Consider the following 57671-nt stretch of genomic DNA (forward strand, 5'->3'; position numbering starts at 1 on the left):
TGTCGAGAGTTTGCTCAACCCCCACCATCAATTGAAGACTTATTGATGTGTGATTTTGGTTTCACCTGACTATAATTAGACGCTTTTTGGTCAATAAAAAACCCAATAAGCCCTTTGATCGCTGCCTGAATGTATTCAGAAGGTTTTTCCAAAATTCTCCCCAATTGACTCCGCTTACATCATAGCTTTGCACAAAAACAAACCCCGCCTCAAAAAAGACGGGGTTTGTAATCAATCTGAGGCCACCGGTTGAAGCCGGTGGCCTTTGTGCGTTTAAAGAAGGTTCAGCGTCTTAGCTGATGTTTTGGTTGGTGATGTCGGCATCCACCAACAGGGTCGCCAAACCGTTGCTGTAGCTGTTGTAGTTGGCGTCGTTGACAGTTACATCTGCATCTTGTGTCCAGCCGCCCGAGGCCTCAACGGTATCATCGCTGTTGCCGTGGACCACCAACTGGTGGTAGGGCAGGTCATCGGCGGCAGTGGCCAGATCCAGTACATCCTGTACCGTCAACTGCATGGTCACCGCACCATCACCGGTGATATCCACCTCTTCAATGTTGCTCAAGGTGGTGCTGCCTAGGTTGCTCAGATCAAAGGTGTAGTCCTCTTCAAACAGAACCAAGGTGTCATGACCGTTGCCACCATCAATGCTGCTATCGGCGGCATCCCAAACCAGCAGATCATCTCCTTCACCACCGTTGAGTTCATCCGCACCATCACCACCCTCAATGAAGTCATCCCCATCACCACCATTAAGAACCTGGTTCCCTAGGCCGGTGCTGAGCAGATCGTTCAGGCTGGTTCCCGTTAGGGTATCCCCCACCTGATCCGCGCCACCCAGGATCGAGCCGGTGAACTCTGGGGTGATGAAGATATTGATCTGGGTTGCCACACTGTTACCCCCTTCATCCAGCACGGTTACCACAAACTCATCGGTACCCACATAGTCGCTGGAGGGGCTGTACTTCCAAGCATGAGCCTGGGAGACATACTCGATCACGCCGTGGTCCGCGCCATCGGTCACACTGGAGGTCAGGGTGTCACCATCGGCATCGGTGGCAATGGCTGCACTGGTAATGCTGACGTTGGACGCCGTGACATAGTAGTTGTCCACCAGCAGCGGTGCGTTAAAGGCCAGGGTGGGTGAGCCAAAGCCGACCAGATCGTTGCTGGCGCTGCTCATATCCACCACACCAGCGTGGGCACCAATGCTCAGATCCCAGTAACCGGCCAGGCTGGTCTCGCCACCATCCAGCTGTTGAGACATGACCTTCTGTACCGTGGCCTGATCCAGGGCATCACTCCATACCCGAACTTCATCGATCTGACCGTTAAACAGTTGGCTACCCTGATAGTCTCCACCAATGGTCATGGTGGCGCTGGCTGTGAGGGGTGAGGCTGTGACGGTGGTACCCACAGCACTACCGTTGACATACATCTGCGTGGTGCCGGTATCACGTACCATGGCCACATGGTACCAGGTGTTGGCAGCAACCGTGACGCCACTGTCGTAGCTGGAACCCGAACCCCCCAACATGCCTTGGATGGAGTAGCTGTCGGCAGCATCCCAGTTCAACATCAAACCAAAGCCCGATGCTGCGCCATCGCCATTACTGGTGATGACCTGATTAAGCCCTGAGTCGGTGCCATCCCACATGAACCAGGATTCGATGGTGAAATCGTCCGTATTGGCGGTGGCCGCTGTGGCGCTCTGGTAGTAGTCATCTTGGCCATCAAAGGTGACGGCGGCGCCGACATGACCCAAGTAGGTGGGATCGTTATCGTCACTGGCTGTGGTGCTGCCCATTTGGGCATGGCGACCGGTTTCATTGCTGTCGAAGACCGTATCGTCAACCACAATATTGAAGTCATAGTTGGCCAATAAATTGTCTTCATTATTCGGCCAAGCTTGATTGTAGCCTTCGGCGATCTCAGTGGCTGAGCGGAGATCACCCCAGACACGGACATTATCGATCATACCGTCAAAGCTATCGACGGTGCCCTGCCACTGGTCGCTACCAATGTACATGCTGGTACCCGTGGTATCGGTAAAGTCGGTGGTGAGGGTAACGGGTGAGCCTACCTGCTGGCCGTTGATGTAGAGCGTTGCTTCGCCATCGGCCACATTGTAGCTGGCCGCTACGTGGTACCAGTCACCCACCATGCTGTCACTACCGTTATAGGCGGAGATGTCAAAGCTTATCTGGGTGTCGTAGTGGGTCAGGGCCAGTGTGTCTGTGCCGGTAAAGCCAAACCACATGTTGTCTTCGGCGCTGTTGGCGGCCCCTTGAGACATGATCAGATCATAGCTGCCATCGTTTGAAGCTCGGTTGACCCAGGCTTCCAGGGTGTAGGAGCTGTTGGCGACGGAGACCCCTTCGGCAATCAGGTAATCATTACCATCAAACTGCATGGCTCCCTGGTGGGCCGCCAGCTGTACGACAGGGGCGGAACCTTCCGCCTCGGTGGTAATGGTCAGCGTTTGGTCCACTGTGTTGCCATCACTGTCCGTGCTCTGTACCACAAAGGTGTCATCCCCGGCCCAGCCGGCATCCGGGGTGTAGGTGAAGGTGCCAGCATCGGTATCCAGCTCCATGGTGCCGTGGCTTACCGCTGTGGTTATGGTACCGCTGCCGCTACCATCCTCTTCATCCCAGAAATCAAGGCGGCTGCTGATGGAGGTCTCAAAGGTGGTGGTGATGCTTTCTTCCACCACATCTGGGGCGTTGCTGACAAAATATGGGGTGCCTTGTTGGGCCAGATCGTTGGTTCCGGCCTGATCGACCAAGCTGCTTGTATCGGAACCGTTGATATTCCAATAGCCAACCAGTCCAACTTCAGAGCCTGAAAGTGGCTGTGTCATCTGTTCTTGGATCGTGGTTTGATCCAAGGAGGCTTCCCACATGCGAACTTCATCCAGCTCGCCATAGAACTGCATGGTGCCTGCAGAGTTGGTACCTATTATGACGGTCTCTGCCGGTGTGTCAGGCGTTGATGTCAGGCTGGTGGCTGTTAACGTCTGTTCTTCACCATTGACATACATTTTGGTCGTTCCATTATCACGAACCAGCGCGACATGGTACCAGAGGTTGGCATCAATGACGTAGTTGGTGTCAAAGGTGTCAATGGCATTGGCATAGTAGCCCTGAATGGAGAACGTATCCGCGGCCTCACGTGCTAGGATAATTTGCTGACCACCCGAGCTGTTGCCATTAACGACCAACCCTTGGTCGGTTCCTGCATCGGTCCCATCCCACTTAAACCAAGTCTCCATGGTGAAGTTGTCGACCGTCGTGATGCTGTTGGACGTATTGTTCATGTAGTAGTCATTCGTATTGTCAAACTTAGCCGCTGTCCCCAGATGGTTAAGGGGCAGAGGTTCCGCGGTATCACCCACCGTGACCGAGCCCATGCTGGCGTCGTTGTTGTAGGTCGAGTGGTCGGTCACCGTGCTCTCGCCATAGGCGATGTTGTCAAAGGTGTAGTTGGCCATAAGGCTGGTGTTTGTGGTATCGACGGTGATGTCCCAGTTGGCTTCGATCTCACTGGCATCACGGGCGTAGTCCCAAACCCGTACATCGTCCATTTGACCCGCAAAGTTCAGGGTATCGTTATCGGAATACTTACCGATGAACAGGTCGGAGCTATCCCCCTGAAGATCCATGGTGGTGGTGTGGCTGGTGCCGACCTGACTGCCGTTGACATAGAGGGTCTGGGTATTGGTGTCGGCATCGTAGGTTGCCGCCACATGGTACCAGGCGTCGGTCAGGGTGGTGTTGCCGCTGTCAATATCCGTGGCGGCGACACTGAGGTGATCACCAAACCAACCAAAGTTCAGATCATCGTTGGTATTAAAGCCAATGAACATACCGTTGTCGGCCACCGAGCTGCCTTGGCTGATGAAGTAATCTTCCTCCCCAGCATGGGCACGGTTAATCCAAGTCTCAATGGTAAAGGAGGTGTTGGATAGGTTGATGCCCGAGGCTTGAACATACTGTTCATCGTTGAACTGCATGACATCCTGATGCGCCATCAAACCAACCTCAGGGGCCGTACCCACCATGGGCTCACCCTCGGTGGTGACGGTGAGGGTTTGATCATACTCCTGACCATCGCCATCGGTGACGGTGATGGTGAAGGTATCATCCCCCAACCAACCACTGTCTGGGGTGTAGCTAAAGGCACCGCTGTTGCCATCGACGGTCAACGTCCCGTGGGTGACATCGGTATGGATGGCAAAGGTCATGGCGGTCCCTTCGGCATCAAAGCCTTCAAGGGTGCCATCAATGCTCATATCCTCATCGGTGTACAGATGGGTGGTATAGAGCTCAGGCCCAATGATACTCCCCAAGGTTGGGTCACTGATGCCCACGCTTAAGGTGATGTCATGACCGTTGCTGGAGAGGTCAGACAGGGTGCTACTGCCGGTCTGCTCCTGCATGGGCCAGTAGGCCACCAGGTTGGCATCGGTCAGATCCACACCGTGCATCAACTCGGCGGTGTCTGTGGCATCCAATGCACGATCCCACAGGGTGATCTCGGAGAGGGAGCCGGTGAGGGGGCTAACCGAGCTGCTGGCATCGCCAATATCACCAATGGCCAGGGTTGCGCCCGCTGTTGGGCTAAGGTCGTTCAGGGTGGTGACGGTGGCGCTGTTCTCCTCTTCACCATTGATGTAGAGGGTGGCGTTACCGGTCCGATCCAGCGTACTGGTTATGTGCATCCACTCACCCACCGCTACACTCTCTGTCGAGCTGACGGAGAGGGCGTTGGAGCCATCGTAGAAGAGTGCTGTGAGCTTGTCGGTGGCATCTTGATAGATCAACCAGCCCACACCACTGCTGTCACGGGTGTCGACCAGCGCCTGTTCCAAACCAAGCTGACCGGCCTTGAACCACAAGGAGACGGTCATATCGTCGTTGTTACCCACCAGATCAGCCCCAGCACTGAGGGTCAGCTCTTGGCTGCCATTAAAGTCAAGTGTGCGGGTGGGTAGGTTCAGGGTGTGCGCATCGCTGTTCTCAACGGCATCGGTATCCCCAAACACGGCATGGTTGGTGTTGTTGCTCTGATCTTCCACCGTTTGGGTGCCTGGCATGGTGTCATCAAAGTCATAGTAGGCCAGCAGTTCGGTTTCTGCACTGGCATCCAACGCTTCATCATAGTTGTCATCGATCTGATCTGTGGTACGGGCGCTATCCCAAATACGCACTTCATCCACCATACCGATAAAGTGATCCGTAGCGTCGCTGCCATCGTTGGGGTTGGCCCCGATCAAGACATGGGTCAGGGTTGAGCTAATGTTACCGCTGTAGCTGGCGTTGCTGGTCTGGGCGGCACCATCCACATAGACCGTTACGGTCGAACCATCATAAACACCCGCAATGTGGTGCCAATCCCCACCGGCGATGCCGCTGTCGGCGTAGGCGATGCGATAGGCCCCATCGATATAGACCGAGAAGCTGTACAGATCGCTGTCGGCATCGTAACCCAGCTCCCACCCTGCGGTGTCGGAGTTGGAGACCACATGGCTGTAACCGGTCAGGCTGGCGTCAGGGTTGACCCAAGCTTCAACGGTTAGGCTGCTGTCGGTGACGTTCAGCGCCGCGGCATCGGCCGTGACATAGGTGCTGCCATCCAGTTGCAGAATACCGCCGCTGGTGCGTAGATCCACCTCGGGGTTAACGTTGACATGAGCGGTGAGGGTGTCGGTGGAGTAGGCGCTTTCATCCACCACCGTGGTGTCCACATAATCCTGCTCTGTGGCATCATCATCGCCATCCCAGGCTTTAAAGGTGATGGAAGCGTCGCTGGTGTAGCTATCATCCTCAGGTGGGTGGAAGCGAATCAGGCGGTCGGTACCATTGGCCAGCACCAAGGCTGAGGTTTCACTCACGCTGGAGATGGTAGACCAGTTGGTTCCGCCATCCACACTGTACTCCCAAGTACCGCCGGAACCGTTGCCGACATTCAGGTCAACAATGGCAATACCCAGGGGTTGATTTTCAGGATCCAGCGCCAGGGAGCTGGTCATGCCCGCCACATTGCTCCACTCATTACCGCTGTAGTGGGCTTCAAAGGTGGTCTCCTCCAGGGCCAAGACGTTGCTGTACCAGCTGGAGCCACCCTCCAGGGTACCGTGACTCACTTCAACACTGTCTGTCACGGTGGTGCCGGTGAGATCATCGTCATCCAGGTTCCAGTAAGCCTCCAGACCATCTTCCTGACCACTCAGACCCTGCTCATAGGCATCGTCGATCTGATCTTCGCTACGGGCGACACCCCACAGACGGACATCATCAAGCTGACCGTCGTAGAAGGTGGTTGCGGTGCTGCTGTCGGCCAATTGGGCACCCAGCAGAATGTCGGTGCTGTTGTCCAGAATGCTACCGGTGTAGGTGGTTTCGGTCTCCAGATCACCATTGATATAGAGCTTCAGTGCATCCTGTGTGTCATCAAAGGTGATGGCAACATGGGTCCAAACATTAGCCTGAACCGCATAGCCGGAGTTGAAATTAATACTGCTGGTACTGGTACCGGTTTCATCTAAGGTGATCCCCAGCTTGCCGTCAGAATCAATGTAGGTCTGGAAGGCACGCAGATTGTCGCCATAGTTAAACTTACTGACCAGAACCTGATCACCATTACCGGGATCATCCGGGTTCATCCAGAACTCCAGGGTAAGCGCATCGCCGGTCAGGGCTTGGGTCTCTGTGGTGTGGCCAATCTTGACATAACCACTGGTACCATCAAAGTCCACACCGCTTAGGTTCACGGGGTTGACGATGATGGGGGCGTCGTTCTGAGCAAGGATCTGAATATCTGCGGTAAAGGCATCGCTGCTCTCGGTGCCGTCATCTGCCGTAATGGTTAGGGTACGGATGGAGGAGCTATGAATATCTTCATCTTCATTCTCATACATCACGTTATTCAGGACCAACGCATAGTTGGCCAGGGTGTCGGAACCGGAGAGGGTCAGGGTTGCTGAAGCCTCATCCCAACTGCTGACAATGTTGCCACTGTCGGTGGTGCTCAACCAGTCATCCCCATTCCCCAAGCCACCACTGAGGGTGAGGGTCATGGAGCTGAGGTTGGCATCGTCACTATCGCTCAGGCTGAAGTCGAGACCCAGGCTCTGTGCGCCACTGTTTTCGGTATACACCACCAAGCTCTCAGAGCTGATGTTCTCATAGACCGACAGCTGGTCGCCGTCAATGTTGACAAAGTCACGCAGGATGTCGTCGGTCAGGTTAATACGAGCAGGTATGGTGTTGTCTTCCAGGCTAGAGGCTTCATAGGTAAAGTCGCCATTACCGTCACCCAGGTAGATCTCAATATAGCCATCCACACGCAAGGTGGCATCCAGATCGCCATCTCCATCCAGGTCGTTCAAGCGCACCTTGTCCACACTGGTGGTGGTGAGCAGGGTGGTGTATGGGGTGGTCGAGAAGTTACCTGATCCATCGTTTAAGAAGACCTGTACACCATCATCGCTATCGTTGACCGAGGTGGCGACAATATCTACCTCTGAATCGCCATTGAGATCAGCAACCGAGAGTTCGCGGATCTGACCACCACTAAACAGGGTCGTGCTGGCGGTAAAGTTCTCATTGCCATCATTGCTCCAAATATGCACACCACTAAAGTCGGCCATGATGGCCTCTTTGCGGTTATCGCCATCCAGATCCACCATCTGCGTCATGTAGGTGGTGGTGCTGTTGCCGATGCTGATACCGGAACCTGAGGTGTTGTACCAGTCGCCATTGCCATCAATACCGCCCAAGAACAGCGCATTGGCCGCTGACTTGTAGGAGACAAAGATATCTTTGACGCCATCATTGTTGACATCGGTCACATCCACTTTGCGGGCCTGAGAGCTACCGCTAAATTGAATGCCGCTGTCGGTAAAGGTGCCATCGCCAGCGGAGAAGTAGATGGAGGTTACAGAGCCACCATCCACATAATCCTGAACGATCAGGTCGGCATCGCCATCGTTATCCAGATCACTGAGCTTAGGATCACTCAGATAACCGCTGATGGTGACATTCGAGCTGCTGGCCGGTGAACTGAAAGTGCCATCGCCATTGCCCAACAACACCTGCGTATTGAAGCTGATGCTGGTATCGGTATCATCGTAGTAGGTGATGAGCAGATCCAGGTTGCCATTGGCGTCGCCATCAATGTTACCACCGGTCATCCAGCTGCCGTTGTTGTTATCCAGGGTCAGTGTGCTCGCGGGGGCTTCAAAACCCAACTGTGGGGTGGTGGTGTTCAGCGTAATCACCGGTGCATTGGCGCTTGCAACGCTGGTGACATCAAAGGTCAGCGTATGGCTGGTGTCGCTGTAGTCCTCTTCATCGCTCACCCGGAAGGTTAGGCTGCTGTAGTTGGTGCCGCTCTCATCGGTATTGGGGCTGTAGTACAGGTAGCCCGCATCCAACTCTGCGGCGGTGATGGTGCTGCCATCGGCCAGCTCTTCACCAGCCTGGTAAATGCCGTCAAAGTTGTTCTCCATCCACAACGTACCCAGGGTGGGTATGCTATCGAAGATCACATGCTGCAGACTGTCCCCTTCGGCATCGCTGTAACCAAAGTCGCTGGTGATCAGGTTGTAGCTAGCGTTTTCAGCCATGACCACGGTGTTGTCGGCGCCGGTTGGGGTGTCGTTCTGTTCCACAATCTGGATGGTGGTGGTAAAGCTGTCACTGGTGTAGATCCCATCACTGGCCACAACGGTCAGCGCCAACTCGGTGGTTAAACCGGTGGGCTCATAGCTGCTCTCAAAGGTGACACTGTTGAGCAGAGCCGTGTAGTTGGCCAGGGTGTCTGTACCGCTTAAGGTCAGGGTGCCACTGGCTTGATCCCAGAAGGTGGTAATGTTCGACATATCGCTAGCGGCCAACCAATCTTCACCCACGGTGTAGTCGCTTAGGGTCAAGGTCAGGTAGTCTAGGTTGGCGCTGTCTGCATCGGTGATATCAAAGCCCAGACCCAGGAGCATCGCACCGCTGTTTTCCGCATAGCTGATCAATTCGGTGCCGGAGATGTTCTCAAACACCGTCAGTTGATTACCACTGATCTCAATGAAGTCCCGCAGGCTATCATTGGTCAGGTCGGTACGGGCTGGGTTGTAGTTCTCATCCAGCGCGGTGGCTTGGTGGGTCAAGGTGCCAAAGCCGTCATTCACGTGGATCTGTAGGGCGCCATCAATACGAATGGTGGCATCGATGTCGCCATCCCCATCCAGGTCATTCAAGCGCACCTTATCCCCGGAGGCGTTCGCAGCGATGCTGCTGCTGGCGGTGGTGGAGAAGTGGGCGGTATCGACCACTTGACCCTCGCCATTATTGAAGAAGACCTGTGCGGCATCGTCATAGCTGTTGTTGGAAACGGCGACGATATCCAAGAAACCATCCGCATTCAGATCTTGAGCATCCACCTCTTTAACGGTCCCGCCGCTAAAGAGGGTCAAGCCGCTGTCCACAAAGGTTCCATTGACGTTCATGGAGATGCGCACACCGTCGGTGTAGTCCGCAAAGATGGCATCCAGATCGCCATCGTTATCCAGATCTCTTAGCTTGGTGACATAGGTGTGGTAGCTGCCATCAATGGTTTGGCCGGAATCGGTATAGCTATTATCCCAGTTACCGCTGCCATCATCCCCCCCCAGCCACAGAATATTGCTGGCATCTTTATGGGAAACCATGATGTCCATAATGCCGTCATTGTTGACGTCACCCACATCCACCTTACGGGCCGTGGTGCTGCCGGTCATGGCGATGCCGGTATCGAAGAAGGTGCCATCGCCATTGGAGGTGTAGACGGTGACCACATGGCCGCCATCCACATAATCCTGCACGATCAGATCATCAAAGCCATCATCATTCAGATCCGCCAGACGTGGGTCACTGGCGTAACCATTAATGGTAATGCCCGAGCTGTTGGTCTGGTGGTTAAAGCCGCCTTCACCATCCCCCAACAACAGATCTGCGACAAAGGTGGTGTTGCTGTTGCTGCCATCATCAAACAGAACCAGGAGATCTTGGTTGCCATCGTTATTAACATCGCCCCCGGTAAACCAACCCAGGGAGTCGTGGCTTAGGGTTAGGCTGGTCTCTTGTGCTTCAAAGCCCAGAGCCGGTTGGATGTTGGTTACCGCAATGGCCGGTGCGGGGTCTGTTCCTGCCGTGACATTGACCGTGACGGTGTAGGGGTTGGTACTGTTCTCGGTACCGTCGTTGACATAGTAGCTGAACGAGGTCAGCGGTGAGCCTGTCACATTATCAACAGGGGTAAAGTAGACCGCACCACCATCCAGTGCTGAGAGAGGAATGGTGGCCCCCACAAAGCCGCTTTCGCCACTATCCCATGTACCATTGAGGTTGGCATCTAGCCACAGTTTACCTTCGGTGGTGGCATCGGGAATGGTCACCAGTTCAATGTGGCTCAGGGCATCGCCATCGGCATCAAAGTAGTTGAGCATGCTGGTGGTGATGTTGAAGTCGGTATTCTCGGTGACCGAAATGGTGCCATCGGAGCTGGTCGGCGCGGTGTTGGCCTGCGCGTTAACATCAAAGGTTAGCGTATGGCTGGTGTCGCTGTAGTCCTCTTCATCGCTCACCCGGAAGGTCAGGCTGCTGTAGTTGGTGCCGCTCTCATCGGTATTGGGGCTGTAGTACAGGTAGCCCGCATCCAGCTCTGCGGCGGTGATGGTGCTGCCATCGGCCAGCTCTTCACCAGCCTGGTAAATGCCGTCAAAGTTGTTCTCCATCCACAACGTACCCAGGGTGGGTATGCTATCGAAGATCACATGCTGCAGACTGTCCCCTTCGGCATCGCTGTAACCAAAGTCGCTGGTGATCAGGTTGTAGCTAGCGTTTTCAGCCATGACCACGGTGTTGTCGGCGCCGGTTGGGGTGTCGTTCTGTTCCACAATCTGGATGGTGGTGGTAAAGCTGTCACTGGTGTAGATCCCATCACTGGCCACAACGGTCAGCGCCAACTCGGTGGTTAAACCGGTGGGCTCATAGCTGCTCTCAAAGGTGACACNTGCTCAGGGTTAGATCCATCTCCACATAGACGGGGTCACTGTTGCTTTCGCCATCAAAGGTGGTGATGGAGATGGTCCGTGCATCAGCTGAAGGTGAGCTGCTATCAAAGATCAGGCTCTGCAAGGCGGTTTGATAATCCGCCACCGAGCCCACCCCGGTCAGGGTAATGGTGCCCAAGGTTGTGTCAAAGCTGCTTACGCTCAGACCCGCAGGTACCGTGCCCACGGCTAGAGTGTCAGAGCCGCTCTCAAAGCCACTGCTAATAACGGCGGTCGCACTGAACAGGTAGCCTTCATCATCGGTCACGGTCAGGTTGGGGGAGATGCTGACCGAACCGCCACCTTCGGTAAAGTGGGGGTAGACAGGATCCATCTGGTTGAGCCACACCTGCCCCTGGTTGGTTTGGGACGTGGCAGAGACGATATCCAGATCACCATCATCATCCAGGTCTGCATAGTCTTGACGGTAGACTCGGCCATCGACCGACTCGGTTAGACCAACTTCAAAGGTGCGATCATCTGCATTGAGGTAGATGGTACGGCTGTTGTTGTTCCCGGTGATGAGATCCAACTGGCCGTCGTTATCCATATCCTGCAGATCAATACTCCAGGTCTCACCGGTGTGGGGGTGGCTCAAGGTAAAGTTACCGGCACCGTCGCCATAGGCCACATAGCCACCACTATAGACTTCGTTGAAGGCCAGATCCATGTGGCCGTCACCATCAATATCCCCCGCAGCCATATCATAGACATAACCTGGGGGGGTCAGCTCGCTATCAACACTCCAGGAGGTTGTGAAGGCACCGGTACCATGACCGTCGCCATCGACATCTTGCAACCAGATGGTGGTACTGCCCAGATCCTCGGCAATGGCGGCATCCATCACACCATCGTTGTTAAAGTCGGCCAAAATACCCGCATTACTGTTGGATGTGCCCACTTGGGCATACTGGCTAAAGGTACCATCCCCATTGTTGGTCCAGATCCAGTTGCTGTTGCTGGTGCTGTTGGCGGGCAAGAACAGGTCTGTCTGACCGTCATCGTTGACATCCCCGGTGGAGAGGTGACGGGTTGAGTAGCTCTGGATGCTGTTGTTGGTATCTTCAAACAGATTGGTGTTGGTGTTGTACGACCAGATGCTGCTGTTGCTGCCACCGACGTTGACCATGTACATGTTAGAGCCGGATTGGATCACCTCTGTGGCGCCATAACCGTTGGAACCACCGCTAAAGGTTTGCGCCAGGGTGAAGTTACCGTCGCCATCGTTGGTGTAGAGACGCTGGTCGGTGGTCCACCAAGTGGCGACGATATCCTGATCGCCATCCTGATCCACATCCCCTAGGGTAATGCCGTGCATCTCGGTGTGGTTACCCCCTTCCAGATCCGCATTGGTAATGCCCACACTCGCATCCAACAAGGTGAAGGGGTTTGCGGTGGTGTTTAGGGCAACCTCTGGTGCATCGTTAATGGGGATAACGGTAATGGTGCTTAGGTAGCTGTGGCTTGGCAGAGCATAGCTGTCATCGCCCTGCACCGTGATCAAGATCTGACGGGAGGTGTTAATGGGGTCTAGCGCACTATCAAAAGTGACGCTCTGTAGGGCCGCCTGATAGCTGGCCAGGGAATCTTCCCCGGTCAGGGTGAGCATGGCTGTGCCGCTGTCCCAGTTACCGGTAATGTTGCTGGTATCGGTAAAGTTCAGGACGTCACTGCCCATCTCATGGCCGTTGGCAATATAGACGGTGGCTTCAAAAATACTACCGCCATCTTCATCACTTACGATCAGCTCAGGCGCCACCGCAATGGCACCGGCACCTTCATTCCAGAACTCATAGGTGCTGTCATAGGCCAGATCCGAGGCCTGTTCATCCGTAGGTTCGGCCGTGTCACCCTCTGCGGCCGTGCCCAGGGTCAGGGTGTGGCCATAACCGGATTCATCCGAGCCCGTACCGTTGGTGATGTCCTCAAAGTCATAGTGGGCCTCCATATTCTCCAAATTCAAGGAGGAGAGGTTGTTATAACTGTCGGCGATCTCACCAGAGGTACGCAGATCGTTCCAGATGTAGACATCATCGATGCGGCCATCAAAGGCGTGATCCGCCAAGCTCCAGGCGGATTGCCCCAGCATGAGATTGGTGGTGCCAGAGAAGTCCCCCATGGAGCTGTCTACCACACGTGCTTGACCATTCAGGTAGATGATTCGGACATCATTAACAGCATCATAGGTGGCGGCCAGATGGTACCACTCACCGGTCAGGGTTAGGTTGTCTGCATCTACGTCGGAGCTTTCAACCACAAGATCATCGGAATAGAAGCCAAAGCCAATCTGGTTGGTGGCGGTAAAGCCAAGCCAAATACCGCTATCGACCGGGCCACCGTTACCAATGCTCAGCACGGTATCCTGGGTGCCGCTGCTATCACGGTAGACCCAAGCCTCCAAGCTAAAGGAGCTGTCAGAGAGATCAATGCCGGTGGCGCTGGCATAGTCATTGGCACCATCAAAGTTCAGAACATAGTTGGGCTGTTGGAGCGCAGGGGCATCATCCACCTCATCAATGTAGAACTTAGTCTCAAAGCTGTTGCTGTCGCTGGTGCCGTCGTTAACCTGCACTTGGACATCACGACTGCCACCCGGTGCATTGTCGGTGGTGCTAAAGGTGATGGACCCCAGCGCGTATTGATAGCTGGTGGTGCTGTCTGAACCCGACAGGGTCATGGTACCGGTGCTGCTGTCCCACACACCGGTAATGTTGCCATAGCCACTAAAGCTCAGGGTGTCGGAACCTTGAATATAGTTATCCCCCAAGGTGATCACGGCGGATTCTATAATCTGGTCGCCATCGTCAGCCAGGGTTAGGTGGCTCAGCACACTGGTGGCCGTACCCCCTTCTTCATAGCTGCTCAGAGAGATCTGGCTGTTGTCATGAATCTTCAATCCCTCAATGGCCACACCCGCGCGGGCCTCCGCTATGTCACTATCGCCGTCGTCATCAAAGTCGGACGTGGCCCACTGGGTCACGCTGCCATCATATAGGCTGGTGGATGATAAGGCGGCGGTATCAAAGGTGCCATCCCCTTGATAGCTATGGGCATACATGGTGCTTGAGGCGGTGCTGTAGACCAGCTCGCCTACAGCATCACCATCCAGATCTTCCAGACGAATGGCATTAATCGTATCGTAGGCAGGCAGCGTGGTGTTGCCCAGGGTAAAGCCACCGGCACCATCACCAAACCAAGTCTCTAGGCTGCTTTGGGACATGTTGTGGATCACTACATCATCGTGGCCATCCCCATCCACATCTGCGGCTGTAAACGCACCGTAGAAGTCATTGTGGGTATTGTCGAACAGGGTGTGTGCGAAGAAGGTGTTATCCCCATTATTCAACATCAGAAGGGGCGTATCGCCATCTTCAAATCCTACCAGGATCTCATTTAGGTCATCGTTGTCGACGTTTAAGACATCCACAAAGCTGACATTACTCGCCACATCAATGGTGAGCGACTGGGTGAAGTCCCAGTGGCCTGCACCGCTGGAGGAACCATAGTTCACACGGACCAAGTTTGTGCCATCAATGGTGATCAGATCTTGCAGGTCATCATTATTTAAACGTGACAAGACGGCGGTTTCGCCGGTGGGAACGGCAATGGCCAGGGTTGGCTCACTAAAGGTACCATCACCCGCCCCTAACAAGACCTTACCGGCTTCGGTCCGGCCCATAACAATGGCATCCATGGTGCCGTTGTTATCCAGATCTTCCAGTAAGACATAGCCACCGTGGTCGCTGTCTAGGGTTTGGCTGGTGACTTCGGTAAAGTGACCGGCGCCATCGTTGAGCATAACCTTATCGGCACCATCCTCAACACTGATATAGAGGTCGGCATCCCCATCGTTATCCAGGTCGCCTTGCGCAATACCAACGCCTTTGCTGCCATACAGATACTCGTCGGATGCACTGAAGCTTAGGGTGTTTTCAGTCTGGGAAAGAACCGGGGCATCATCGTGGGTGGTAATACCAACGGTTACCGAAACGCTGTTGCTGTAGACCACTTCTTCTTGAACGGTAATGTCTACGGTACGATCTGTGGTGCTTGGGTCGGTACCTTCATGGCTAAAGGTGACACTACGCAGTGCGGTTTGATAGTTCTCAACGGTATCGGTGCCTGACAGGGTTAGGATTTTACTGGCGTTATCCCAGCTGCTGGTGATGTTGCCCATATCTTCAAAGGAGAGCTTATCATCTGCATCATAGCTATGGGACATCGTCAGGGTGGCACTGGTTAACGTGGCGCTGTCAATGTCGGTAAGATCCAGCGTGCTGGCAATCGCAACGGAACCCACCGCTTCATCAAAGGTGGCGGTGTTGCTGGTAACGGTCGCAGGGCGACCGGCCTCAACCGCCTGGGTGGGCTCGGCGGTGTCGCCTATGGTGTTACTATCCCCCAGTTGCAGGCTGTACATGGCCATGCTGTCCGGGGTAGAGCCTGAATCCACCGTCTCAAAGGCGTAGTGTCCGTTCAGGGCGGTCTCATCACTATAAACCCCCTGGTAAGCTTGGGCGATCTCATCCCCGCTGCGGACATCATCCCAAATGCGGATATCATCCATCATACCGGTGAAGTTGTTGGCGGTACTGGCCAGATCCCAGGTGCTGTCACCTAAGTAGAAGTCACCACTACCAACATAGTTACTATCCGCTGTATCGCTGATGATATGTTCACCATTGATATAGATGGAGCGGCTGTTGTCACTGGCGTCATAGGTAACCGCCATGTGGTACCACTGGTAGGCGAGATCTGAGTTGTCGCTATCAATGTTGGTACCGGTCTGGCTTAGGGTGTCGCCATTAAAGTCAAAGACGAACTGATTATTCTCATCAACCCCCACCCACAGGCCGTTATAGGGGGTATCCGTACTGCCATGGGAGAAGATGACATCTTCACTGCCTGAGCTGTTGCGGATAAACCAGCCCTCCAGGGTGAAGGATCCCCCTAAACTAATCGTGCTGCTGCTAGCGTAGTCGTCGCTGCCATCAAAGCTTAAGGCGTCGGTGGTGACTTCAAAGCTTAGGGTAGGAGCGTCATCTATCGCATGAATGTGAATGGTCTGGGTCAGGACATTACTGGCGCCGCTATCAGAGGTGGCACTCACTGTAAACTGACGTCCACCACCGGGGGCATCATGGTCAGTCTCAAAGCTTAAAGTGCTGAGCATAGACTGGTAGGTTGCCACCGTATCCGCAGGGCTGCTGGTAAAGGTGAGGGTGCCGGTTGCACTGTCCCAACTGCTGGTCATGTTGCCCGAAGTGGTGAAGCCTAAACTGTCATACCCCTCCAGGTAGCCATCACTGATGGTAATGGTCATACCGGTAATGGCGTCGGCATCTTCCGCAATCTGCACCGTGTCAAACGGATAGATGGCCGCATTATCTTCCGTGTAGGTGGTGGGGGTGGTGAGATCGTTGCTATAGACATTAATCAGGTTTGAGCCGTCGCCTAAGCTTGTGATGAGGTCTAGATCACCATCGTTATCAAAATCACCCACCACCAGGTCGGTTGGGGACTGTCCTAAGTAGGTGTCTGTGTAATTGACCCCACCCGCACCATCGCCCGTTAAAACCGTCGTTTTTCCGGTATAGCTAAGGATAATTTCCTCTTGGCCGTCGTTCTCCATATCAGCCGTTGTCAACGTGGCGGTCTCGCTACCATAGCCTACGCCATATTGAGCGGCCGGGGTAAAGCCCCCCAGACCATCATTGGTCCAGGTGAAAACCTCTAAGGAGGAGGAGGAGTCAGAGTTCCCGTTTAACATAACCGCCATCAGATCCTTAAAACCGTCCCCATTCAAGTCGGCTGTGGCGATCTGTTGGAAGGCGTAGTTGGAGTAGGAGCTATCCTCACGCAGAACATGACTGATCTCACCCCATTCAGCGATTCTGGCGATGCCGTCATCCTGCCAATTGCCTTCGTTCAACCAGATGATCGGGTCTCGATCATCATGGGTGAAGATCAGATCCTGGTCGCCATCGTTATCCAGATCCAGGGCGGTGGAGTAGTTCAGGGTCTCCCCAACCGCAAAGGAGCGGGCGGCTTCAAAGCTGCTCTGGGTAGGATCAGAATCGTTGTAGTTGTATAGGTAGATGTTGTTGCCGTCACCGCCAGATCCTGTGGTAACCAGGTCGGCATAGCCGTCCCCATTCAGGTCCACCAGCAGGGCAGAGTTGGCCGACGCAATTTCACTCCCTTCAGACTGGCTACGTTCGGTAAAGCTGCCATCGCCATTACCCATTAACACTTGGGCATCTTCCGTGGCGGATATGGCCACGATATCCAGGTTGCCATCGCCATCAATATCCGTGCTCACCACCTCTTTGGTGTCGTGGCTACCCATATCCTGCAAGGTTTGGGCGAAGTTACCATAGCCATCGTTCAGCAGAACCTCTGAGGTGCCGCCATCGGCATCGGTCCCCACAAACAGATCGTCATCGCCATCGCCATCAAAGTCACCACTGACGATGCTGGTGGTGGTGTCCGTGGTGCTGATCTCGCTATCTGCGGTCAGGTCAAAGTTGGCCTGTGTGGTGCTATCGGTCAGCAGCGGTGCATCATTCGTCGTGGTGATCTCCAGGGTCGCGGTAAAGGTGCTTTGGGCACTTTCATGATCCATGACACTGATGTTAATGGTGCGATCTGAGGTCTCTGGTGAGACCCCTGTATTATCAAAGGTGATCGACTGCAACAGGGTCTGATACTCGGCGACCGAGGCCTGACCAGAGATTGTTAACTGGTAGAAGCTGTCGTCCCAGATAATCTCCAGGTTGCTGGAGGTATCGTCAACCGAGAGTAGATCACCGGTTGAGCCGCCGGAGATGGTAATGCTCATCATGCTGAGTGTGGGGCTGTCAATATCCGACAAGGTCACATCACTCAGGAAGGCCACAGGCCCGGTGGCCTCATCATAGGTGGCGGTCAGGGATGTGCCCTCAACCTGTGGACGTTCAACATCGGTCACAAAGCTGGGCATTAAGGTGTTGTCTGGGGCCCCTGTGCCCAGGGTCATGAGATAGTTTACGGTCGTATCGTAACTATAGGTGCTGTCGTTGCTCTCAAAGTCAAAGTGTCGGAGCAGGTTATCCACACTGCTTACACTATCATCGGCACTGTTTTGGATCTCTGCTGTGGTCCGGGCATCCCCCCAGATCCGCACATCGTCCATCTGCCCATCAAAGTTGCTGTTACCCAGGTCGTTTGTATCGGCACCCACATAGAAGTCGCCGGTTCCATTATAGCTAATGCTGCTCTGCTCACCGACCAGGGTGCCGTTGACATAAAGGCTCTTGGTGGTGGTGCCTTCATTATCGGTATAGACCGCGGCAACATGGTACCAACCGTTGGTCAAGGTGGGGTTGTCGGTATCAATGGCGCTCAATGAAGCGGTGAAATCATCCGAGGCATCCCCATGGAAGCTCCAGCTCAGCTCATTGGTCCCGGTCAGGAAGCCAAGGGTAAAGCCCTCACCCGCTGTGGTTGTGCCCTGGCTTAGGAAGATATCATCCGAGCTGTCGGTGTCGCGGTTTACCCAGGCCTCGACGGTAAAGCTGCTACCGGCGGAACCGGTGAAGGAGATGACGCCATAATCGTCCGTGCCATCAAAATCCGCCACGGTGGAGTCTTGTGCCACCGACAGGGTTGGGGCGTCGTTGGTGCCTTGAACATTGACCGTTAAGCTGGCGGTATCACTGACCAGACCACCCTCTTCGGTGACCTGTATATCCACCGTCCGTACCAGCTCACTGGGGGCATCCCCAGCGACGGTCATGATGATCCCGTTTAGGGCGCTATAGTAGCTCGACAGGGTGTCGGTACCTGTCAGGGTAAGGGTGCCTGTGCTGCTATCCCATACGCTTGAAATATTGCTGGTATCGGTAAAGACCAGTGTGTCTGAGCCCATCTCGTAGTTTTGCGCAATGGTGATGGTCGCACTGGTGATGTTGCCATTGTCATCGTCGGTAAGGTTCAGGGATGAGGTCAGTAGGTTGTTACTCTCGCCCTCAGTAATGGTCTCACCTGGGGCGGTGGAGTTGTTCAGGGCAATGCTGATCTCGGCGGCATTGTCGGGATTACTACTGATGGAAATGGCATCCAGGAAGCCATTGCCATCCACATCCGCCATACGAATCTGTGTGGTGTCATTGGTGGTGATGCTCGTTGCGCTATTGCTCAAGGAGCCTGTACCATCATTGGTGTAGATGGTGCTGTCATATCCATTAGACTGGGCAAAGACCAGGTCAAGATCCCCATCGGCATCCATATCTGCCAGGGTAATGTCTTCAATGCTCGAAACGTAGTAGCTCTCTGACTGTTCGCCGAACTGACCGGCGCCATTGTTCAGATAGACCCGTACTTCCCCCATATTGTCGTCATAGACCAGCAGATCTAGATCGCCATCCCCATCAATATCCCCCAGTTCAGATGCTTTGAGGCTGCGGCTCGTGTCATCCAGGTCCTGGTTGTTGGTGACCATGCCACCACTACCATCACTGAGCCATACGTTCAGCTCTCCGGTGCTGTGTAGGGTGATGATGTCATCCCCATACATGCCATCCAGGTCACCGGCCACGGCGCTTTGCATGCCGCTGGCGCTGATATCTATACCGCTGTTGGTGAAGGTGCCATCAATGTCGGTATCAACATCGCTACCATCGCCATCGTTCAGCCAAACTTTGGCTGCGGATGATCCGGCAATAAAGACATCGGTCAGGCCATCGTTGTCAAAGTCACCAACGGCGGCATCTTTACTGGCGCCTGTGCCTAGCGTATCGGTGACGCTAAAGGTGGCGTCGCCATTGTTGATCCAAACCTGGTCGGCCCCGGTATCCTGAACATTAATGGCATCTAAGAAACCATCATCATTCAGATCGGCCAGCAGCACCTTGGTGCTGTTCTCAAGGTCTGAGAACGCCAGAACACTCTGGTTGCCTGGGGTGAACTGTCCGGTGTTATCCCCCAAAAGGACCTGACCTGTACCACCAATTAACAGGTCAACATCCCCATCATTATCCAGATCACCCGCGGCTATGGCATGGGTTGAGGTGCCGGAAGTCAGGCTATTGTCACTGCTTACAAACGACAGGGAACCTGTGGTGGCGCTGACGGAAATAACCGGTGCATCATCCGCTGTGGTAATGCTGACTGTGCTGGTAAAGGTGCTGCTGTCAGCGAACTGGGCATTTTGTACGGTAATGGAGATCGAGCGGTCACCGGTTTCCGGTGCGGTGTTGCTGTTGTTATAGATTACCGAGCTTATGGCCGCTTCATAGTTCTCCAGGGTATCGGTACCACTAAGGGTCAAGATGCCAGAACCGCTGTCCCAACTACCACTAATGTTGGCGGTATCGCTAAAGAACAGCTCATCCTGGTTGGACCAATAGTTGCTGTCAATTTGCAGCATGGCTGAAGCAAAGTGGGTGTCATCTATATCGGTAATATCCACCGCTGGGGCGATCAGCACACCCCCCTCAATCGCTTCATCATAACTGGCGGTGGTGCTGGTGTTATCAACGGTGCGTATACCATCCTCAGCGACCGTGGGTTCCGCTTCATCATCGGGCAAGGCAGAGCCTAAGGTGAGCTCATAGTTATGGGTGTCATCTGCCGTGTGGCCATAGCCGTTATCCTCATAGGTGTAGCGAGAGGATAGGTTGTCAGTATTGCTCAGGGTGTCTGTATAGCTCTGTGCAATCTCTTCAACCGAGCGTACGTCACTCCAAATACGGGTTTCATCCAGGCTGCCGTCCAGGAAATCAGAGGCCCAAGCGGCATTACCCAACATTAAGGAACCACTGCCAGAGTAGCTGTCGGCCATGGTGCCGCTGGCGGCCCACTCACCATTGAAATAGAGCTGTGCATTGCCGCTGGTGTGGTCATAGGTTGCCGCAATGTGCACCCACTGGCCATCTAGGCTACCGGTGATATTGCTGGAGATATCCTTTTGGATCGTGGTGCTGTCTTTGAAACCAAAGCTCAGCAGGGTACCCTCAAAACCAAGCCAGCTACCATTGCCGGCGGAAGAGCCCTGACCGTGGGACATGGCGATCTGGGTGCCCGTGGCGGTATCCAGATTAACCCAGGTCTCCATGGTAAAGGGCTGGTAACTCGGCTCATTTTGGCTCGAAGTGGCATAGTCATCCACCCCATCAAAGACAAGCACGTTGCTGAATGATTGGGTGGTAATAACCGCAGCATCATCCACCGAGCTTACTTGAACCTCACCGGTGTGGCTGGCGGTACTAAAGGCGGAGGAACCGCCGGTTACCGTAGCGTCGGTCAAGGTGCCACTGCTCAGGTTGTCGCTGCCATCCCAAGCATGGAAGGTAAAGGTCGCTTCACCCGCAAAGTCGCTCTCTGGCAAAAAGCGTAGTTCGGCATCGTTATCCAGCAGCAGGGCGTTGCTCTGGCTGAGATCCGCGATATCGTTCCAGTTGGCGCCGTAGTCTAAGCTGTACTGCCAACTGCCATGGGCTTCATCCATACTGGTGATGACCATACCCACAGAGTCAGCATCGGCATCATAGGTCATGCCACTGTAGGTGTTTGATGCATACTCACCGTAATTATTGGCCTCGCTGGTATCTTCATCAATAATGGTCAGCAAACTGTTGGGTGTAAGCACGGTGGCAGAGACAACCTGCAGGCCTGAGTTCTCATCCAATACATAGGTGTGGGTACTGTTGCTTGCCATACCCTGTGCAGAAGCATTCGGGTTGTACCAACTGTCGAGAGAGCTAATGCTGTAATTGGGGTTGGTTGCATTGTAATAGGTAACCTCACTGCTGTTACCGATTACGACCGCCCCATCCACATACTCCACATAATCGGCACTGGTACCAAAGTAGGTGGTGTAGGTGATGCTGGTTGGGGTGCTGACGTCAAACACATAGGTACCAGAGCTGGTACCCACGTAAAGTGAACCGTCATGCAAGGCTAGGTCATTGGCCCCACCCAGACTGTACTGGCTGGCAAAGATCGGATCTGCTGAGTTTGAGACATCAATAATCTCAAGCCCATAGTCTGTGGCCGCATAGATGTAGCCATTGCTATAGAAAATCTCATTGGCTGAACCCGACAGATCATAAGAGCTGTGGTGGCTGATCGAATTAGGGTTTGCCACATTCAGAATCTGCAGCTGAGTATCTGTCCCCAAATAAGCGATCTGGCCATCCACTTCAATGGTAGATGCCGTTGTTAACGTGCCTTCAGCGCTATACGTACTGTTGTATGAAGGGAGTTCTGGGTTATCGATCTTAATGGTGATCAGATCCCCTTGGGCAATATAGGCGTAGCCGCCAGATACCGCGATATCCTGGGGGAGGTTGCCATTGGCGCTGTAGTCCAGGCTACCCTGTTGTTCGGGCTGATCTGGGTTGCTCAGGTCAACAACTTTAAACTGATAGTCACTGGTGGTGATGTAGGCGGTTTGATCATCCACCAACATCTCAAAACCATTGACGAAGCTCAAAGAGCCTGCATCGGTCGGGGTGTCCTCTAAACTAACCGCAGGGTGTAGTTCGGGGGCATCGTTGGTCTCAGAGACCTTCACCGTTTGGGTAATGCTGGTGCCCAACATGGCACCATCAGAAAGACCAATGTAAAAGGGGCGGTCTTGGGTGGATGGGCTGTCGGCGGTGTGCTCGTAGCTAATGGCCCGCAGGATAGCCTGAACGGAGGCATCATCCGCATTGCTATTAAAGTTCATGGTTAAGGAGCCACTGGCCATCACCAGGTCTGTACCCACCGTGGTGCCATTAACCAAAACGATATCGCCAGAGATGGTCACCCCGTCACCATCATCAATGCTCAGGATCTCTTGTCCGTAATCATAAACGGAGTGGCTGACGCTCAGGGAGCCGCCTTCCCAATTATCTTCCGGATCATCCACCACAATGGCGGGCATAATGCTGACGGCGCCACCATCTTCAACAAAGGCAATGGTATCACCGGGTTCCGCCAGGTTCAGGGTTGCCAGGGCTATGGCTGGGGCTGAGGCGTTGTTGCTGCTGCCATCCCCAAGGTCCAGGTTGTAGTCATTAAGGGATTGATCACCAACAAAGCTGCCCGTGCCGTTGTCATCCATGCTGTAGTAAGCCAGCAGATCAGCTTCCTGACCGGTTAGGATGGCATCATAGTTGGTTTCGATCTGTTCTTCTGTAATGACCCCAGACCACAGGCGTAGCTCGGCCAGCTCACCATGCATGGGTTGGTTGTCCCAATCAACATCCCCCACCACAAATGGGCCGGAGGTGGGCACGGTGGCTTGATCTTCTACCGTCTTGACCCATTGGCCATTCATATAGAGCTTGATTTGACCGGTGCTGTTATCCACCGAACCTGACCAGTGGACCCAAGAACCGGTGGTGGTAACACCGCTGTCAGCAGGGATGTTATAGACCAACTCTGTCAGACCTGAGGTCGCATCTTCAGTGGCGATGACAAAGGATTCGCTATCAGCCCGATAACCGGCCCAGAAAAAGCCATCTGTCCCATTTGTACGGGAGAGAATAGGCATATCTGCGGTCGCGTTATCCGTACCCCGGTTAACCCAGAACTCAAAGCTGAGACTGCCCGAGTGGATTGAGTCAAAGATGGCGTAGTCATCCACCCCATCAAAAGAGAGGGCGTTTTGGGGAACATCAATGGTGCCAACATCCATCGATGGTGCATCGTTGGTACCGGTAATGGTAAAGGGTACATCCAGCGGTGTGCTGGTGGCCCCACCTTCATCGGTCACTGTGACGGTAAAGGTATGGTCACCGGTGACATCATTTCCGGCAAAGGCGTAGGTGACATTTTCCAACGCAGCTTCATAGTTGGCCAGGGTATCGACCCCGGTAAAGGTTAGCTCGCCGGTGGTGGTGTCAAAGTTGCCCGTAATATTGCCAACATTGGTGAAGGTGAACAGATCTTCCCCTTCGGTGTAACCCGAGCTTATGCTCAGGGTGGCACTGCTCAGGTAGCTGTTGTCCGTATCGGTCAGGGTGTTGACCAAGTTACCAATAAACTGTGCTGTGTCGCCTTCAACAAAGTTGGTAACGGTACCGGCCGTTAAGAGTGGAAGGCTGTTGGTATCCTCCACACTCAGCAAAATGGAGTCATACTGGCTTTCTGCACCTTCTGCATCGGTCACCGTAATGTCGAACAGGCGATCATTGGTATCTGGGCTGTTGCTGGCGTTATCAAAGATGACCGAACGCAGCGCGGCCTGATACTGCTCAATGGTAGCCGTGCCGGTTAAGGTCAGCAGGGCGGTGGTGCTGTCCCAGCTACCGGTAATACCGTTTTGGTCCACAAAGTAGAGGCTGTCATAGCCCATTTCATAGTTGGATTGGATCTCTACAATCGCACCGCTCAGGTGGGTGCTGTCGGGATCGGTCAGCTCCAGATCAGGGGCAATTTCAACGGCACTGCCCCCTTCGGTGAAGACAACAGGGGCTGGGGTGCCGCTGTCCAGTTGCAGGTTGGTGGTGACCACGGTGGCGCCGGTGACGGTACCATCCCACGTGGCGCTGGCCTGGTTGCTTATGGTGCCAGACTCGATGCTATCCATGGGGTAGTAGAGCGCCAGTGAATCTTCAGCGGCGGCACCAGGCATTTGCGACTGGTAGCTGTTTGAGATCTCCCATGAGGTGCGCACATCGTCCCAAATACGCACTTCGGCAATATCCCCTTGGAATTGGGAGGTGCTCCAATCCGCATGGCCGATCTCCAACGAGGTGCCGGTGGCCTGTTGTGGGGCAACCCCACTGAAGCTCTTTACCTCAGCACCGTTCATGTACAAGGTTAGGGTTTGGCTGGTGGCATTATAGCTGGCCGCCCAGTGTACCCATTCCCCCACTTTGGTGGTGTTGGTGGCATCCATGGTGGAGATGTCAAAAGAGCCGACAAAGCTATCGGACTGGCCATCGTTATGGACCAGTTCAAAGTTGCCGTTCTCATACCCCGCCCAGAATGTGCCACCGGTACCCGCATCATGGTTAAGCAGCAGATTGTAGCCGCTGTTGACCTCCCGGTTTGCCCACATTTCCCAGGTGTAGTCCCCCCCGCTGGTCAAGGTGTCAAAGCCATCAACAAACACGCTGTCATCGCCATCAAAGTAGGTGGCACTGACCTCACTGATGGTGGGGATACCTGAGGCAAAGACGGTTGAGGCATCGTTCACACCGGTAATGGTAAACGGTACCGACAGGGCCTCACTGGTGGTGCCATCGCTATCGCTAACGGTGATCTCAAAGGTGTGTGCCGCACTACCATTATCACCCATGTAGGCGTAGCGGGCGCTCTCAATGGCCGCTTCATAGTTGGCCAGGGTATCGTTCCCGGTCAGGGTCAGGGTGCCGGTGGCGGAGTCAAAGCTACCGGTAATGTTGCTGGTGTCGGTAAAGTAGAGCCAATCCTCGCCCTGCACAAAACCACTGCCCACGGTAATGGTGGCACTGCTTAGTTCAGCGCTGTCATCGCTTAGGTCAACAATATCGGCCAGGGCTACAGAGCTGTTGTCTTCGGTAAAGACCAAGCTGCCCACCGCGGTGCCCTCGGTTAAGACCGGGGCACTGTTGTTGGTGGTAACCGTCACGGTTGTCTGGGTGGCGTCTCCCACCAAACCCTGATCATCGGCGACCTGAACCGACAGGGTGCGGTCGTTACCATTGGGGGAGGAACTGGTGTTCTCAAACTGAATGGTCCGCAGAACGGTCTGGTAGTCTGCCAGGGTGGTGGTGCCGGTCAGGGTCAGTATACCGGTTGAGCTGTCCCAACTGCTGGTAATGCCCAGCTGGTCGGTCATGCTCAGGCTCTCTTCACCCATCTGGTAATTGTTGCTGATCTGTACCGTGGCACCCGTCATGGTGGTGCTGTCGGCATCACTAATGGTCAGTGTGGAGAGCACATCCACCGCACTGCCGCCTTCGGTAAAGTTCGGCTCCGTTGGGGTATTCAGTGTTAAGCTGTCCGCAAAGACCGTTGCATTGTTGGGCGTACCGTTTAAGCCCGAGGCCGACTCATCCACAATTTGATCCGCCGCAGCACCATTCATGGCGTAGTAGAGGGTCAGGTGGTTCTCATTGGTTGGGTCGCTCAGGGGCTGGTCATAGTGGGATTCGATCTCTGTTGAGGTGCGAACGGTATCCCAAATACGCAGATCACCAATCAAACCGGTAAAGCTGTTGTTGCTGTCCCAGCTACCATCCCCCAAGGTCAGGGTGTGCAGGCTATCGGTTGGGGGGGCAACTTCAAAGCTTTGTGCATACTGACCATTGAGATAGAGGGTCAGTAGTTCATTCGTACTGTCATAACTACCTGCCCAGTGGTTCCACACCCCCGTTTGGTTGCTGTTGCCATCGCCCAACGCATTAAGATCATAACTGACCAGTTGGCCGCCTTGCTCGATCTGGAAGGTGCTACCGTTAAAGCCGATGGAGGTCCAGTTGCTGCCACTACCTTGGTAGACGGAGAGGATGACATCATTGCCCAGGTCTGCGAGACGCTGTGCCCAGAACTCCCAGGTGAAGTCCCCACCTGCGGTGAGGGTATCCATATTGTCGGTGGTAACCGTGGCGCCGTTCTCTAGATACAGAACAGGGTGCAGCTCCTCTACGGTATCGGTAACCGTAACTTCTGGCGCATCGTTCACGGCATCAATGGTAATGGTCTGGCTGACGGTACTGTTGATGGCACCGTAATCATCAGATGCGGTCATGGTGACCTCAACAGATGAGGCCGGATTATCCGACAGCGCCTCGTAGCCCACAGTCAACAGGGCATCGGTCATGACCGATGTTTCAACAGTCCCGCTCAACGTCAGGGTGCCGGTGGTGGCGTTCCAGCTACTGGCAATCCCGTTCATATCCATGAAGCTGAGCTCATGCTCCCCTTCTACATACCCTTCTATCTGAAGGGTGAGGGAGGTGATGAAGCTATTATTATCCGTATCAATAACCGCGGTGCCAGCAAACGGATAGGTGATGCCGTATCCTTCCGTATGGACAACACTGCCGGTGACCGGATAGATCTCAGGGACGTCATTGGCGCCATAGATGTCAAAGTGACCATCCCCAACGGTGCTGCCCCCTTCACTGTCCTCAATGGTGTAGTTGAAGTAAATGATGGCGTACTCACCATTGGCCAGATCCTGATAGAAGGCCGCGGGGGTGAAGCTCCAGGTGCCATCACCATTGTCCCCCAAGCTCCCGGTAGTGGCATCCAGCAACGACACATCCACCACCGTCAGGTCCAAACCTTCGGGGTCATAGTCGTTGCTCAGCAGATCAGCCCCCACGATGGTGATAGAGGTGTCATCTTCCGAGATGGCGTAGCTGTCATAACCGGTCTCAACCGCCTCGTTCACATTACCGACATTAAAGGTAAAGGTCTGGGTGTAGGGCAGGTTGGAGCCAGGCGCACGAACCTCAATATCCACCGACAGGGTCGCTGTGGTCTCATAGTCCAGGGCGGCCCCAGGGACCAGCTTGAGTTGACCATTTTCAATGGTAAACAGGGCGGCATGGTCACCCCCTGCAATGGTGTAGTTGGGGGTGTGGCCCTCTGGATTACCCGAGACGAAGCTACCCACGGTATAACCCATGCTGGTGTCGATATCTTCCGACAGGGTCGTGGAGCCTTCCAGCGCTAGACTCTCAAAGGGCGAGCGGCTGTTTAGGGTGTTCTCAAAGTGGGCGCGGGCCTCGGTTTCACTGATCAGGGAGAGCGGTGTGCCGGGCTCGCCCAGATCGGTCAAGAAGCCGTTCAACGTGGTGTCGTTGGAGAAGTTATCCACGGTTTGGTTAAAGTCGATGGTCAGGCTCTGTGCCTGACTGCGGGCATCGTCACTGATGGTAATACCGTTATCGGGGTCGCCATCTTCATCAATGGTCTGCAGGAAGCGCAGAATGTTGGTGACGGCATCATCCGACAGGCCATCAAAATCATCCGGCGTAACCACACCGCCACCGGTGGCACTACCCAGGGTGATCGTACCAAGGGAGAAGGTAACATCCTCACCATCGCGGTAGTAGTAGGTACCATTGGCATCGGTGGTGCCGCTTTGGGTGCTGCTGGTAAAGGTGATGTTTTGCACCGCTTCATCCACAAACTCACCATCGCGGATGATATCGATGTTAAAGGTCATATCCGTGGCTATGCCGGAGCTGTCGGTCGCGGTCAGCACCAGGGTTAGTGCCTCGGCATCCTCTTCGGTCACGCCATAAAGGTCCAGCGCTGAGCTATCAAAGCTCAGCCATGTGGGCAGGTCACTGCCATCACTCTGTGCAATAGAGTAGGTCAGGGTGTCGCCGGTATCATAGTCATCAAAATAGCCGCTGAGGGAGAGACTGAAGTCCAGGTTCTCCGTCGCGTCAACCGTACCTACCGAACCCAGCAGGATGGGGGCTTCGGCTTCATCGGAAATGGAGAGAGTCACGGTTTCGGTGACATGTTCGCCGTAGGTATCGCTCACCATGATTTCCAGGGTGTAGCTGCTCAGCGTCTCATAGTCGGTCTCAACCAGGGCGTTCAGGTAGAGCGTGCTGTCGATAATGGTAAACAGGTCATAGCCGGTGCCCCCAGTGAGGGCAAAACTATGGCTGTCGCTGTAGTCCTCATCAATGGCGCTTAAGGTGGCCACCGAGACCAGTGCGTCTACCGCACCACTGTCGCCGCTTTCAGCCAAGCTATCGTTGCTTAAGCTAACGCCGGTGGGGGCTTCGTTAACGTTGTAGACATAGATGCTAAAGCCTTCTGTCAGCTCGAGATTGGTTGAGTCTGTCGCGGTGACCGTAAAGTCCAGATAAGCGAGGCTTTCATGATCCAGGTCCACACCGGCGTTCAGGTAGAGCGCCGTACCATCCAAGTAAAAGAGGTCAGCATCGTCGCCACTTAGGGTCAGGGTGTGGCTGTCCCCATCATCTGGATCTATAACGTAGTAATTGCCCAACCATGTGGCGCTGCTGGTGTCCAGATCCTCAGCAATAGAACCACTGCCATCAAAGTAAATGTCGGTGGGGGCTTCATCAATATCCACCACATCCAGGCTCAAGGTGGCGGTGTTGGACTCTGCCCCGGCGGTATCGATCACCTGCCAGGTGAAGCTGGTGGTGCCGGTCCAGTCACTGTCCGGTATAAAGCTGAGATATCCGATCTCCGCCAAGGTCATGGTGTTGTTAACAGCCAGGGAGGCTTCGGTAATGGCCACACCCGCGATGTAAAGATCACCGTCCGATGGCAGGCTTTGTAAAACGATGGTACCGATGGTGTCGCCATCTTCATCACTAAACAGATCGGTAACGTCTGATTCACTGAAGATGTACGAGGTGTCCTCGGTCACGGTCAGGGTATCGTCCGTAATAACCGGGGCATCGTTGGCGTCGGTTATCGAAATAGCGATGCTCTCGGCTATGGTCAGCCCTGGGGAACCGCTGTCGGTGGCGGTAATGGTGACATCCAGCGAAGGGTTGGTCTCATAATCCAGGGCGCTATCTGCTTTAAGGTAGAGATCGGTATTCACAACCTCAAACAGGTCGGCATCGTCCCCACTCAGGGTAAAGCTGTGGCTGTCGCCACTGTCTGGATCCACAACCGCAAAATTAGAGGCGACCAATAGCGCGCTGCTGGTATCCAGATCTTCACCCAAGATGGTGACATCCTGATCCAGGGTAAAGGCGGTGGGGTAGTCGTTGGCCCCGGTCACCACAATACTCAAGGTGACGGTGTTGGACTCCGCCCCAGAGGCATCGGTGACCATCCAATCAAAGCTGGTGCTACCCGACCATTCGCTGTCTGGGGTAAAGGTCAGGTTGCCGATGTCGGCCAGATTGATATCCGGATCACTGGCCAAAAGGGCATCGGTAAACGCCTCACCATTCAAATAGAGGGTGCCGTTCTCAGGTAGGGAGACAAGGGTCACTGTGCTGGGGTCACCCCCATCTTCATCACTGACCAGGCTGGTAATGTCATCTATGGCAAAGGTGTGGCTCTCATCTTCAAACAGCTCCAGGGTGTCGGCTTGCGCCGTGGGGGCGTCATTGGTGTTGTTCACGGTGATCTGGAAGACATCACTGGTGCTCAGGCCGTCGCTATCAGAGGCGAAGACTTTAAGCGCAATGGCTCCGACATCCTCATTGGCGGGGGTGCCGCTAAAGGTGGCGGTGGTGGTATCAAAACTCAACCAACTGGGCAGATCATTGCCATTGGCCAAGGTGGCGCTGTAGGTCAGGGTGTCGCCGTTGCCGTCCGAGAAGTAGCTGGCGACGGAGAAATCCATCGCTTCATCTTCATTGGTGGTGACATCCACAATATCTGCACTGAGCTCAGGGGAGACATTGGACTGTTCAACGGTCAGGGTAAAGCTGTCATCGGTCGATTCAAAACCGTCTGAGGCGATAACCTTGATCTCAAAAGTACCGCTATCTGCGGTATCTGGGGTGCCGCTAAAGGTCAGGGTGGCGGCTTCAAACGCCAACCAATCCGGCAGTTCGGTATCGTCAGCCAGGGTTGCGGTGTAGCTGAGCTCGGTATCGCTGTCGATATCACTAAAGGTACCGCTATCGAGCGTTTTGCTATAGGCCACGCCGGTAAGCAGTGTTTCATCAAAGGACTGCTCGTCCAGGGTGACGGAGACCACAGGGGCATCGTTAACATTTTCTACCGAGATGTTAAAGATGTCGGAGATCGGTTCACCGCTCTCATCGGTGGCGGTGACCTTAATGCTGATCTCACCAATATCATCGTTGGTGGGGGTGCCGCTAAAGGTAATGGTTGTGCTGTCAAAGCTTAACCAGCTGGGCAGCGCGTTGCCATTGGCCAACGTGGCGGTGTAGGTCAGGGTGTCGTCGGTATCGTCATCGATAAAGCTATCAATGGCAAAGGTGTAGCTGAAGGCACTATCTTCACCGGCTGTTTGGTTCTCCAGTGCGCGATGCACCGTCGGTGCCGTGTTGCTGTCCTTCACTTCAATAGTCAGGGTGTCGCTGATCGCCTCACCACTGCTATCGGTAGCGGTAACGGTGACGGAAATAGCGCCCGTATCGCTGCTGGTTGGAACACCACCAAAGGTACCGGTGGCACTATCAAAGGCCAGCCAGTCCGGTAGGTCAGCACCCCCCTCCAGGGTGGCGCTGTAGGTGATCTCATCATAGAAGTCCGCATCATCAAAGGTGCCATCGGGAATACCAAACTCAAAACCCTGGCTGGTTAGGGCAACCTGGTTTTCCAAATCTTCAACCAAGATTGGTGCGTCGTTAACATCGTTAACGATAATGCTAAAGGCTTCCACCGTATAAGCACCATCAGGGTCGGTGGCGGTGACCTTAACGGTCACAGTGCCGACATCGGCATCATCCGGGGTACCACTAAACGTGGTGCCATCAAAGGAGAGCCAATCTGGGAGGTCATTGTCATTAACCAGGGTGGCGCTGTAGGTCAGGGTGTCGCCATCGGCATCGCTAAAGGCATCGGTTGGGATGGCGTAGCTAAAGCTGCTGTTCTCGGTGACGATCTGGCTGACCAAGCCCTGGTCAACATCGGGTGCATCGTTGGCGTTGAGAATTTCAATGGTGAAATCCTGCTGAACAAATTCACTGCCACTGTCTGTGGCGGTAACACGCACGCTCAGGGCGCCTGAATCCGTACTGCTTGGCACACCGGAGAAATAACCGGTGGCAGCATCAAACGCCAGCCAGCTTGGCAGGTCTGAGCCATCCACCAGTGTGGCGCTCAGGGTCAGGGTGTCATCCACATCCTCATCGGTAAAGGCTGTGCTATCTACCGCATACTCAAAATAGCTGTCGGTCTGGGTGCTGGCCCCTTCCAGTGTGGTGCCAATGGCGGGGCCATCGTTGCTGTTTTCCACAATCAGCACAAAGTTATTGGCGGTCCGCTCGCCACTGTCGTCGGTGGCGATCACTTTAACGGTAAGCTCACCCACATCATCGTTGGTGGGGGTGCCGCTAAAGATGCCGCTGCTGCTGTCAAAACTAATCCAATCCGGCAGATCGTGACCACTGACCAGGGTGGCGCTGTAGGTCAGGGTGTCGCCATCGGCATCGGTAAAGGTGTCGCTGGGGATGGTAAAGCTGAAGCTGGAATCCTCAGTAGCGGTACGGTCAGCCTCACTCACCGCGCTGTTGGCCATAATCGCCGTGGTTACCGTTGGCGCTGTGTTGGGATCAATGGCGGTAATTACAAAGGTGTCAGAGATCGACGAGCTACCATCCGTGGCGGTAACACGGACGGTAATGGCGCCGAGGTCAGACTCGGTCGGGGCACCGGTAAAGATGGCGCTGTCTGGATCAAAGTAGATCCAATCCGGCAGCGCATTGCCATTGGAGAGTGTCGCGGTGTAGGTCAGGGTGTCGTTCAGGTCGGCATCGGTAAAGGTGCCTTCAGGCAGTTCAAAATCAAAGCCTTGATTTTTCTCCGCATACTGATCGCTGATCTCGGTGACCAGAACCGGTGCATCATTCTCCGGGTTAACGGTGATGTAGAACAGGCTGGAACCACTTAACCCTTCATCATCGGTGGCGGTCAATTTGACCTGCAGGGTACCCTCATCCCCATCACCCGGTGTACCGGAGAAGGTCAGGGTGTCGGCATCAAAGTGCAGCCAGTCGGCCAGTTCGTCCCCACCTTGGGTGGTGGCGGTGTAGGTCAGGGTATCCCCTTGATCATCCACAATGGTGCTGCTGGAGACGGTCAGGAAGAAGCCAGCATCCTCACTGACGGTCTGGTCGGCCACATCCGCTGTAAAGTAGGGGGCGGTGTTCAGGGTGGCCACGTTCAAGGTGAAGTTGGCGGTGGTGGTGGCCCCCGCACTATCTTCTGCCGTGACGGTAATGTCGTAACTGTTGGCTTCGTTGTCTGGAACAATACCGTAAAAGATGCCGCTGTCGCCATCGAAGGAGAGCCAGGATACACCACTTAAGAGGGAGGTGGCGTCGGTCATGCCGGCGGTCAGGGTCAGGGTGTCCCCTTCATCTACATCATTAAACAGCGTGGAGGAGAGCTCCAGGAAGAAGCTTTCGCCCGAGATCGCATTTTGTGTACCGATCTCACCGGTCGTGGTGGGGCCGTCGTTGCTGTTATTGATGGTCAGGGTAAAGTTCTGAACCACAAAGGCCCCAGCGGTATCGGTGGCGGTCACTTTTACCGTAAAGGTGCCTACATCATCATTATCCGGGGTGCCGGTAAAGGTGCCGGTGTCGGCATCAAAACTCAACCAATCCGGCAGGCTGCCCCCATCTAGCTGGGTGGCGGTCAAGGTGAGGGAATCCCCACTGCTGATATCCGCATCGCTAAACATGTCGCTGGGCAAGGTGTAGCTATAGAGCGCATCTTCCGTCGCATCATCCGCTGCGGACACGATGGTGCCTTTGGTGGGGGTATGGTTCAGGGCCTCCACGGCGATGGCAAAGGTATCACTCACCGTCGCACCGCTGGTATCGGTGGCGGTAACCTTGACGGAGATGGTGGTGTCGCTGTCACTGGTGCTGGGGCTGCCGTACAGCGTGCGGGTGGCGCTATCAAAGGTCAACCAGCTGGGCAGTTCACCGCCGGTACTTAAGGTGGCGGTGTAGGTCAGGGTGTCATCGGTATCGCTATCGCTGAACAGACCGTCGGCATAGACAACCTCAAACGACTCCCCTTCATACACGGTACGGTCGGACTGACCGGCGGACAGTGTTGGGGCGTCATTCACATTGGTCACGGTCAGGGTCAGGATGTCGGACTTAGAGAGACCCGCATTGTCCGTGGCTGTGATGGTGATGTAGGTATCCCCCACCTCACTCTGCGTTGGGGTGCCGGTGATGGTCCGGGTGGCGGCATCAAAGGTCAACCAGCTGGGTAGATCGCCACCACCGGTGGCTGAGGCCGAGTAGGTTAGCGTATCGCCACTGTTGGCATCACTAAAGCTGTTGCTGGCAATTTTGTAGCTAAAGCTGTTGTCCTCAACAATGGTCTGGGAACCCACAGCATTCGCCAGGGTTGGGGCCACGTTGGGGTCGGATGAGGTTAAGACAAACAGATCGGATATAGAGGCCCCGGCAACATCGGTGGCGGTGACCACAATGTTGTAGGTTCCTGCATCCGAGCTGGTGGGCACGCCGGAGAGCAAGCCGGTGTTTGCATCAAAGGTCAACCAGCTGGGTAGATCGTTACCCGAAGCCAGTGTGGCGCTATAGGTCAGGGTGTCGCCGCTGTCCACATCGCTAAAGTGATCGCCATCCAGATAGAGCTGTAGGGCATCCCCTGTTTCAACCGTTTGATCGGCAATCTCAGTGGTCACCGTGGGGGCGTCGTTCACATTACTAATGGTCAGGTCAAAGCTCTCATGGATCTCTTCACCACTAGCATCGCTGGCGGTAATCTTAAGATTAATGACCCCAACTTGATCATTGGTGGGGGTGCCCGTCAGGGTGTTGGACTCACTATCAAAGCTCAGCCAGGAGGCCCCGGTAGAGAGCGCCGTACCATCTTGCATGGTCACGGTCAGGGTTAGGGTATCACCATCAGCATCGTAGAAGGTGTTAGATGGAATAAGCAGGGTCAGGGCGCTATCTTCCGTGGCGCTCTGGCTGCCGATTTCACTGCTCACAATCGGTGCTACGTTGGGGTCGATGACCTCCATCTGGAAGTAGTCAGAGGTGCTGGCTGAGTTGCTGTCCGTTGCCGTGACTTTAATGGTAATGATACCGGCATCCGCACTGGTGGGGTTGCCCTGGAAGAGGCGGCTGGCCTCATTAAAGCTGATCCAGGTGCTGCTCAGGGCGTCACCATTGGCCAACGTGGCGCTGTAGGTGATGCTGTCATCGGCATCACTATCCACAAACAGGCTGTCACTGAGCTGGAAGGTGAAGGCGTCATCCACATCGGCCCGCTGGTCAGCAATGGCTGTGATCAGGGTGGGGGCGTCGTTGACGTTCCCAATCTCAATTTTAAAGACATCGGAGACGCTCAGGCTGCCACTGTCGGTGGCGGTAACCTTAAGGGTCAAGGTGCCCACATCATCGTTGGTGGGGGTGCCGCTAAAGCTCAGGGTTGCACTGTCAAAGGTCAGCCAGCTGGGTAGGGCGTTGCCGTTAGACTGGGTCACCGTGTAGGTCAGGGTGTCATCGGTATCGCTATCGGCAAAAACCCCTGAGCCCAGCTTTAAGTCAAAGCTGGCATCTTCCGTCGCGGTTTGATCGGCAACAGCAGCGGCGATGGTCGGTGCATTGTTCACCGCTGTAACGTTGAGCTCAAAACTGGTTGAGATGCTGGCGTTGCCGGTGTCTGTGGCGGTGACCTTGACCACAATGGTGCCTTCGTCGGTACTCTCTGGGGTACCAGAGAAGGTACGCGAAGCGGCGTCGAACTCCAACCAATCAGGCAGGCTGTTCCCATTGGGCAGGGTGGCGGTGTAGCTCAAACTGTCGCCACTATCCAGATCCCCAAAAATGCCCTCACTAAACTGGTAGAGGAAGCTACCATCGGTATTGGCGGACTGATCGGTAATCCGGGTGATGACGTACGGGTTATCATTGCTGTTATCAATGGTCAGGCTAAAGAAGTCACTGATATGCGCACCGCTGGGATCCGTAGCGGTGACCTTAATGGTGATCTCCCCCACATCATCGTTGGTGGCGGTTCCGCTGAAGGTTTGGGAGTCAGCATCAAAGCTCAACCAGCTAGGCAGGCTGGTATCATTGAGCAACGTAGCGGTGTAGGTCAGCGTATCACCATCGGCATCACTAAAGGTGCCGCTGGGCAGCGAGAAGACAAAGGAGCTGTCTTCTGTAGCGGTACGATTTGCGGTGGTGGAGCCTGTCTCAATGGCCTCGGCCACCGTGGGGGCATCATTGGGATCAATGACATTGACCGAAAAGAGATCAGAGGCCGTCGCGGTGCCATCGCTGGCCGTCACCTTAAAGGTGTAGGCGGTTTCACTATCTGGGGTGCCACTAAAGGTGCGGGTGTCGGCATCAAACACCAACCAACTGGGTAGGGTGGTGGTGCCGTCAATGCTCACCTGTTCCACGCTGTAGCTCAGAACATCGTTCACATCCGCATCTGAGAAGCTGCTGCTGTCAAAGGTGTACTCAAAACGGGTGTTGATATCCACCGTCTGGTCCACCAAGGCGGTGTCCAGGGTGGGAATATCGTTCACTTCGCTCACGGTCAGGGTAAAGGTGACCGAGGCGGTTGCGCCATTGGGGTCGCTGGCGGTGAGTTTAATGGCGGTACTGTCGGCATCGCCATCACCTGGTGTGCCGCTGAGCAAGCCGGTGCTGCTATCAAACGTTAACCAGGTGGGCAGGGTGCCCGCGCTGGATACACTGGTGGCGGTGTAGGTCAGGATGTCGCCATCACCATCGGTGAAGATACCGGCACTACCGATCTGCAAGGAGTAGGCTTCATCTTCCGTAATGGTTACATCGGAGATTGCCGTCTCATCTGCTTCAGGAGCATCGTTGGTGGCGGTAACCGTCAGGGAGAAGGCGGAGGAGGCGGTCGCACCAATACTGTCAAAGGCTGAAAGATGAATGATTGATTGACCCGCGTCACTCCCTGTTGGGGTGCCGGTGAAGGTGTTGGTGCTGATATCAAAGGTCAGCCAGCTGGGCAGGCCGGTGGCACTGACCGAGAGGAAGTCGTCTGTATCGGCATCGGTAAACTCACCGGTGGGGATGGTGTAGCTAAAGGGCGTACCCTCGGTGGCGGTCTGTGAGGTAACCAGACCATGGGCGAGGGGGGCGTCATTGATATCAGCCACCTCAAAACTAAAGGCGGCGGAACCCGACAGGTTGCTGGTATCGGTGGCGGTTACCTTAATGTTGACGGTGCCGGTCTCATCATTACCTGGTGTGCCGCTAAAGGTGCGGGTGTCGGCATCAAAGGTGAGCCAGGTGGGGAGCGCGCTGCCGTTGATCTGCGTGGCACTATAGGTGAGGGCGTCGCCCTGATCGTCGGTAAAGGTATCGGCGGCAAAACGGAAGCTGAAGCGGCTGTCCTGAGTGGCCGAAATACTGTCGAAGGCGCTCTCGTTGGCCACATAGGGCTTGGTGTTGGGGGTGGTGACGGTAATGTCAAACACCTCAGAATCACTCGAGCCAGCGCTATCTGTTGCCGTCAGAATAATGCTGGTGGTTCCGGCATTGGTGGTGGCTGGGGTGCCACTGAACAGACCGGTGTCGGCATCAAAGTTCAACCAACCGGTGGTGGAGAGGCTGTCCCCATTGGCCAAGGTGGCAGACAGGGTCAGGATGTCGCCATTATCAATATCGGTAAAGGTGCCGCTGGCCAGCTCAAAGATAAAGTTTTCATCACTTTCCGTGGTCTGGTCCGCGACGGACAAGGCCAGGGTCGGGGCATCATTGATGTTCACCACTGAGAGCGAGTCGGTCTTGCTACCCACGGTGTTGCCGGTGCTATCTTTGGCGATAAATTTCAGCGCTATGGTGCCGACATCGCCATTGGCCGGTGTACCGGTAAAGGTGAAGGTGTCGGTATCAAAGGTCATCCAGCTGGGTAGGGCGCTACCATCGATCTGGGTGACGCTCATGGTGCTGGCGCTGGTGTCGCTGGTGATGTCTGTCAGCAGCACACTGTAGGAGAAGGGGGCATCCTCAATGGCCAGCGGGCTGTCATCGCCATTGGTGGAGAAGACACCAAAGCCAGAGGTCTCGCTCAGACCGTCCAGGGTGGAGACAAAGTGCTCCCACGCCGCTTCATTACTCACCGACAAGCTGCCACCGGCACCGGCGTTGGTCAGGTAGGTGGTCAGGGTGGTGTCGGCGGCGAAGTCGGCTACCGATTGGTTAAAGTCAATGGTGATACCGGTTGCGGCATCAATGGCATCCTGGTTGATCTCAATACCATCTTCGGCATTGCCATCTTCATCCAGCGTTTGCAAGAAACGCAGAATGTTGGTGACCTCATCCAGATCCCCATCCGTCACAAAATCCAGAGGGGTAATGATGCTGCTGGCAGCAACCTCACCCAGTACGATATCCCCAATGGAGAAGGAGACCGTGTTGCCCGAGGCGTAGTTAAACTGACCGCTGGTGTCGGTGGTGCCGGTCGAGAGGGTGGTGCCTTCACTATCTTTAAGGGTGTAGGTAACGCCAATAACCTCACTATCCACAAACGCCCCGGTGAAGGTCTCGGAGACCAGCAGCTCAAAGGCGTCGGATACCGTTTCACCACTCTCATCGGTGGCGGTTAGGCGAATGACCACACCCCCCTTATCGGTACTGGCAGGGGTGCCGGTAAAGGTGGCGGTGTCGGCATCAAAGGTTAACCAGCTGGGCCAGGTGCCGGTCCCGACCAGGTTGGCCGAAATGCTCAGGCTATCCCCCGCGTCGACATCTGCAAACGTAGTGCCGGAGACTTCATAACGGAACGCCTCGCCCTGAACCACTTCCTGGTCCACGGCGCCTTGATCCACCGTTGGGGCATCGTTGACGTTGCTTACATTAATGGTCTGGGTTTGGGAAACCGACGCGCCGGACTTATCTGTGGCGGTAATGATGACACTGGTGGTGCCGACATCCCCATTGGCAGGGGTGCCAGTCAGCAGGCCGGTGTCGGCATCAAAGGTCAACCAGCTGGGTAGATTGGTGGCCGTTAAGGTTAAGCTGTCGCCACTGTCAGCATCGGTAAAGATGCTGCTGCTGATCTGGGTTTTGAACAGGCTATCTTCGGTGGCTGTGACATCCGCCAGGGTCGAGGCAATGGTCGGGGCGTTGTTGGGGGCCTGTACCGTCAGGGTAAAGGTATCCGACGCGGTGGCGCCGCTGCTGTCGGTCACCGTGACTTTAATACCCGTGGTGCCGGTGTCGGTGCTGCTGGCGGTACCGGTAAAGGTACGGCTGCTGGCATCAAAAGAGAGCCAGCTTGGAATGGCCCCGCCGGAGGAAAGGTCGGACACGCTGTAGGTCAGGGTGTCGGCACTGTCAACATCGGTGAAGGTGCCGGCATCCAGGGTCAGTACATAGGCGCTATCATAATCCACCAACTGATCGGCCAAGCTGTTGGCCAGGATCGGGGCGTCATTTACATTGCTGACCACCATGTTGACGGTGGCAGAGGCGCTGTCGCCGTCAGGATCGGTGGCGGTCACTTTAAAGTAGTAGTTGCCGACCTCATCGTTGGTTGGGGTGCCGCTAAAGGTACGGGTGTCACCATCAAAAGTGAGCCAGCTGGGCAGGGCGCTACCATCAACCTCTGTGGCGGTATAGGTCAGCTTGTCGCCATCGGCATCGGTAAAGGCCGTGGCGGCAATGTTATAAGAGAAGGCGCTGTCTTCATTAATGGTCTGGTCAACCAAGCCGGTGGCGCTGACCGGTGCATTGTTGGGCACCTCGACCGTCAGGGAGAAGGTGTCTGAGACCGCTTGACTGCTGCCATCTGTGGCGGTGACCCGTACATTAATGGTGCCGGTATCGGTACTGGTTGCGGTGCCGGTAAAGGTTTGGCTAATGGCGTCAAAGCTCAACCAAGTGGGTAGATCCGCTCCACCAGCCAAAGTGGCGGTGTAGGTTAGGCTATCACCACTGTCGACATCACTAATTGAGCCGCTGGTGATGCTGTATTGGAACGGGGCATCATAATCGGTGGTTTGATCCACCAGGGCCACGCTCACAACGGGGGCGTCGTTGACGTTGCTGACGGTGATGTCAAAGGCATCTGAAACAGCGTTTCCACGGGGGTCGGTCGCCGTTACTTTAACCGTGACTGTCCCCACTTGATCATTGGTGGGGGTGCCGCTGAAGGTGCGGGTATCGCTATCAAAAATAAGCCAGTCTGGCAGAGTGGTGCCGCCCTCAAGCGCTGCTGTGTAGGTGATGGTATCCCCGTCGGGATCACTGAAGGTGTTGGCCGCCACGGTGTAGCTGAAGCTGGTATCTTCCGTCGCACTTTGATCACCAATGGCGTTATCCACTGTGGGCGCGTCATTGGCGTTCAGGATCACCAAGTTGAAGGTGTCTGCGGCGGAGGTGGTGCCATCACTGGCAGAGAATTTGAGCGCCAGTGTGCCGACATCACTCTCTGCGGTGGGGGTGCCGCTTAAGGTGAGGCTGGTATCGTTAAAGGTCATCCAGTCTGGCAGGGCTGAGCCATCGGCCTGGGTGACGGTGTAGGTCAGGGTGTCTCCGCTGTCAATGTCGGAGAAGGCGGTGTCGCTCAGCTGCAGGAAGAACGCATCGTTTTGTTCCCCTTGGACATCGGCCTGGGCACTGTCCAGGGTGGGGGCGTCGTTGCTGTTGGCGACCGTAATGGCAAAGGTATCGCTAACCGTGGCGCCTTTGGTATCTGTGGCGGTTACCACCACCTGCAGGGCGCCGACATCGGCGTTCTCTGGAATACCAAAGAAGGTGAGGGTATCCCCATCAAAGGTGATCCAGGAGGGCAGGTCGGTGCCATCCAACTGGGTGGCGGTGTAGGTGAGGGAGTCCCCCGAATCACTATCAGAAAATGTGCTGCTGGCAACTGTAAATAGAAAGACGCTATCTTCAGTGGCGCTCTGTTCGGCAATCGCGGTCACCAACGTGGGGGTGGTGTTGGGCAGCTCAGCGGTGAGGGTAAAGATGTCAGAGACGGTCTTTTTCGTCACCCCATCGGTTTCATAGGTACCGTCCCAGGCTGAGACCTTAATGGTATAGGTGGAGAGATCACTGGTCTCAGGTGTGCCGGTAAACTTACCGCTGACTTGATCAAAATTCAGCCAGGTTGGCCAGGTGCTGCCATCGGCCATAACCGCTTCGTAAGAGAGGGTGTCGCCATCCTCATCCCCAAAGCTGTTGGCGGGGATTTCAAAGCTGAAGTAGGTGTTCTCTGTTGCGGTTTGATCCGCAATGGCATTGTCCAGTGTCGGCAGGTCATTGACGTTGTCGACAGAGAGCGTAAAGGTGTTGCTTACATTGGCGCCGTCAGGGTCTGTGGCCGTGACCTTAACAATAATATCCCCCACATGATCATTAAGTGGGGTACCACTGAAGGTGCGGGTGCTGCCATCAAAGGTGAGCCAGCTGGGTAGGTCGCTGCCATCATTTAATGTCGCGGTGTAGCTTAAGGTGTCGCCATCACTAAAGCTGTTGGCGGCAAACTGGTAGGTGAAGAAACTATCTTCATCGTTGCTCTGGTCTACCAGTGCGGTGGCCAAAATGGGGGTGTCGTTGGCTTCTGCCACGGTCAGGAAGAAGACATCTTCCACCGTAGCGCTGCTGGTATCGGTGGCGATAATCCGTACACCAATGGCCCCTGCATCATCACTGGTAGGGATGCCGCTAAAGGTTTGGGTGTCGGCATCAAAACTTAACCAGCTGGGTAGGGCTGAGCCATCCAACAACAGGGCGGTGTAGGTCAGGCTATCACCGCTGTCGACCTCCGCAAAACTGCCGCTGGGTACCGCGTACTCAAAGGATTTACCAATATCCGCTGTTTGGTCGGCATTGGCGGTTTCCACCGTGGGGGCATCGTTACTGTTGGCCACCACCAGGGTGAAGTTGTCGGAGATCTCTTCGTTATAGAAATCTGCCGCCGTTACCTTAATGGCGAGACCGGCGCTGACATCCCCATTCTCTGGTGTGCCCGCAAAGGTGCGGGTGTCGGCATCAAAGGTCAGCCAGCTGGGTAGTGCGGAGCCATCAGCCAGGGTGGCGGTGTAGGTCAGGAAGTCCCAGGTGTCGGCATCGGTAAAGGTGTTGCTGGGCAACTGGAACAGGTAGTACTCATCTTCCGTCGCGGTCAACTGGTCCGCCGTGACCGAATCGGCCACCGCATTGGCCAAGGTTGGCAAATTGTTGGGTGGATAGACGATGAGATAAAAATAGTCCGAGGTGCTGGCGCCGCTAGGATCGGTTGCCGTGACCTGAATACCCATCAGGGTGTTTTCAAAGTCCGATGTGGGGGTACCGCTAAAGCTTACTGAGCTGCTATCAAAGACCAACCAGTCGGGCAGGGCCGAGCCGTTAACCAGCTGAGCACTGTAGCTCAGGGTATCGCCATCCTGATCGGTGAAAGCTGTTGAGGCATCAATAGAGAGCGCACTGCCGGAGAAACCAATCAGGTCATAGATGGCGTTGCTGACTTCCGGGGCATCATTGGTGTTGGCCACGGTGATGTCAAAGGTGCCAGAGGCGGGCTCGCCGCGGTCATCGGTGGCCGTTACCTTAAAGGTGGTGGTGCCGACCTGGGCATTTTCGGGGGTGCCGCTAAAGGTGCGGGTGTCGGCATCAAAGGTTAGCCAGCTGGGCAGAGCGGTGCCATCCAGCAGGGTCGCGGTATAGGTCAGATCATCGCCATCGGCATCGGTAAAGGCCGAAGAATCGAACGTATAGTTAAAGGCGGAATCTTCCGTCGCACTTTGTGCCTGCAAGGTGTCGGCGACATACACGGGGGCCGTATTGGGGGCCAAAACCACCAGTTGGAAGGTGTCACTGACCGAGGCGGTGTCGTTGCTGTCGTCGGTGGCGGTGACAACAATGGTGTAGGTCCCTTGCTCAGGCGCCGTTGCGCTAAAGGTTTGGGTGCTATTAAGGAAGGTCAACCAGTTTGGCAGAGCCGCGCCGGAGGCCAACGCTGCGGTGTAGGTCAGGTTATCGTTGGCATCAACATCCACAAAGCTGTCGGTGGTGATGACATAGCTAAAGTCACTACCCGCTTCACCCTCTTGATCGGTCAGGGCGATCTCCAGTGTGGGGATGTCATTAATGTTGATAACATCAAAGCTGAAGGTCGCTTCGGCAGACTCACCTGCTGGATCGGTGGCGGTCACCTTAATGCTCAAAGGCGCGGTGGAGGTGGCGCCGGATTCACGGGTGATGTCAGTATTGCCCGGCGTACCACTAAAGGTGCGGGTGCTGGCATCAAAAGAGAGCCAATCGGGCAGGGCAGAGTTGTCTGACAGGGTGGCGGTGTAGGTCAGGGCATCGCCTTCGGCATCGGTAAAGGTGCCGTCGGGAATTTGGTAGACAAAGCTGACATCTTCATCAATATCCGCCACGGAGATGATATTGGCGTTGACCGGTGCCGTGTTGGGTTCGGTCACGGTAATACCAAAACTGGTAAAGGTGGTGGCCCCGGAACCATCGGTTGCGTGGACCTTTACCGTCAACGTGGTGTTTTCATCATTGGTCCCTGGGTCGCCAGAAAAGACCCCGGTGCTGGCATCAAAATTCAGCCAGATGGGGGTGGTGTTCTGCGCGGTGTCGGTAGATGTGGTGCTGGTGATCTGCGTACCATCTTCCAAGAACGCAGTTAGGGTCAGGGTATCACCGGTATCAACATCGCTGAACAGGGTTGGTGAGAGTGTGTAGTCAAGGTTCTCATCCGACTCAATCGACAGATTGGCCAGGGTCTCTGCCACGGTGGGGGCATCATTCACATTAGTGATGTTAATGGTCAGCCCGGTAGAGACGGAGGCGTCGGCAATATCTGTGGCGGTGATGGTCAGTTCCAGCTGGCCCACATAGTCGTTGGTGGGGGTGCCGGAAAGACGGCCACTGGTGCTGTCAAAGGAGAGCCAGCTTGGTAGATCGGCCCCGCCACTGAGGGTGGCTGAGTAGGTTAGGGGGTCACCATCAAGATCCGAGAAGGTGTCGGACGGAATGTCGTCACTGCCCAGGCTATCTTCAGTCCAGTTGAAATCAATCAGTGCGTTAACGACGGTTGGCGCTCGGTTGGCATCGTTAACGTTAAGGGTGATCTCATAATAGGGGTTGCCTGTGCTGCCATCGGTAATGGCCACTTCACCGGCGGCATCCCGTGCGGTGATGCGCAGGCTTAAGTCGGTGTCGGTATCAATCTGAAACCGCTCCGTATCTGCGGTACCAACCAGTTTGGGGACCAGCTCTCCGGTTTGGCTGTCGTTGGCCATGCTGATTTTAAGCCAGCTGGGCAAGGCGGTGCCATCGGCATAGGTGGCTTCCCAGGTCAGGGTGTCGTTGTTATCAATATCTGTCACACCGGCATCATTGAGTTGGATCTCAAAGGTGGTGTCCAGATAAACAATAACGCTGACCTCTTCGGTCACGGAGTCTTTGGCGGTGACATAGTTACCGGTGGAGATATAGTCGTAGAAGATCTCATTGCTGGTGTCGATGGTGGGGGAGTCGTTGGTATTAACAATATCCAGGGCGACATTTTTAATGCCATCGGTACCTAATGAGGTGTCGTAGCCATCCCCCGTCAGGCTCATTTGTACTTGCAAGGAGCCCACAGTGGCGTGGTCGTTGGTTGGGGTGAACTTAATTTTAACAATACCACCGGTGGATGAGAGGATCTCATATAGAGCGGTATCAACCGCAGTGCCACCAATATAGAGCTCGGCGCCAATGCTGATCTGACCAATTTGGTAGGTGCCGGAATCGATGGCCGAAGAGGCATCGATGATGATGATGGTATCGACATCTTCCGTCACCGTATCGTAGGTTACAGAGCTGTCTGTGGCATTTTGCAACGTGACGGTCACCAGTGATGAGCCATCACTTGGATCGGCCAACCAGGTGGGGGCCGATGAGTTCTCCGGGCGTAGCTCTTGGGTGCGGTCGCGGCGTTCGTTGCCATCCTCTGGGGGTTCCAGCTGGAAGTGGTCTTCGCCGTGGTGCAGATCAATACCCTCAATACCCACGATACCAAACAGCTCCAGACCCACCGCCAAGTTGGCCAAGAACAGCAGTGTTTCAGGGTTAAGCTGTCCCTCTTGGGGTTTGGGGCCATCTTCACCACCCTCACCGGGGGCATCGTCCCCTCGGTCTTGCTGCAGGGAGGCGGGTAGATGTTTGTTAAAGCGCTCCAACAACTGGGCAGGGGCACGGAAAACCGGTTCAGGGCGCTGACCAAAGGTAACCGCTGTGGCCTGACCAGGTTCGGTCAGGGAGACAACGCCGTTACCAAAGGGATCCGAAATTTCCAGGATACCAGCCAAGTGCACAACGGTGGTTTGACCGCTGGGGGTGACTTCGCCTTGCAGTTCGGAGCCGCGAACTGCAATCATGGCGGATGGGGTGCGAATGGTGGTGTGGGCTTGCGCGTGTAAGGTGCCTACGCCACCAGATTTGTAGCTGAAAAAGCCCCCCAGTACCGTCGCACTGAATTGACCTTCACCAGAGTCAGGGTTGTAAAGCAGGCTTTCCATCGCCGCTTGTGCCTGGACACCAATCTGGAACGAACCGCCGTCGATCAAGTTGAGCTGGACTTGACCGGTGGTGGTGCGCACGACGTCACCCGCAAAAATGGGGTCGCCTTCTTCGACGATGCGCAGAGAGCCATCTGCGCCTTTGACCACCACCTTGCCAGCCATCTGAGCAATGTTCGCCACCTGCTCCAGCTCGGCATCCGTGACACCACCCTCGCTGAATAGGGCAGGGCCGGCCACCAGTGAGACCGGCGCCGGTGTATCCGGCAGCAGCATCTGCACCATGTCTGGCAACAGGCTGGTGCCCCCCCCCATGCTTTGCAACACGGGGCTCTCGCCGTTGAAGTAGTCCTCCACTTCAATGCGTTCACCCTTGGTGCTGGTGATGATTAGGTTGTCACCATCGCGGCTAAAATCGCCCCGGGTCAGTAGCTGGACATCCTGGAATTGGATGACCCCGTCTACGGCCTCAGGAGCAGATTGGATCTCTGCGTTGGTATCTTGGATATTTCGTTGCCACATTGTGGCGTCGACATGCTTGCTCATGGTTGGCTCGATCCTAGCAAGGTCGCATTTATATAGCGATAAAAGGTTTTGGCAGATAATTCAAAGGGTTGCGATTTCCTTACGCGCACGCGTCCCGATTAGGTTTCTGCCCCCGTGTAGAAAATACCACATATTTAGTGAGAATAAGATGGTTAAAGTCGCTCAAAATAGGCATGAAAATTATCAATGGAACCCTTTTTTTGGCTTGCTTATCGAAGCAATATTTGCATCGTTTCGAAGGTTGTGTGTGTTATGTAACGATTGTGTTCGAAAGTGTTGTGGGTTGAGGTGAATAAGCAAGGTGTTGTGAGACCCCTTTTGGTGGCATAAGTGTGGGAGTATTTCGTATGGCTAAGTCTATGGTTAAGTATTTGTTATTATTGTTTCTAGTGGGTGGGTGTGTCAGCTTTCCTGGGCCCCGTGAGGTGCCGCTTTCGCAGTTGGTTATTGTGGGGGGTGGCGGGTCTGTTAGGCCTTTGACGGCGCTGATGACAGATCTTCAAGTAACAGCCCAAAGTTCCCTGCCAGCCGATGAGGTGGGATTGCATAATTTGGAAGATAATGTCGAAAATCTTCGTGAAGCAAAAAATAAAATCGGCATCGGCAGTCTGTTGTCCACGCTGGATGGCCGCCGGGTTCCTTTTGTCGCCAAAGTTGCAGGCTATGATCTGGACGGTGACTATAAGGTAGATCAATGGGAGATGCAGCACGCCTGGACGGTTTGGGCCGCCGAGCTCGCCGTGGGGCAGCCGCTCTTGCCGGGGGCGTTGCAGGTGGCTGGTCAAGATGGGTATAAGCCTGTGCAGGGGTTGGCGCTTTCCCCGTTGGAGAGTCGTCAGGTGCGTAGCTGGTTGGTCTCTTTGGGGCAGCAGGATCCCAAGCGGGATGTAGCCCGTAGTTTGGCCGCCATGGATCTGATTATCGAATCGGCCCAACATCGCTATGAGTATGGTGGTGATGCTGTGGATGTGCCATGACCGAAGCATCCCTGAAGGTGCGGTTGGGTGAGCTGCGGGGCAGGCTGCAAAAAGGCCCGTTTGAGGGGGCGGTGGCCCAGGCCGAGCAGTTGTTTGCGCAGTACCCGCAGGATCCTCGGGTTTGTGAAGTTCTTGGGCTGATCTATGGGAGAGTCTCTGCGGTGGAAAAAGAGCAGGCTGTCTGGCGGCATGCCACACAGCTGTGGCCAGCCACGCCCATTTTTCATTTTTACCTGGCGCTGTTGTTGATGCGCCAAGGTCACCGTGAAGCGGCACAACCCGCTTTAACGCAAGCCTTTGACCCGATGCCGAGCACAGCGCCTGTTTTGCTCTATATGGGGGAGATGTTGCTGGAGGTCTACGCTTTTTCACAGGCGGAGCGCTGCTTTAGGGCGCTGCTTGAGCTGCAGCCCGATCATTTTCAGGGGATCATGGGGTTGGCCCATGCCTTGTTACCCCAGCATGGTGCCCGTGAGGTTGTTCAACTTCTAAAAACGGGGCTTGCCAAGCATGGGTCACGGGGAGATATGTGGTCTCTGCTGGGGTTGGCGTATCAGGAGTGCGCCCTTGTAACCGAGGCTGTAGCGGCGTATCGCCAAGCTTTGGTGTGTGACCCTAAGCACGGTGCGGCCCGCAATAATTTGCAGATGGCCCAGCGCTATGCACACACCCCTGAGCAGCGGTTACAGCAGGTGGCGGCACGGTTGGGTGCGTCTAAAAATGGGTCGGTTGAGTATGGTGTGGCGCTCTATCAGGCTGGGCGGTTTGGTGAGGCTAAGGCTCTTTTTCGCCGTCAGCTTAAGGCCCAGGCGGGTGGGGCGCAGCTTCACTACTATTTGGCGTTGGCTGATCTGGGGTTGAAGGCGGTGGATCAGGCGGTGTTGCGTTTACAGCGGGTGCTCAAGGCGGTGCCTGAACATCTGTTTGCGCAGGTTGCTTTGGCCAATATTGAGCAGCAAGCAGCCCCAGGCGCGCGGCGGGTTGGGCTGCATCTGAATGTGCCTTATCACTATCATATATTAAAGTCAGTGGCGGAGGCTTGTCGGGCTTTAGGCATGCAGGTTATGGTCTCTCCTTGGGTGGAGGAGTTGCGATGGTTTGAGCCGGATGTGCTGGTGGTGGCGGAGTCCCACGCATCGTTGTTGCGTCACCCGTTTAAAGGGGTGCCTTTTGTGTGGGTGCGCCACGGTTTGATCAGTAAAAATATTACCTATCTCTCGGCACGGGTGAGTGATTATGCCTGTCTGACCAGCCATGCCAGTGGTGAAAACTACACGCTTAGAGGGGGGCGGCCACGGCAAGCGGTGTGGATTACCGGTTATCCGCAAATGGATTCCCTGTTTCAAGGGGGAGCGGTGAACATCCCACCCTTTATTCCACGTAATCATAAGGTTGTTTTATATGCGCCGACCTGGAATGCCGCATTGTCAGCCCAGCCTATGTTGGGGCAGGCCTTGCCGGATGCCCTGTTGGCGGGTCGGTCGGATATTACGGTGCTCATTAAGCCACACCCTGTCACTTGGGGGCACCATCCCCAATGGATCGATCAGTGGCGGCAGATGGCCCGTGCCCACCCGGCAATTCATCTGGTGGATGACCCGGCTGCGGATGTGATGCCTTATTTGGCGCGTGCCGATCTGTTGGTCAGTGATGTCTCTAGTGTCATGTTGCAATTCTTGGCCTTGGATCGCCCCATTATTGTATTGACCAACCCCGAAGCCAAACAGGCTGCACACTATGATCAGCAGGGGCCAGAGTGGCAGTACCGTCATGTTGCCCATGAGCTGTTTACGGTCGATGAACTGCCCGGTGCTATTACAGAGGCACTGGAAAACCCCTATGACCGGGCCCAGGCACGTCAGGCCGTACGGCAAGATCTGTTTGGGGATTTAACGGATGGCCGTGCCGGGGTGCGTATTGCCCAGAACATCGCCGCCATGCCGTGTGGGGTAGGTGGCTAGTGTTGGTTGTGTCATAGGGGCTCTGTAGGGTGTTGGAGAGAGGAGTGGCGGTATGGAGGGGGTAACTGGCCTGTTGTTGGCCGCTGGGCTTGGGCAAAGAATGGGGTTAGGGCCTAAAGCTTTGTTAAAAAAAGAGGGGGTCTCCCTTCTGGAGCGTGGGGTGGCCAGCTTACAACCTTGGTGTGATGCCGTGGTGGTGGTTCTGCCAGACTCTGCGCTGGTGTCAGCTTGGCAGTCTGTGTTTGCTGAGCAGGTGCAGTTGGTGGTGGGCGGTGCGCTGCGGCAGGAGAGTGTGCAGATCGGGGTGCGTATGGCCACTGGTGCGACGCTGCTTGTGCATGATGTGGTACGACCAAACGTGCCAGATGCCGTGTTTGAACGGGTGATGGCTGCCGATAGGGGCGCCCAGGCGGTGGTGCCTGTTGTTCCCCGGCCGGTCCGAGACTCTCTGGCCAGAGTACAGGGAGGATCGTTGTTGGAGATGGTGCCACGTGATGGTTTGGTTGCGATACAAACTCCCCAGCGTTATCAGGCGGATGCCCTGAAAGAGGTGTTGGATCATGCCCAGCAACAGGGGTGGCAGAGTCACTCGTTGCCCGAACTGTTTACGCGTCTGAACCATAAGGTCATAACCGTTGAGGGGGCGGCGGAGCAGGTGAAGCTGACCTATGCGCAGGATTGGCTGGCTTATGTGGGTGAAGTTGATTAAATACAAAATTAAAGTGTAATAAATATGGGAAATGGTACGCATCTGAAATGTTGATTGGCCTATAAGTAGCTATTTGGGATATGATGTGTCCATTCATGAATCACTCCGTACGGGTTTTAAGCGAAAAACGGGTGTCAAAACCCCCGTCATGCTGGTTAGCCGTATCGGTCGAGTGATCAGTACACATGAAATGGTGTGAAATACGGTTTGCGCACCATTGTGGAGAGACTTCATGTCCCGTATGCAATCCATCCATCCCTCTGATCTCTTTACCGCGCGTGTCAACGCTGGCACCTTGCGCGACGATGGCGATCAGGTGGCGGTCCTTCCTCAGTTGGATATCCTGGCCGAGCGTATGAACCTGCCTGTTGAGCGGGTTGAAAAGCGCGGTCTACAGGTGTGGCGTCCGCTGGAGGGTAAAAAAGTACCCCGGGGTCTTTATCTGCACGGTCCTGTCGGGCGTGGTAAATCCATGCTTATGCAGCTGCTGTTTGATGCGGCGGCGGTTTCAGAGAAGCGTCGGGTGCACTTTCATCCCTTTATGGAAGAGCTGCACCAGCGTATGCACCGCTGTAATCCACCCCGTGGCATCGATATGATGGACTATATCGCCAGTGAAATTGCCCAAGAGACCCGTCTGCTTTGTTTTGATGAGTTTTTTGTGACTAATATTGGCGATGCCATGTTGTTGGGGCGCCTGCTGGAGTCACTCTTTAAGTGTGGGGTTACTCTGTGTGCCACCAGTAACTGGGCACCGGAAAATCTGTTCCAGGGCGGCTATAATCGACTCAGCTTTATCCCCTTCCTTAAGGTCTTGCAGCAAAATGTGATCATTTTAGATCTGGCCCATGGTGTGGATTGGCGCCGTAACCCCCTGACCGATGGTAGTGAAGGGGAGCCCCAGACTTTTGATCAGATCTTTGAAGAGTGCGCGGGTGTAGCGGCCCTGCCCAAAGTGATGAAGCTTAAAAAAGAGGAGGTGACCGCCATCGGCGTGGGTAATGGGTGTTACTGGTTTGACTTTGCCGAGCTGTGTGAACAGAGCTTGGGGCGGACCGAGTATTTGGACCTGTGTAAAAAAGCCGATGTGGTGTTGTTGTCAGATATTCCACTGTTGACCGAAGAGCTCTCCGATCCGGCGCTGCGTATGGTGGTGTTGATTGACCTGCTCTATGAACACGGCATTCCACTGCGTATTGATGCCGCAGCCCCGGTTGATGAGCTCTGTACCGAAGGGCCGGTCTCCTTTACCTATGAGCGTACCGCGTCGCGTATGTTTGAGCTGATGCGCAAGCCGTTAAAGGTTGCTGAGGCATAATTTCAGGCTGGTTGGCAAAGATTAGGATTATAAAAAACCCAACCTGGACTATATTTGTCCAGATTGGGTTTTTTTGTGGAATTTTCCCTTTGGTTTCGGCTCCAAAAAAACATTGGGAATTTTGCTAGAGGAGGTGTGACCGATGTCCGTTTTGCAAGAGACAACCCCGAATGGCCAAAAAGGGGCAGACCTGCTGGTGAAGTGTCTGGAAGAGCAGGGTGTTGAGTATATTTTTGGTGTGCCGGGTGAAGAGAATTTGGATTTTCTGCATGCCTTGCGTGGTGCCTCCATTAAGCTGATCTTGACCCGTCATGAACAGGCTGCGGCCTTTATGGCGGCGACCTATGGGCGCTTAACTGGCCGCGCTGCGGTGGCGCTGACCACCCTGGGGCCTGGGGCTACCAACCTAACCACAGGGGTGGCGTATGCCCAGTTGGGGGGTATGCCGTTGGTGGTGATTACCGGGCAAAAGCCCATTAAAAAAAGCAAGCAGGGGCGTTTTCAGATCCTGGATGTGGTGGCCACCATGGCCCCCATTACCAAATTTGCGGAGCAAGTGCCCTCGGCCGATAAAATTCCCTCAATGGTTGCTGAGGCCTTTAAACGGGCGGAGCAGGAGCGACCTGGTGCGGTGCATTTGGAGCTGCCGGAAGATATCGCCCAGGAGTACACCCTTAATCAGGCCATGTCTAAAATATGGCTGCGCCGACCCCAGGCCGATGACATTGCCATTGCGCGTGCGGTGCAGCGTATTCAACAAGCTACCCGCCCACTGATGATGTTGGCCGCTGGGGCCAATAGGCGGCGGGTCTCTAAGTATTTACAAGATTTTGTGCAGAAAACCGGCATTCCCTTTTTTAATACCCAAATGGGTAAAGGGGTGTTGGATGAACGGCAAGAGACTTTTTTAGGGACCGCAGCCTTGACCGAAGGGGACTATCTGCACTGTGCCATTGATCGGGCTGATTTGATCATATGTATGGGGCATGATGTGACCGAAAAGCCACCGGCCATTATGGGGCATACCGGTACGGCTGAGGTGATCCATGTGAACTTTTATGCGGCGGAAGTTGATGATGTTTACTTCCCGACCATGGAGGTGATTGGGGATATCGCCGGTAGTGTCAAGCAGCTTACCGCCACCATTGAGCCACAACCCCATTGGGATTTTGCCTACTATAAAAAAATCCGTAAAGAGAACCTACTGCGTATTGCTGAGCGAGGGGATGCCCCGGATTTTCCCATCAAACCCCAGCGGTTTGTGCGTGATTTGCGGCGGGCTATGCCTGATGACGGTATTTTAACCTTGGATAATGGTATCTATAAAATCTGGGTGGCGCGTAACTACTTTGCCTACCAGCGCAATACGGTGCTGTTGGATAATGCTTTGGCGACCATGGGGGCTGGTTTACCCTCAGCCTTAGCCGCTAAAATTACCCACCCTGAACGAAAAGTTGTGGCGGTGTGTGGAGATGGCGGGTTCATGATGAACTCTCAGGAGCTAGAAACCGCTGTGCGTCTTAAGCTTGATCTGGTCGTGATCGTCTTGCGGGATAACGCATATGGTATGATCAAGTGGAAGCAGGAGGCGATGGGGTTTGACGATTTTGGCCTGGATTATGGCAACCCTGATTTTGTGCTGTATGCCCAAAGCTATGGGGCCCAAGGGTGGCGTGTGGACCGTACCGAGCTGTTTGAAGAGCTGCTCTGCCACTGTTTGGCAACCCCTGGGGTGCATCTGATCGAACTGCCGGTGGATTATAGTGAGAACCAGCGGGTTTTAACCGAAGAGCTGGCCCAGAAACAGTGCTTGATCTAACACGGTGAACACCCCGGAAAAGAGAACTTCGGTTCTCTTTTTTGTCAGTTTTGGCTATTTTTGGACACATATGGGGGTTCTTGTTTCCCTTCGTTGCAGGGTTAAGTTATTCTTACCTTAGCGTAAATCGTGAATGGGTGAGATGTGAGGGGAGACGCTGTGTCTGTGTTGTTTAAACCGGTTTGGGGTGCCGGTCTTAGGGGCGTGTGGATCGTTTGGCTGAGCTTGCTGCTCCTGCCACCCATTGCCCATGGGCAGCCTGTTGATGTGCCGCTGTTAACCTATCACACCCATCCGCCTTTTATTCTGAATGAAGATCAAGGTCTTAGTCATGATCTGGCCCGCTGGCTAACCCAGCAAAGCGAAGGGCGCTACCGGTTTACAGTACAGTCGGTCTCTCGCCCCTATCTGAACCGCTGGTTGACTACGGAACAGGTGGCTTTGGTACCCTGGGTGCACCCCGTGTGGTTTAAGGATAAAGCTCAGCATCGCTACCACTGGAGCCAAATACCCCTGATGAAAGGGGATAGTAATGTGCTGGTGGCGCGCAAGGATCGGCTAACATCCTATTCAGGGCCAGCCAGTCTGGATGGCTTGGTTTTAGGTGGGGTTTATGGGCACCACTATAAAGCGATTGATCCTTATATTGAACGCAGTGGGGCGTTGCGGCGGGTGAACGCCTCTAACCTGCAAGATAATATCAACAAGCTTTTAAACGGCCATGTTGATGTCACCTTAATGCCCCGTTCAGCCGCCCGCTATTTTCTGGCCCAGCTCTCCTCGGCAGATAGTCCTTTGCATGTCCTGCCTCAGCAGCATCAGGTGTATGATCGCTATTTAATGGTAGCAGGGGGGAATGCAGATCTGAAACACTGGGTGAATCAACAACTTGCCAATAAAACATACTATGCGCGTTGGCAAGCCTATGTGGCGCGCTATCAATGATGCGCCGTTCGGCAAAGAGTGATGCTTCCACACCTTCATCCATGCCGGGCCGGTTCCGCTCGATCCAAGGACGCTTCATACGGGTTGTGGCCTCTTTGGTTTTTCTGCTCTCAATCCCGCTTTTTCTCATTGTGGAGTTAAGCAGCTACTATAATGCGGTTGATGGCTTGCAAAAACGGTTGGATGTGGTGGCCTCCCTGCAAAGTCGGGCGCTATCCAATATGTTGTGGAATTTGGAAATTGGACCGGCTCAGCTGGTGCTCTCCGCTATTGTGCAGGATGCCGATATCTTGAGTGTGGCCCTGCATGATCACAATGGGCAATCCTTGGCCTATGTGGGGGATAAACAGGTTGGTCATCCGGCGCAGTGGGTTAAACGGGAACGCATCTATTTTGAGCATGACAGCCGCAAAGAGTACATTGGTCAACTGACCCTTTATGGCAGTGATCAACGTTTGTTGGATGAGGCGTTGAATCATCTGCTACGCAACGCTGCGATCTCCCTGATGTTGGTGGTTATTATTACCTTGATCGTGCAGTGGGCCTACCGGCGTACTGTGGGTAAGCCCTTGTTAGAGTTGCGGATGGCGATTGAGAGTATGGCGAGGGGCAACCGCAATACCCAGGTGGTTGGGCAGGATAACGATGAGTTTGGTCAGCTGATTACAGCGTTCCAGGTTATGCAGGAACAGGTGATTAGCCGGGAGCAAGCGTTGAGTGATTCTCAGCAGGCACTGGAGGCTGCGCTGCAACAGGCTGGTCAGGCCTCACGCGCCAAGAGTACTTTTGTGACCAACATGAGCCATGAGATGCGTACCCCGCTGAACGCCATGATTGGTATGGCGGATATCTTGTCCGATACCAAGCTCTCTCAAACACAAAAAGATTATCTTCAGGTTCTCTCCCGCAACGGCGATAGTTTGCTGCGGTTGATCAACGATGTATTGGATCTGGCCACCATTGAGTCGGGTCGGCTCTCTTTAAAGCGTGAACGGATTGCCCTTCGCCATTTGGTGGAGGAGGTGGTTCAATCACAAATTATGCGTGCCGAACAGCGTCATAACAGTCTGACCTACCAGGTTGCTGAAACGGTGCCAGAGTGGGTCTGGGGGGATGGCGCCAAGATCTATCAGATCCTGCTGAACTTGGTGGGCAACGCCATTAAATTTACCCACCATGGCACCATATTTGTGGAGATGAGGTGTGAAAAAGAGGGGTTTTTAACCCTGCAGGTGACCGATAGTGGTATTGGCATTGATCCCGCGCACCATACGCGCATTTTTCAACCCTTTTCCCAGGCGGATGAAAGCACCACCCGTAACCACGGTGGCACCGGTTTGGGGCTAGGTATCAGTAGCCATCTGGTGGCGCTGATGCAGGGGGAGTTACAGTTGGATAGCCAGCCTGGGTCTGGCAGCCGTTTTTGGTGCCATCTCTATCTCCCTCAGGCATCGGCTCCTGAAGAGGTGGCGGAGCTGTCCCAAACCCAGGGGGGGCGTCAGCAGGGTTTGCATATTCTGTTGGTGGAGGATGCTGAGGATAATCAGCTTCTGATCAAAACCTATTTAAAGAACAGTGCCCACACCTTAACCGTGGCCTATAACGGGGCCGAGGCGGTGGAAAAATATTGTGCGGGTAAGCGCTTTGATCTGATTTTAATGGATATGCAAATGCCGGTGATGGATGGTTATGAGGCCACCCGCCAGATCCGCTCCTGGGAAGAGCGCAACATGCGTAACTCTATTCCCATTTTGGCCTTAACAGCCCATGCCATGGAAGAAGAGCGGCAGCGTTGTCTGGAGGCGGGTTGTGACAAACACTTAAGCAAGCCCATTAAAAAGAAGCGCCTGCTGGATGTGCTGCAACGTTATGTCCCGGTATGAGTTGGCAACTCAGGGGCAGCTCCTCTAAGCCCCTCTTTATCCCCCTGGTTGATGGCTGACCCTCTGCATAGAGCTGTACATCGCGGTTGGTGGCTTACCCTTTAAATGCCCCTTTATCCCCCTGGTTGATGTCTGACCCTCTGCATAGAGCTGTACATCGCGGTTGGTGGCTTACCCTTTAAATGCCCCTTTATCCCCCAGGTTGATGGCTGACCCTCTGCATAGAGCTGTACATCGCGGTTGGTGGCTTACCCTTTAAATGCCCCTTTATCCCCCTGGTTGATGGTTGACCCTCTGCATAGCGCGGTGCCATCGTGGTTGGTGGCTTTCATTGAAAGGGGGAACGCTTAAGGGGGGGAGGCGCTGGTGTGTGGTGTCTCCAACCGTGATGGTGCCTGTTCACGCCCCCAAGGCTTTTGGTTATACCGTGTGGTGTGGTCACTTCTCTGGTCTATGGGCTTTAGATCCGTTGTCTGATCGCCCCTATTAGGGCAGGTGGCTATGGTTGCCCTCACCAGTTTGATCTCTTGAGGCATGTTGAGGATTGAGGGGCGTTCTCATGGTGCTTTGTGCGTATGGTCATAACGGTTGGCTGCCGGGGGTATTTTTTGGCCGTTGGTTTGCCTACCTGGCCTGGCCGTCGTTGGCGCAGGTCTGTAAATAAAAAAAGAGCTCTGTAGTTGGGCCGGTAGGTGCCCGCAAGAGGGACTTTATCCCGGTTGAAAAGGGGAGGCGCATATAGGGGACACGGTTGGTCTCCTTATTGGGCTTGAGCATGGTGCATCGTTGGGTTGAATAGAGCGATAAGGGGGATTTTTTTGCTTGATGGATAATGACTTGTCTCTGTTGCAGGTTTGTAGAAAAACCGTTACACCGGTGTCCCTGGTTTTTCAGTAGAGGGGGGTATAGTGTGCCTTTTAATGAAGGGTGTTGATGGATAGGCCAATGGGTTTATTGGCGCTATCCTGTACGGAAACTGAACTTTGAATTTTGGAGCACACCGAGCATGCATGATAACCTGGACGCCATTTTTAATCCCCACTCCATCGCGGTTGTTGGTGCCAGTAACCGTCCTGGCAGTGTAGGTCACGCCATTTTTTCCAACCTGCTGGGTACCTTTCAGGGGGTGATCTACCCGGTTAATCCACGGAATAGGGCGGTTATGGGGGTTCGGGCCTATGCTTCGATCTCTGCTTTGCCTGAGACGGTGGATCTGGTGGTGGTGGTGGTGCCTACGGCTCAAGTGGCCGATGTTATTGAGGATGCGGGTTCACATGGCATCCGCGGGGCCATTGTGATTACCGCAGGCTTTAAAGAGGTTGGGGGGGAAGGGCTGGAACATGAGCAGCGGCTTAAAGATGCCGTGGCCAAACATGGTATGGCCCTGATTGGTCCCAACTGTTTGGGGGTCATCAACGCCCATAAAACGGTGCGAATGAATGCCAGCTTTGCCACCAAGAGCCCCGGAGCAGGGAATATTGCCTTTATCTCCCAGTCTGGTGCGCTCTGTACGGCGGTGCTGGACTACGCCATGGGCCGTAATATTGGTTTTTCCAAGTTTATTAGCTTTGGTAATAAAGCGGATGTGACCGAGTGCGACCTGCTTGAGTATTTAAAAGATGATCCGGATACGGATGCCATCTTGATGTACCTGGAAGATATCAGCGATGGCCGCCGCTTTATTGAAACCGCCCGTCGGGTGGCGTGGGAGAGTAAAAAACCCATGCTGGCCATTAAATCTGGCACCTCTACCGAGGGTAAAAAGGCCGCCAGCTCCCATACAGGTGCGCTGGCAGGCTCTGAAGCCGCTTATGATGCCATCTTCTTGCAGGGGGGTATTCAGCGTGTTGAGACCATCAGTGAGCTGTTTGAGTATGCCCAGGGCTTTGGTCAGCAGCCTCTGCCGAAGGGTAACCGCATTGCCATTGTGACCAATGCGGGGGGGCCGGGTATTATGGCGACCGATGCGCTGGAGCGTCATGGTTTGCAGTTGGCGGTGCTGTCAGAGACCACCAAAACACGTCTAAAAGCCAAACTGCCCCCAACCGCCAACATTAACAACCCTGTAGATGTCATTGGTGACGCCCACCATGATCGTTATGAGGCCGCACTGGATCTGGTGCTTGCTGATGAAGGGGTTGATGGTGTGGTGGTGATCTTAACCCCGCAGGCCATGACCGATGTGCTGGAGACTGCCCAAATTGTACCCCGTGCCAGCAGCCGGGGTAAGCCGGTCATGTGTGCCTTTATGGGGGTGATGGATGTGCAGGAGGGGGTTGAGTATCTGCGCAGTCACGGTTTTCC

10 protein-coding genes (1 of these 10 running past the window's edge) are annotated in these 57671 nt (G+C 54.7%); 8 read left to right on the forward strand and 2 right to left on the reverse strand.

Annotated features, from left to right (window positions below; genetic code table 11):
* Nucleotides 1-292 precede the first annotated feature (292 nt).
* Nucleotides 293-11002: a LamG-like jellyroll fold domain-containing protein gene (locus V5T57_RS13565; RefSeq protein WP_332891771.1), complete on the reverse strand. Its 10710-nt coding sequence runs from the start codon at nt 11000-11002 to the stop codon at nt 293-295.
* Nucleotides 11003-11036: 34 nt separating this feature from the next.
* Complete coding sequence (locus tag V5T57_RS13570; RefSeq protein WP_332891772.1) at nt 11037-45755, reverse strand: putative Ig domain-containing protein; 34719 nt, start codon at nt 45753-45755, stop codon at nt 11037-11039.
* A 347-nt stretch (nt 45756-46102) separates the two neighbouring features.
* Here V5T57_RS13570 and V5T57_RS13575 point away from each other — a divergent pair, with 347 nt between their 5' ends.
* From V5T57_RS13575 to acs, 8 genes are all read left to right on the forward strand, one after another.
* On the forward strand, nt 46103-46732 hold the full coding sequence (locus V5T57_RS13575; RefSeq protein ID WP_332891773.1) for a hypothetical protein: 630 nt from the start codon (nt 46103-46105) through the stop codon (nt 46730-46732).
* Nucleotides 46729-48693, forward strand: coding sequence for a CDP-glycerol glycerophosphotransferase family protein (locus V5T57_RS13580; RefSeq protein ID WP_332891774.1), 1965 nt, complete (start codon nt 46729-46731; stop codon nt 48691-48693). The genes V5T57_RS13575 and V5T57_RS13580 overlap by 4 nt, the downstream gene beginning before the upstream one ends.
* Nucleotides 48694-48745: 52 nt before the next feature.
* The gene (locus tag V5T57_RS13585; RefSeq protein ID WP_332891775.1) at nt 48746-49402 is read left to right on the forward strand and encodes an IspD/TarI family cytidylyltransferase; all 657 of its coding nucleotides are present in this window, start codon (nt 48746-48748) and stop codon (nt 49400-49402) included.
* A 232-nt stretch (nt 49403-49634) separates the two neighbouring features.
* Nucleotides 49635-50720, forward strand: a complete 1086-nt coding sequence (gene zapE / locus V5T57_RS13590; protein ID WP_332891776.1) for a cell division protein ZapE — start codon at nt 49635-49637, stop codon at nt 50718-50720.
* A gap of 142 nt (nt 50721-50862) precedes the next feature.
* A complete protein-coding gene (locus V5T57_RS13595) occupies nt 50863-52539 on the forward strand; it encodes an acetolactate synthase large subunit (RefSeq protein WP_332891777.1) in 1677 nt (558 codons plus the stop codon).
* Between the two features lie 159 nt (nt 52540-52698).
* Nucleotides 52699-53484, forward strand: a complete 786-nt coding sequence (locus tag V5T57_RS13600) for a substrate-binding periplasmic protein (protein WP_332891778.1) — start codon at nt 52699-52701, stop codon at nt 53482-53484.
* Nucleotides 53481-55367: an ATP-binding protein gene (locus V5T57_RS13605; protein ID WP_332891779.1), complete on the forward strand. Its 1887-nt coding sequence runs from the start codon at nt 53481-53483 to the stop codon at nt 55365-55367. The genes V5T57_RS13600 and V5T57_RS13605 overlap by 4 nt, the downstream gene beginning before the upstream one ends.
* 1006 nt (nt 55368-56373) lie before the next feature.
* A protein-coding gene (gene acs / locus V5T57_RS13610) for an acetate--CoA ligase alpha subunit (RefSeq protein ID WP_332891780.1) crosses the window boundary here: on the forward strand, nt 56374-57671 show its 5' portion. Its footprint extends 823 nt past the window's final position; the window shows 1298 of its 2121 coding nt (coding positions 1-1298); it begins with the start codon at nt 56374-56376; its stop codon lies beyond the right edge, outside the window.

Source organism: Magnetococcus sp. PR-3, assembly GCF_036689865.1.
Taxonomy (GTDB): domain Bacteria; phylum Pseudomonadota; class Magnetococcia; order Magnetococcales; family Magnetococcaceae; genus Magnetococcus.

What these genes read in the sequence shown, in the direction of transcription:
- V5T57_RS13575 (WP_332891773.1), top strand. Translation starts at nt 46,103, where the DNA reads ATGGCTAAGTCTATGGTTAAGTATTTGTTATTATTGTTTCTAGTGGGT.
- V5T57_RS13580 (WP_332891774.1), top strand. Translation starts at nt 46,729, where the DNA reads ATGACCGAAGCATCCCTGAAGGTGCGGTTGGGTGAGCTGCGGGGCAGG.
- V5T57_RS13585 (WP_332891775.1), top strand. Translation starts at nt 48,746, where the DNA reads ATGGAGGGGGTAACTGGCCTGTTGTTGGCCGCTGGGCTTGGGCAAAGA.
- zapE (WP_332891776.1), top strand. Translation starts at nt 49,635, where the DNA reads ATGTCCCGTATGCAATCCATCCATCCCTCTGATCTCTTTACCGCGCGT.
- V5T57_RS13595 (WP_332891777.1), top strand. Translation starts at nt 50,863, where the DNA reads ATGTCCGTTTTGCAAGAGACAACCCCGAATGGCCAAAAAGGGGCAGAC.
- V5T57_RS13605 (WP_332891779.1), top strand. Translation starts at nt 53,481, where the DNA reads ATGATGCGCCGTTCGGCAAAGAGTGATGCTTCCACACCTTCATCCATG.